Raw genomic sequence first — 50991 nt, forward strand, 5'->3', positions numbered from 1 at the left:
GCGAAACGCGCAGCGCGCCGCAGGATCAGGCGGCGCCAGGACCGGCCGGATCGACCGGCGTGCCCTCGACCGTCTGGCGCGCCTCGTCGACGAGCATGACGGGAATGCCGTCGCGGATCGGGAAGGCGAGCTTGTCGGCGTTGCAGATCAACTCCTGCGCTGCGCGGTCGTAAGTGAGCGGGCCCTTGCAGATCGGGCAGACCAGGATTTCAAGCAGACGGGCGTCCACGTAGTTTCTCCACAACCAGGGTAATAAGACGATGATCGAGCGCGGCAACGACCGGGACGACCCAGATGCGCGCATCGTTCCAGGCTGCCAATTTTACTGCATCCTTTTCGGTGACCAGGATCGCGTCGGCCTTGACCTCGGTGAACGGATTGGTCGCGAATGCGTAGTGATCGGGCAGCGGCATGGTTTGCGGGGCGAGCCCCGCGCCGCGCAGCGTCGCGAAAAAGCGCTCGGGCGAGCCGATGCCGGCCGCCGCCACAATGCGCTGGGCGGGCTGGCCAGGTTGAGCGGTTTGTTTGTCCGGCGCGCCTGCGAACTGCGCGAGCGGACGGCGCAGCGCAGGACTGGACAGATGCCACGCTTCGCCGGGTTCGAGCTTCAGCGCGAAGGTATTGGGCCACGGCGGCAGCGCACGCTCGAACGGATTGTTGATGAGCGTTGCGTCGCGGCTGCGCGAGAGCGTCTCGCGCAGCGGCCCGGCGGGCAGCAGGAAGCCGTTGCCGCCCAGCCGGTGGTCGAACACGACGAGCTCGACGTCGCGCGCGAGGCGATAGTGCTGGAGGCCGTCGTCGCTGATGATCACGTCGATGTCGTGATGCGCGGCGCGCAACGCCCGCGCGGCGGCGACGCGATCGGGTGAGACCCACACGGGCGCGCCGGTGCGGCGGGCGATCAGAAGGGGTTCGTCGCCCGCGACGCGCGCAGGCGTGGCCGACGTAACTGGCGTCGGCCGTTCGACTTTCGCACCGTAGCCGCGCGAGATGACGCCCGGCGTGAAGCCGGCGGCGCGCAGCGCGTCGACGAGCGCGATCACGGTCGGCGTCTTGCCGGTGCCGCCAACGGTCACGTTGCCGACCACGACGACGGGCACACCGACGTGCACGGTCTTGAGCCAGCCGAGCGCGTAAGCGGCGCGGCGTGCGCCGCTTATCGCGGCGAACACGGCCGCAAGCGGCGTGAGCGCCCACGCGAGCGGGCCACGCCGCTGCCACTCGCGTGTCAGCCGGCTCTCGATGCGCGAAGCGAGGCCGCTCATTGGCACAGGAACCGGCGCGACCGGTGCGCGCGTGCGCGTCCGTGTGCGGGCGTCGCGCGTGAAAGCAGGACGGACGGGACTGGCATCGGGCGGTTCTCCGGAGCGTGAACGAACGGGGCGGGCAAGGTGCTCGGCGACGCACAACGCGACGTTCGCGCGCCGCCGCGCCACCTGGCCCGCAGTGGCCGCGAGGCCACTGTGAACCCGGGACTCTAGCGCGTGTGTACGCCACGCGGCAAGCTGCCTGCCTCGCCGGTGCGGCTCGCCGCTTTCAAGGCCCGGTATATGGCCAACCCCGGGCCAACCGCGGGCCAACCCCGCGGCCAATACAGCCAGGCCCACAGCCAGGCCCGCAGCCAGGCCCGCAGCCAGGCCCGCAGCCACCTGTGGATAACTTTGTGGACAAACCACGGTCTGACGGGCTGGGAGGCCCATTCGTGCTACGTTTTATCGGCGGCCAGCCCGGTTGTTTCGATAAAAAGCTACATAAAATCAATCGCATACGGCGTAATTGCGGCGTCTCCCGGGCTGCGTTTGCGGGCCGCACACCTGATTGAAATCATGTGGAAACTTCACCGCGCCTGGCGCCTTTAGCAGTTCGTGCTGGACGCAGTCGTGCCGATCGGTCTATCGTCTGTCCGGCCTGGTTTTTCGCACATTCCCCCATGAATTCCGATCGATTTTCCGCTTCTCCCTTCGCTTCGGGCGGCGACACTGTCGTGCCGGTTTCGGCGCTCAACCGCACGATTGCTTCGATGCTCGAACGATCGTTTCCGCTCGCGTGGATTTCGGGCGAGGTGTCGAATTTCACGCGCGCCGCGAGTGGCCACTGGTATTTCTCGATCAAGGATGCCCAGGCGCAGATCCGCTGCGTGATGTTTCGCGGCCGCGCCCAGTACGCCGAGTTCACGCCGCGCGAAGGCGACCGTATCGAGGTGCGCGCGCTCGTCACGATGTACGAGCCGCGTGGCGAGCTGCAGCTGAACGTCGAGGCGATCCGGCGCACCGGGCAGGGGCGGCTTTACGAAGCGTTCCTGCGCCTGAAGGCGCAACTGGAGGCCGAAGGACTCTTCGACGCCGCGCGCAAGCGCGCACTGCCGACGCACCCGCGCGCCATCGGCGTAATCACGTCGATGCAGGCCGCCGCGCTGCGCGACGTGCTCACCACGCTCTGCCGCCGCGCGCCGCACGTGCCGGTGATCGTCTACCCGGCGCCCGTGCAGGGCGCGGGGTCGGCCGAGAAGCTCACGGCGATGCTCGAAACCGCGAACGCGCGCGCCGAAGTGGATGTGCTGGTGCTGTGCCGCGGCGGCGGCTCGATCGAGGATCTCTGGTCGTTCAACGACGAGGCGCTCGCGCGTGCGATTGCGGCGAGTGCGATTCCCGTGGTGAGCGGGGTGGGCCATGAAACCGACTTCACCATCGCCGATTTCGCCGCCGATATGCGCGCGCCGACGCCGACCGGCGCCGCCGAACTCGTAAGTCCCCAGCGCGCGCTGTTGCTGCGCGAGCTCGATCAGCGCCATGCGCTGCTTGCACGCGGCTTTGGCCGGCAGATGGAGCGGCGCGCGCAGCAACTCGACTGGCTCGCACGGCGTCTCGTTTCGCCCGCACAGCGGCTTGAGCAGCAGCGCGCGCATCTGCGGCAACTGGCGATCCGGCTCGCCTCGGCGGGCTCGCGCGCAACGGCCGACGCCCGCGCGCGTTTCAACGTGCTGCAGATGCGCTGGCAGCGCGTGCGGCCCGACGCTGCGTCGCAGGCGGTCCATGTCGAAACGCTTGGCCGGCGGCTCGACGCCGCGTTCGCACGGCGGCGCGAACGCGAGGCGGCGCGCGTTTCGGAATTGACGGCGCGGCTCGACGTGCTCAGTCCGCAGCGCACGTTCGAGCGCGGCTACGCGGCGCTGCTCGACGCGCAAAGCGGTGCCGCCGTGCGCTCGCCTTCGGCGCTCAAACCGGGCAAACGGCTGACCGTGCATCTCGCGCAGGGCAGTGCCGATGTCGCGCTTGCCGACGTTCAGCCGCGCCTTGCCGATAGCTTCTGACGCACTGGCGCATCATTGGCCGCTGCGGGCGCGCGGTTTGCTGCACTAGCTGCACTCGCGCGATCCGGCATGGCGTGCGTTCGTCTATCGCGTAGCGTGATGCGCATGAAAAATGTGCGCTTCGCATGCCGCCTCACGGCATCGGTCACGCACAGCGCGACGCCCAAGCACATACGATATTCTTGATAAAGCCCTCTGGTTTGCGGGGTTGATTCAAGTCAACTACAATCTAAGGCTCCATGCCGGTTGTCCCGCAGAACTCCCCATAACACGACGAAGGAACCGCATCATGTCATTTACGCTCCCGCAGCTGCCGTTCGCGAAAAACGCTCTCGTTCCGCACATGTCGGAAGAAACGCTCGAGTTCCACTACGGCAAGCATCACCAGGCTTACGTCACCAACCTGAACAACCTGATCCCGGGCACCGAGTTCGAAAAGCTCTCGCTCGAAGAGATCATCAAGAAGTCGTCGGGTGGCGTGTTCAACAATGCAGCCCAGATCTGGAATCACACGTTCTTCTGGAACAGCCTGTCGCCGCAGGGTGGCGGCGCGCCGGCCGGTGCGCTCGGCGACGCGATCAACGCGAAGTGGGGTTCGTTCGACGCGTTCAAGGAAGCCTTCTCGAAGGCCGCAGTCGGCAACTTCGGCTCGGGCTGGACGTGGCTCGTGAAGAAGGCGGACGGCTCGCTCGACATCGTGTCGACCAGCAACGCCGCCACGCCGCTCACCACCGATGCGAAGCCGCTCGTCACGATCGACGTCTGGGAACACGCGTATTACATCGACTACCGCAACGCGCGTCCGAAGTTCGTCGAAGCGTACTGGAACATCGTGAACTGGGACTTCGCCGCGAAGAATTTCGCCTGAGCGACAGCGCCAGCCGCGAATGCGCCGCATCGCGCGGCGCGCCTGCAAAAAACCCTCGATTTTTCAGGTCGAGGGTTTTTTTATGCCTGCAACGTATGCGCGTGCTTACGCCAGCGCGTCGATCACCTGCTGCGTCGAACGGACGTGACCCATGTGCGGGAACAGCTTGCTGAAGGTGAGGTGATGCATTTCCTCGTTCAGGCTCGACGTGGCGTCTTCGACGAACACAAGGCCGAAGCCCTGGTCGAATGCCGCGCGGGCCGTCGACTCGACGCCGAAGTTCGTCGCGATGCCGCCGAGCACGATCGTCTTGATCCCGCGGCGGCGCAGTTGCAGTTCGAGGTCGGTGCCGTAGAACGCCCCCCACTGGCGCTTCGAGACGATCACGTCGCCCGGCTGCAGGCCGGTTTCGGGCACGAGTTCGGAAGCTTCGGCCGGGGCGGGCGGCGCGTCGGGCGCGCGCGAGGGCGCATCGGCCGACGGCAGGTGCAGTTCGTTGAGCAGTACGCGCACCCACACGATCGCTGCGCCTTTCGCGCGCATCGTGTCGGCCAGTTGCTTCGCGCGCGCGACGACTTCTGTGCCGCTGTGCGGTGCGATCGGACGGCCCACGATGCCGTGCTGCAGATCGATCATCACGAGCGCAGTGGTGCGCGGGTCGAGGGAAAGGGCTTGCGTCATGGATCACCAATATGTGAGGATGAGCTCACATTATCGTACAGAATGTGAGGGAGGGCTCAGGTATGGCGCGGGCCGCGAAAGACGATCCGGCCGCTTCGCGACGCGTGCCGCGTCAGGAGCGCGCAGCGCGCACGGTCGAGGCGCTGCTGGCGGCGGCGGGCGACGCTATTGCTGAGCACGGCTTCGAAGGCGCGACGATGACGCAGATCGCCCAGCAGGCCGGCGTGTCGATCGGCGCGGCGTATCAGTACTTTCCGAATAAGGAGGCAGTCGTGTTCGCGCTGCGCAAGCGCTATGGCGACGAGATCGACGCGCGCTGGAGCGCGCTGATCGAAGCCGACGATGCCGCGTTGCCGCTGGCGGAACTGGCCGGGCGGCTGTTCGATCTGATGGTCGAATTGATGGCGGACTATCCGGCGTATCTGCCGCTGCTTTCGGTGCCGCTCGGGTTCCGCCGCGACGCCGCCACGCGCAACCGGCTGCGCGAGCGCTTCGCCGCGCTCTTCAGGCGCTACAACGCAGGGCTCGGCGCCGATGAGGCGTTTCGTATCGCCGAAGTGATGCTGGAGGTCATCAAGAGCCTCAATCCGCTCTACGCGGCGGCCAAGCCGAAAGAGCGCAAGCTGCTCGTGGCCGAGTACAAGGGCGTGCTCTCGACGTGGCTGGCCGTGCGGCTAGGCTGACGCTGCATGCACGGTGCGGTGCGCCTTGCGCGCCGCGCGAAGGCGGGTGAGTGCGCTCTTGTCCCTCCTTGCCCCTACGTGCTGACTTGCCGCTACTTGCTGCCTGCCGCGCCGGTTTCCTCACGGCGATACGCGGCCACTTCCCAGTTGATGTCGACGCACAGCACCTGCAAACCGTGCGGCGTTTGCGCGGCGATCGACGCGGTCACGCACAGGTGCGCCTCGTTGATCGACAGATAGGGCGGCGTGACGTGAACGCGGCCCGGCGTGCGCATTGCACCGATGAAATACGGCCTGCGTTCCCAGCTTGCGCCCTCCGAATGCAGGAGCGGGCGAAAGCGCTTCGCGCGCTGCGTCGCGCGCGCGACCGGCAGCACGTTGTCGCCGATCTGGCGGCCCGACGCGTCGAGCAGGAAGCAGCGCGCCGTCTCGTGCAGGCCGAGCAGCGGCTGCGTGGCTTCGGCCATGGGCACGCCCTCGCCGAGCTGTGCGCCCGCGGTTTCGAGCGCGCCCATGTACGGCGCGAGCCGGGTCGACTGTGCGCGCTCGCGCGCGCTGATGCATCCGCGCAGGCGCGCCGAGAGATCGTCCATCAGCTTCGACGCGGTGGCGGGCAGCACCGGCTCGACGTCGGGCCGTGCGAAGTAGGTGCCCTGCACGAAATCGGCGTTGCTTTCCAGCGCAATGAGCGCGTCGCGTTCGGTCGCGAGACCGCCCACCAGCACGAGCTGCCCGGACTCGTGCAGCATCGAGACGAGCCCCGGCAGCACGCGTTCGATATGCGCGTGGCGGCTCGCCTGCGCGAGCAGGCTGCGGTCGAGCGTGACGATATCCGGGCGCAGTTGCCACACGCGGTCGATGTTCGAATGTTTCGCACCGAAGCCGTCCAGTGCGATCACGAAGCCGCTTTTGCGCAGCCCGTCGATGATTTCCGCGAAGCGCAGATTTTCGCCGCCTGCCTGTTCCGACACTTCGAGCACCACGCGCTGCGGCTGCAGCCCGAGCGCCTTGATGCCCGCGAGCAGCGCGTCGCCGTAGCTCGTGTCCATGAGTGCGGCGGGATGCAGGCTCAGGAAGAGCCATTCGTCATGCGAATCGAAGGCGTTGAAGTTGCCGAGGTGCAGCGATTCGGCGAGGCGGCCGAGTTCCAGCAGATCGCCGCGGCGCGCGGCCTGTGTGAAGACTTCCTGGGAGGGGACCTGCTGGCCGTGCTCATCGTGCGCGCGCAGCGACGCGTGGTAGCCGATCGCGCGGCGGTGCGCGACCGAAAACACCGGCTGGAACACGCTGAAAATGGTGTAGCTGCCGTACAGCACGGTGCGCCGGGCGCCCTGCTCGCCGGCGACGGGGCGCGACTGGAAGCCGGGGGGATCGAGTTCGATCATGCTCGTCATTTCGATGGATGCGCGCGTGGCAGATGCCGCGCCTGAGCGACAAGTTTACAGGATAGGTCAGCAAAAAGTATGCGAGCCCGGGAACACAGCGCGCGGTCGCGTTTCGCTGCGCACGCAGCGTGTGACGTCCGGCGCACACCGGCGCTCGCGGTGCATCGGGCGCGCGAGCGCGCACCGCGCGGCGGCGGTGTGCACTGCTGCGGTGCGGGCGGTGCGGGCGGTGCGGGCGGTGCGGGTGGTGCGGGCGGTGCGGGTTGTGCGGGTTGTGCGGGCGGTGCGGGCGGTGCGGATGGCGCGCGCGGTGCGGTCGGCGCGGCAAGCGCTAGTCGGGCTGGCGGTACTCGCGGTGCGTACGGCACGCGCCAAGGTGTGCCGACGCGCCTTGATTCGGCGACCAGGCAGCCGGCGCAGTGGCGGGGCGATGTGCGCCGCCACTGCGCGCAACCGCATGCCCGGGCGCGGTTACGTGCGCTCGGAAGGGTCGGTTTTCTTGGCGGTATGGCGCAGATCGGGCGAAAGCTGCCCGAAGATCCACGACGTGCCTGCGGTGATGATGCCCACGCAGATGAACGTCGCGTGGAAGGCGGGGATCACGCTCGAGCCGGTGTGGTGCCCGATGAGCCCCGTGAAGGTCGTGAGCAGCGCGCCCGCGACGGTCACGCCGAGGCTCATCGAAAGCATCTGCACGAGCGAGAACAGGCTGTTGCCGCTGCTCGCGCCGCCCGTGCCGAGATCCTTCAGCGTGAGCGTGTTCATCGCCGTGAACTGCATCGAATTCACCGCGCCGAAGAGCGCCAGTTGCACGATGCGCAGCCACAGCGGCTCGTTGGGCGTCGAGAGCGCGAAGCTCGCCATCGCGAGGCCCACGAGCACCGTGTTCGTCACGAGCACGCGCCGGTAGCCGTAGCGCATGATGAGGTGCGTGATGAGCCGCTTCGAGAACATGCCCGCGGCAGCCGTGGGCAGCATCATGAGGCCCGCCTGGAACGGCGTGTACCCGAGCGCCACCTGCAGCAAGAGCGGAATCAGATACGGCATGGCGCCGCTGCCGATCCGCGCGAACAGGTTGCCGAGCAGGCCCACGCTGAACGTGTCGATCTTGAACAGTTCGAGCGAAAAGATCGGCCGTGGCGTGCGCACCGCATGCAGGCCGTAGGCGACGAACGCGGCGAGCGAAAGGATCAGCAACACGAGCACGGTGGCGTGCTGGATGCCGAGTTCGGTGCGGCCGTCGAGCGCGAACGTGATCGTCACCATCGCCGTGACGAGCATCAGGTAGCCGCTCAGGTCGAAGCGGGGTGTGTCGGGATTGCGGCTGTCGGGCATGAAGATGAACGTCGCGATGCAGCCGACAATGCCCACCGGCACGTTGATGAGGAAGATCCAGTGCCACGACGCGATCTGCACGAGCCAGCCGCCGAGCGTCGGCCCGATCAGCGGGCCGATCAGGCCCGGAATCGCGACGAACGAGAGCGCGGGCAAATAGCGTTCGGCGGGGAATGTGCGCAGCACCGCGAGCCGGCCGACCGGCAGCAGCATCGCGCCGCCCACGCCCTGCACGATGCGCGCGAGTACGAGCCGGTCGAGCGTGGGCGCGCTCGCGCAGAGCACCGAGCCGATCGTGAACACCAGGATCGCGCCGAGGAACACGCGGCGCGTGCCGAGTCTGTCAGCGAGCCAGCCGGAGACCGGGATCATCACGGCCATCGTCAGCGAGTACGCGATCACGACCGACTGCATGCTGAGCGGGCGCTCGCCGAGGCTCTTCGCCATCGCGGGCAGCGCCGTGTTGACGATGGTCGAATCGAGGGTCTGCATGAAAAAGCCGGTGGCGACGAGCCACAGCAGCACGGACAACGAGCGGCGCGACGGCGCGGATGACAGGCTAGGGGCGGACATGGGCGATGGCTGGAGCGCTCAGGCGCGTGGCGGGCAGCCGTCATTCTAGGGAAAACTGCGCAGCGGCGTGCGCAGGCGCCACGGCGCGGTTCGCGCGCCCATCGGCGCTGACGGGCACGAACGGCACGCGCGGCCCGTACGCCCCACGTGAACGCTACTTGCGCAATTCCGCGACGAAGTCGTAGTAGTCGTTGCGGCAGTAGGTGTCGGTCAACTCGATTGCGCGGTGGTCGGCGGTGTAGCCCACGCGCGTGATCAGCAGCAGCGCTTCGTTGGGGGCGATGCTCATCTGACGCGCGATTTCTTCGCTCGCGTTGACCGCGCGAAAGTGTTGCAGCGCGCGCACGATCGCGAGACCGCGCTGTTCGAGGAAGCTGTAGAGCGAGTCGCCGATGGCTTCCGGATCGGGAATCAGCGCGGCCGGAAAGGTCGAATTCTCGACGGCCATCACGATGCCGTCGGCGAGCCGCAGACGCTTGAGCCGCGTCACCGTAGAGGCTGGCGAGAGCCCGAGCTGGATCACTTCATCGCGGCTCGCGGGCTGGATTTCGCGCGAGAGCCAGCGCGAACTCGGCGTGAAGCCGCGCTGGCGCAGCATTTCGCTGAAGCTCGTGAGACGCGAGAGCGGATCTTCGTAGCGCGGCGTGATGAAGCTGCCCGCGCCCTGCGTGCGGCGGATCAGCCCCTGTTCGACGAGCAGCGCAATGGCCTTGCGCGCGGTGATGCGCGAGACGCCGAGCGCATCGGCGAGCACGCGCTCGGAAGGCAGTGCCTCCCCGGCGTTCCAGCGGTTCTCGTGGATCGCGCTGCTCAGCTTGCGCGCGAGCTGCAGATAGAGCGGCGTATCGTTTTCCGGGTCCGGGCGCAGATTGCGCCAGCGGTCTTCCGTGGATGCGTTCATGGGAAGCGGGCATGAAAGGCGAACGCCGATTTTATGACAGACGCCTGTGAAGACGCCATCGGGCAACGCACCGATGTCCTCACGATCGCGCGCCGTGCGGGACGATACACTGGCCTTTTCGCCAGTTTTGCGACGTTTTACGATCTTTCGTTATGTTTATCGCCGACGATTGCCGTATCCGCACAACGCACATCGAACATAGCACGGCGCAAGGAGCCAGCCATCATGACGACCGAAATCCCCCGCATTGCGCTGCCCGACGGCGAGCGTATTCCGAAGCTGGGACAGGGCACGTGGGAGATGGGCGAGCGCGCCGTGCGCCGCGCCGAGGAAATTGCCGCACTGCGCGAGGGCGTGGCGCTCGGCATGACGCTCATCGACACCGCCGAAATGTACGGTGACGGCGCGACCGAACGGCTCGTGGGCGAAGCGTTGCGCGGACTGCGCGACGAAGTGTTTCTCGTGAGCAAGGTGTATCCGCACCATGCGAGCCGGCGCGGCATGCAGGCGGCGTGCGAGGCGAGCCTGAAACGTCTCGGCACCGACCGGCTCGACCTCTACCTGCTGCACTGGCGCGGGAGCGTGCCGCTTGCACAGACGGTCGAGGGCTTCGAGGCGCTCGTGCGAGCGGGCAAGATTCGCCACTGGGGCGTGAGCAACTTCGATACCGACGACATGGAGGAACTCTTCGCCGTATCGTGCGGCAAGGGATGCGCGACCAACCAGATCCTCTACAACGTCGCGCGGCGCGGGCCTGAATTCGACCTGCTGCCGTGGTGCGCGCGCCATCACATGCCGGTGATGGCGTACAGCCCGGTCGATCACGCACGGCTGCCGCGGCGCTCGCCACTCGACGGCATCGCGCACGCCCGCGGCGTGTCGGTCTATCGCGTGGCGATTGCGTGGGTGCTGCGTCAGCCGGGCGTGTGCGCGATCCCGAAGGCCGCGCGCATCGACCACGTGCGCGACAACCGTGCGGCGCTCGATCTCGAACTGAGTGCGCAGGAGCACGCGGCGCTGGACGCGTACTTCAGGCCGCCGCGCACCAAACAGCCGCTGGACATGCTCTGACGTTGGATCGGCGCGCGTGGCGGGTGGATACGCGCGCTGAACACGGTTTCAGCGCCATCGCGTCAAAGCGGAATTCGCGACGCGAAGATGCAGCAGGGGAAGCCGAGGTCCGGCCCCCGGCTGCGCTGCCCGGTCGTGGGGCCGGGATGCCGCCGTCGATGCCGCGCCTGACGCGAGCGGCCGTCGTGCCGGCTCGCGCTGGCTTTGGCGGCACGGGCGGCGCGGGCGCTTTGCGGGGCGAGATCAATGACCGTTGCCATGGCCGCCTTCGTGTCCGCCGTCCGGACTGCTCGCCGGATCGTTTGCCGGATCGCAGGCCGTGCCGGAGTCCCCGACGGCCGTGTCCGCTAGCGCGATGAACTGCGTGGCGATTGCGTCGGCCGCGCCGCTGTCCGCAGCGCGGGCCGCGATCCCCGGCAACAGGAAGCCTGCCCCGATCGCATACATCGCCACACCCCGTATCGACCAACCCCGTAGTAATAAACAGTAGTGCTTATCGCATATCGTGTTTTTCATGGTCTTCGCCCCGGGAAGCGCCGGCGTAATCGCGCCGACGCCTCTCGTGCGCCTGATATCCGGCGACATGCTGTCGTGCACGCACGCCGATCCCCGTCAGGTCACCACCACGGTGCGTCGTCAAGCGCATGGGAGCTGACGCAGGCGGCTTGGAGGGCATCCGGTCGACGAAGCGTCGGAAAGCCGGAACGAGCAGGGCGACTTGCCGATTGCCGACACCCGCGGGGGCGGGCGGCAGAAAACAAGTGCACGATGCGCCAGGTGGTCCGCTGGTCTCGCGTGATTACCCGCCCTACGACGCGGCAGGCCAGCGCCCGGATGCCTGGTCTTGATCTAGCGAGTTATGTGCCATTGGACGCTCGGCCGCTTCGCAGCGGCATCCGGCGATCTTCACGGTGCGTGCGCGACGCGAAACGCATCAAAAACGTATCGATGATGAAACGCGCGGCGCATCTTTCGGGCGTTTCGCGCAGCAGACGCGCACTGTGTTTCACGTCTCACGTCTCACGCGATGCGCGAACATCAGACGTTTGCGCGCGAGGTGTTCGCCGCCGCTTGCAGCGTGCGCAGCTCGACCACGGGAATGTGGCAGCGTATGCGATGGCCGCCGCCCGCTTCGGCGAACGGCGGCGCCTGTTCGTCGCAGATCGCGCCGATGCGGCGCGGGCAGTGCGCGCTGAAGATGCAGCCCGCGCTCGATGCGCGCGAATCCATCTTGTCGCTCGCACGCAGCGTTTGCGCGGCGAGCAGCGTTTCCGTGTACGGATGGCAGGGTCCGCCGAAGAGCGCGTCGGCAGGACCGGTTTCCACGACCTGGCCCGCGTACAGCACCATCACGCGATCGGCGAGATAGCGCACCACGTCGAGGTCGTGCGAGATGAACAGATAGCTCACGCCGCGTTCGCGTTGAAGTCGCGCGAGCAGGTTCAGGATCGCCGCCTGCACGGAGACATCGAGTGCCGAGGTCGGCTCGTCGCAGACGACGACGCGCGGCTCTCCCGCGAATGCCTGCGCAATGGCGACGCGTTGCTTGAGCCCGCCCGAAAGCTGGTGCGCGCGCGCCGTGAGATAGCGCGCGGGCACGCGCACGGCGTCGAGCAGCGCTTCGAGCCGCGTGGGCTCGTTGGTGCGAGATGGGCTGGTGCGGGCGAGCGCACGAGCGATCAACCGCCTTACCGGCAGCGCGCGATTGAGCGAGGCGTCCGGGTGCTGGAACACGAGCCGCAGCGCTTCGAGTTGCCTCGCGCTGCGACGCCCGACGCGGGCAGGCAGCGGCTCGCCGTCCAGTTCGACGCGCCCGCCCGCGTTTGGCGCGTACAGGCCGAGCAGCAGTTTCGCGAGCGTGGTTTTGCCGCTGCCCGATTCGCCGACGAGCCCGAGCGTCTCGCCCGCGCGCAGTTCGATCGAGACGCCGTCGAGCGCGCGCACGGCACGTGCGCCGCGTCCGAAGGTGCGGGATACGTCGATGGCGCGCAGCACGACGGCGGGATCGGCTGCAGTGGCGGCCTGCGCGCTCGCCTGCGCGGGCTCGGCGAGCGGCAGTTCGATGGCGCGCTCGTGATAATGGCAGCGCGCCATGCGCTCGCCGTGCGGCGCTTCCATGCGATGCGGCGGCGGTGCCTGCTCGCGGCAGCGCGCGTCGGCGAGGCGGCAGCGCGGCGCATAGATGCAGCCGCCCAGGAGCGCGCCAGGCGCCGGCAGCTCGCCTGGAATCGTGTCGAGCGGACCGATGGCCTTGCTGCGTCCGCGCGCGGGCAGGCAGCGCAGCAGCCCGACCGTATAGGGGTGCCGCGCGCGTGCGAACACGTCGCGCGTCGCGCCTTCTTCGATGAGACGACCGGCATACAGCACGCCGACGCGATCGCACATCTGCCCGATCACGCCGAGGTCGTGGCTGATCAGCAGCACCGCCATGCCGAATTCCGTGCGCAGTTGCGCAATCAGTGCGAGCACTTCGGCTTCGACGGTGGCGTCGAGCCCGGTCGTCGGTTCGTCGAGGATCAGCAGCGCGGGGCGCGACGCGAGCGCCATCGCAATCACGACACGTTGCTGCATGCCGCCCGAAAGCTGATGCGGATAGCTCGTCATCACGCGGGCCGGTTCGGTAATGCGCACGCGTTCGAGCATCTCCGGCACTTGTGCGAGTGCTTCGCCGGCGCTCGCACCGGCGGCCTCGAACGCCTCGCTCAACTGGCGCGCGATCGTGAGTGACGGATTGAGCGCGCTGGCCGGATCCTGATAGACCATCGACACCGTGTTGGCCCGCAACGCACGCAAGCGGACCTGATCGAGCGTGAGCACATCCTGCCCGGCAATGGCGATGCGTCCGGCTTTCACACGGCCATTGCGCGCGAGATACCGCAGCGCCGCGAGCGCCACCGTCGACTTGCCGCAGCCCGATTCGCCGACGAGCCCATAAGTTTCGCCGTGCCGGATGCGCAGCGAGACGTCGGTCAGCACATCGCGCTCGCGGCCCCGTGTGCGGTACGTGACGGTGAGTCCGACGAGCATGAGCGCATCGCCGCCGCCGCTACCACTGCCGAACGGGGCTTCGAATGTCGCAAGCGGGGCGGCGCGTTGCGGGCTCATCGTTGCGGGCTCACCGTTATGGACTCGAGCGGGTTCATGATTCGAGCGCTTCGCGCAGGCTGTCGGCGATCAGATTCACGGCGACGACGAGTGAGGCGATTGCGAGCGCATCGAACGCGACCGTCCACCATGCGCCGCCCGCGAGCAGCGCATACGACTCGCCGAGTGCAAGCCCCCAGTCGGCGGAAGGCGGCTGGATGCCGAAGCCGAGAAACGAGAGTGTCGCGACCGCGAAGATGGCGTAGCCGAGCCGCACCGTTGCTTCCACGACGACCGGCGGCCACACGTTCGGCAGAATCTCCGCGAACATGACGTACGGCGCGCGCTCGCCACGCAGTTGCGCGGCGGCGACGTAGTCGAGATGGCGCTCCGTGAGCACGGCTGCGCGCACGGTGCGGGCAATCATCGGTGCGAACGTGATGCCGATCACCAGCACGACCGCGAGATTCGATGTGCCCACCGCCGCGAGCACGAGCAGCGCGACGATCACGAGCGGCAGCGCGAGCACCGCGTCGAGCGTGCGTGCGACGAGGCTGCCCGCAAAGCCCTCGAAGTAACCGGTGATGAGACCGAGCACCGTGCCCGTGAGCGTACCGGCGAGCGTGGCGAGCGGCGCGATCGTGAGGATGTCGCGCGCGCCCGCGATCACGCGTGAGCACACGTCGCGGCCCAACTGATCGGTGCCGCACCAGTGCGTGTGATCGGGCGGCGTCAGCGAGTTGAGCGGGTCGGATGCGTAAGGGTCGAACGGAACGAACGCGTGCCCCGCGAGCGCGCAGGCGATCCACCACAGCAGGATCGCCGCGCTCACGAGAAACGCGGGCGAGCGCAGCAGGGTGCGCAGCACGTGAAAGCGCGTGTCGTCTGCGCTTTCAGCTGCGCTTTCGGTCGATGCGTCCGCTGGACCGGCGCTGCTGTCGCTCATGTGCCTCCCGTCGTGCGCAGCCGCGGATCGAGCCGCGCGTGCAGCAGATCGGCCGCGAAATTGGCGAGCGTGTACACCGCGCCGATCGCGAGCACGCCCGCTTCGAGCATCGGAAAGTCCTTCGCCTTCGCGGCGTTGTAGATCAGCGAGCCGATGCCCGGATAGCGGAACAGCGTCTCCACGACCACGAGCCCGCCGATCAGATAGCCGAGCTGCGTGGCAGCGACCGTCACCGTGGGCAGAAGCGCATTGCGCAGCACGTGCCGCACGATGACGACGCGCTGCGGCAGGCCCTTGAGGATCGCGGTGCGCGTGTAGTCGGCGTCGAGCGCGCCGAGCATGCCCGCGCGCGCCATGCGCGCGAGATAGCCGAAGAACGCGAAGACGAGCGGCAGCACGGGCAGCGCCAGATGCCGCAACTGTTCGGCCGGGCCCGAACCGGGCGGTGCGACGGCTTCGGTCGGCAGCCAGCGCAGCCACACGCCGAAGACAAGAATGAGCACGATGGCGGAGACGAACTCGGGCACGGCGCTCGCGCACAGTCCGCCGGTGCTGATCGCGCGGTCGAGCGGACGGCCCGCATGCAGCGCGGCCCACACGCCGCCGCCGATGCCGAGCGGCACCACGATAACGAACGCGAGCAGTCCGAGTTTGGCGGATTGCAGCAGCGCTGCGCCAACGAACGGCGCGACTGGCTCGCGATAGCTCCACGATTCGCCGAAGTCGCCGCGCAGCGCGTGCGAAATCCACGCGACGTATTGTTCGAGCGCGGGGCGGTCTGCGCCGAGCTGATGATTGAGTGCCGCGACGGCGCGCGCATCGGCAAGCGGGCCGAGCACCGCGCGGCCGATGTCGCCGGGCAGCAGTTGCCCGCCTGCGAAGACGAGAACGGAGAGCAGCCACAACGTGAAGAGCGCCCACGCCGCGCGGCGCGCGATGAAGCGAACCGCGGGCGCGGCGTAGGCCGGTTGAGGCGGACTCGTCAGCGGAGTAGCCATCGGACTCCTGTGTGCGTGCGCGCTGCGGTACGCGTTATGTGGTGCGCGTCAGGCCGCGAGCGTGGCGCGGTCGAAGTAGAGCTGCGCGAGCGCCGTGAAGCGCATGCCCTGCAGTGCCGTTCGTTGCGCGATCAACTGATCGTAGAAGTACGGGATGATCACGGGCGTTTCGTCGAGCAGCAATGTTGCGATTTGGGCGGCGAGCCGTTTTTGCGCGGCCACGTCGAGCGTCGCGACGAACTGCGCCACGAGCGCGTCGTACTGCGCGTTGCGAAAGTGCGCTGCATTCCACGTTCCGCCGCTCGTGAGCGGCGCGTCGAGGAACACGTTCGGCACGCCGCGATGACCGTAGTCGGTGATGCCGAGCGGCGAGTCGAGCCAGTCCGATTTGCCGTACGTGCCCGCGCCGTAGTACTGCCCCTGGCTTTCGACCTTGAGCGCGATGCGCACGCCAATCGCCTTCGCGGCGTTCTGCACCACGACGGCCAGATCCGGAATCTCCATGTACTTCTCGGTGGTGAGCGTCACGTCGAAGCCGTTCGCCACGCCTGCCTGCGCGAGCAACTGGCGTGCCTTCGCGACGTCGATCCCGCGCTGCGGCACGCCCGCCGGGCTCGAAGGAAAGATGGGCGCGAACGGGCTGTCGTTGCCGGCCACGGCGCGGCCCTTGAACAGACCGCGCACCATGACGTCGCGGTCGAGCGCGAGCGCGAGCGCCTGGCGTACGCGCTTGTCCTTGAACATGGGCGCATCGTTGCTCATGTGGATCTGGCGATGCGCGCTCGAGCGCACGCCGATCACCTTGAAGTCGGGATTGTTCAGTATCCCGATGCCGCCCTGCACGGTGAACGTGCCCATCACGTCGGCCTGGCGGCCCTGAAGCGCGAGGATCTGCGCCTGTTCGTCGGCGTAGAACGCGAACTGTACGCGTGCGGGCAGCGCCTTGTCGCCCCAGTAATCGGGATTGCGAACGAAGCTCGCGCCCTGCCGTGGCCGAAAACTCTCGAACTTGAATGCTCCCGTGCCGATGAAGTGCTTTTCGTAATTGCCCGCATAGTTGGCGGGCAGCATCACGGCGTTGTAGTTGTCGGATGAAACGTAGTACGGGAAGTTGCCGTTCGGCGCATCGAGATGGAATGCGACGGTGTGCTCGTCGACCATCTTCGCGCCGCCTTTCGACAGCACGCCCTTGAGCACCGAAAGCGCCGCCGAGCCGCTCGCCGGATCGGCGAGACGATCGAACGTCGCCACCACGTCCCGCGCGCCGAATGGCTGGCCGTCGTGAAATTTCACGTTCGGACGCAGCTTGAAGGTCCAGACGTCCGCTTTGCTGTTCGGCTGCCACGAGAGCGCGAGCGCGGGCCGGAGCTGGCCGGTGGCGTCGTCGTCGAGGAGGAATTCGCCGGTCTGGTTCAGGAGACTCAGGCCGCCTGCGTCGGTCACCGTGAGCGGATCGACGGCGCCTGCGGGCATCAGGTGCGCGACACGGATGGTCTGGTTCGTCGGCTGCTGGGCTCGCGCGAGGCGCGGCGTAGCGAGTCCGCTGCCCGCAAGCGCGAGGCCGAGCATGCCCGCGTAGCGCAGCAACTCGCGGCGGGTGAGGCGGCCGGCCAGGTATTCGTCGATGGCGTGATTGCCGTAGTCGCCAGCGTCGCGACGCAGCAAGTCGAGCTCGAGGAGGGGGGCGGGGGCGGCGGACTGCGGTTGTGTCATCGGTGCGGGTATTCCGTGCGGTTCCGTGAGTGGGCGCGACGTGTCTTACAGGACAGTCGCGACGGCGGCAGGCGGTGCGGCAGACGACGAATTCGGGTCCAGTTTAAGCGATTCGGCGACGCGGGCGAAGGCCGGGGACGGGACGGCGGGACAGGTGCAGCGGGCGCGCCAATGAAAAAGCCCGTTCCGGCAACGGAACGGGCTTCGGGAAACGCGACGCGCCTGGTGTGCGCCTGTTGGTGGCTTATCGCTCGCTTATTACTTTTTAGCGTTGATGACCGCTTCGGCCACGTTCTGCGGCGTTTCCGCGTAGTGCTTGAACTCCATCGTGTAGGTTGCGCGGCCCTGCGTGAGCGAGCGCAGCGACGTGGAGTAGCCGAACATCTCCGAGAGCGGCACTTCGGCGCGCACGATCTTGCCGCCGCCGCCCGCGATGTCCTCCATGCCCTGCACGATGCCGCGTCGGCTCGACAGGTCGCCCATCACGTTGCCCATGAACTCCTCGGGCGTTTCCACTTCGACCGCCATCATCGGTTCGAGCAGTATGGGCTTTGCGCGCCGCATCGCTTCCTTGAACGCCATCGAGCCGGCCATGCGGAACGCGTTTTCGTTCGAGTCGACATCGTGATACGAGCCGAACGTGAGCGTGACCTTCGTGTCGACCACCGGGTAGCCCGCGAGCACGCCCGCCTTGAGCGTTTCCTGGATGCCCTTGTCGACGGCCGGAATGAATTCGCGCGGAATCACGCCGCCCTTGATCGCGTCGACGAACTCGTAGCCCTTGCCCGGCGCCTGCGGTTCGAGCGTGATGACCGCGTGGCCGTACTGGCCGCGCCCGCCCGACTGCTTGACGAACTTGCCCTCGACGTCCTCGACCTTGTTGCGCACGGTTTCCCGGTACGCCACCTGGGGCTTGCCTACGGTCGCCTCGACGCCGAACTCGCGCCGCATGCGGTCGACGAGAATTTCCAGGTGCAGCTCGCCCATGCCGGAGATGATGGTCTGCCCGGACTCCTCGTCGGTCTGCACGCGAAACGACGGGTCTTCCTGCGCGAGCCGGTTGAGCGCGATGCCCATCTTTTCCTGGTCGCCTTTTGTCTTCGGCTCGACGGCCTGCGAGATCACCGGCTCGGGGAAAATCATCTTTTCGAGCACGATGGCGTGCGCCGGATCGCACAGCGTGTCGCCGGTCGTCGCTTCCTTCAGGCCGACCGCCGCCGCGATGTCGCCCGCGCGCACCTCCTTGATTTCCTTGCGCTCGTTCGCGTGCATCTGCAGGATGCGGCCGAGACGCTCCTTCTTGTCCTTCGTCGCATTGAGCACGGTGTCGCCCGATTCGACCACGCCCGAATAAACGCGGAAGAAGATCAACTGGCCGACGAACGGGTCGGTCATGATCTTGAACGCGAGCGCCGAGAACGGTTCTTCGTCGCTCGGATGGCGCTCGATCTCCTTGTCGTGGAGGTCGTGGCCGAGAATCGCGGGTACGTCGACAGGCGAAGGCAGATAGTCGATCACCGCGTCGAGCATCGCCTGCACGCCCTTGTTCTTGAAAGCGCTACCGCACAGCATCGGCACGATTTCGCCCGCGATCGTGCGCTTGCGCAGCGCGCGCTTGATTTCGTCTTCGGTCAGGCTCTCGTGATCGTCGAGGTACTTTTCGAGCAGTTCCTCGTCGGCTTCGGCGGCGGCTTCGACCATCTTTTCGCGCCACTCCGTCGCGAGTTCGACGAGATTCGCCGGGATGTCCTCATAGAGGAATTTCACGCCCTGGCTCTCGTCGTCCCAGACGATTGCCTTCATTTTCACGAGGTCGACCACGCCCTGAAAATGGTCCTCGGCGCCGACCGGGATCTGGATCGGGATGGCCACGCCCTTGAGGCGCTCGCCGATCTGCCGCTGCACGCGGAAGAAGTCCGCACCGACACGGTCCATCTTGTTGACGAACGCGATGCGCGGCACCTTGTACTTGTTCGCCTGGCGCCACACCGTTTCCGACTGCGGCTGCACGCCGCCCACCGAGTCGTACACCATGCACGCGCCGTCGAGCACGCGCATGGAGCGCTCGACTTCGATCGTGAAGTCGACGTGTCCCGGGGTGTCGATGATGTTGATGCGGTGCTCGGGATAATTGCCGGCCATGCCTTTCCAGAACGCGGTGGTCGCGGCCGACGTGATCGTGATGCCGCGCTCCTGTTCCTGTTCCATCCAGTCCATGGTTGCCGCGCCGTCGTGAACCTCCCCGAGCTTGTGATTCACGCCGGTGTAGAACAGGATGCGTTCGGTCGTGGTGGTTTTGCCGGCATCGATGTGAGCGCTGATCCCGATGTTGCGATAGCGCTCGATGGGAGTCTTGCGAGGCACGATGATCTCCTTGGAATACGCGCCGTGAAGGGAGCCGGACGACGCGCGGCGCGGGTTGCGCGTCGCCTTTCGCCACGCGCGGTGCCCGATTTACGCGGGTGCCGGATTAGTAGCATAGCGCGTGCTACGCGCTTTTGCAGGGGGCGCGCAGCGGCGCGGATTTCGCGCGGGCGGCGCGAGCGTCGGCTATGCGCCGGAATGTGCTGGTGTGTGCCGGTGTGTGCCGGTGTGCGCTGGAAGGTGGCCGCACCGGCGCAAAAAAGCCGGCGCCGCTCAGAGCGGGGCCGGCTTTCGGGGCGGGGCGGCTGCGCGGCTTGCAGCGTTCGCTGCGGGCGGCGCGTGCGCACGGGTTTCGCCGCGCGTTACTGCAGCGGCGGCAGACCCTGGATCTGCATGCCGGGCTTGATGCCCTTCGACGCGAACCAGCCCTTGCTCATTTCGAGCGCGAAGACGCCGTTATTGCGCGGGCAGTGGTTGTTGGTCGTCTCGGCCTGCATCTCGTCGATGTCGGTGATCGTGCCGTCCGCGCGCATGAAGGCGATGGACAGCGGGATCAGCGTGTTCTTCATCCAGAAGCAATGCACGGCGTTTTCGCCGAACGCGAACAGCATGCCTTCGTTGGGCCCAAGCTGCGAGCGGTACATGAGGCCTTGCTCGCGGTCGGCGTCATTGGCGGCGACGGCGGCGTCGATCACATACATGCCGGCGGTCAGCTTCGCGCGCGGAAAGGCGTTCGGCTGCTTCGCGCCGGCCGGCAATTGCTGGGCGTGGGCTACGCCGGGCATGGCGAGCGTCGTGAGCGTCAGGGCCGCGGCCGCGGTGAGCGACATGGCGAGCGGCACGGCGAGCGCAAAAAGCGGGCGCAGGGAAAATCGCACGACTGGGCTCCTTTGCTTGAGATATAACCCGCGCATGTTACGCGAGGAGATCGAAGCGGGTCAAAGCGTGTGAAATACGAAACGTGACACGCGACGCGTCGCACGCGTCAAGTGCCTGAAAGGCATTGAAAAACAAAAAGGCAGAACGCCTTGCGACGGTCTGCCTTTTAACGCGATGAAGATCGGCAATGAATGCCGATCGACATTTCGCCTTACAACAAGCTTACTCCGAAGCTGCCGAAGCGGCTTCAGCCTTAGCGGCCTTCTTGTGAGCAGCCTTCTTGTGAGCCTTCTTGTGTGCAGCCTTAGCCTTCGGAGCAGCCGAAGCAGCAGCAGCCGGAGCAGCTTCCGGAGCCGAAGCTTGTGCGAAAGCAGCCGTTGCGAAGAGGCCAGCGACCAGAGCAGCGATGAGCTTGTTCATGTTGTAAATCCTCAGCTTGAGTTAATTAACCAAGTGACCCGGTTTTTGGAGTCAGGTCGGTAAACGGTGCCATCCACCTTTCGGTTGACAGTCACATTCGAAAAATTCGGAGAAGTTTACGAATGCATCTGCCAGCGGTCGGTAATCCATCATCGCGGCTTGCGCGCGCAAGGCGGGTACCTGAAGGCTGAATGCCGGATAGCTTCGGCGGCATCTGCGTCGTTTAACGCATCGCGTAATGCGGCGGTTGACGGGAAAATTTCATTTCCTTCGCGAGGCCTCGTTCTTTAAAAACGCGTTGATACCGCACCTATTGACGATGATCAATAAATGCAGATGCAACAATCACCCTGAGCGGCGTGCGGGATTTATACGTTGCCATGGCGCATCGATCGGAATGTCGATGCTTTCGCCGGGTGCAATCGCGAGCGAAAAAATATCGAGCACGCCAATTGCTACGCGCACGAGCCGCAGTGTGGGAAAACCGACCGCGGCCGTCATGCGCCGGACCTGGCGATTCTTGCCTTCGCTGATCGCGAGTTCGACCCATGTGGTGGGAATCGATGCGCGATACCGGATCGGCGGATTGCGTGGCCAGAGATGTTCGGGCGGTGCGATCGTTTTTGCGCGGCACGGCTGGGTCACGAAGTCGCCGAGATCGACGCCGCGCTCCAGTGCTGCGAGCGCGTCGGCGCCGGGCTCGCCTTCGACCTGGGCCCAGTAGCGCTTCACGAGTTTGCGGCGCGGCTCGGCGATGCGTGCCTGGAGTGCGCCGTCGTCGGTCAGCAGCAGCAGGCCCTCGCTGTCCGAATCGAGGCGGCCCGCCGGATAGACGCCCGGCACCTTGACCCAGTCCGCGAGAGAAGCGCGTGTTTCGTGCGGCGAGAACTGGCAAATCGTGCCGAACGGTTTGTTAAGGGCGATTAAACGCATGAGAGCCGGGTGGGGAAAGAGGTTTCGTCGAGGTTTCGTCGACGTTGCGTCGAAATTGCGTCGCGATGCGGCGAGATGTTAAAGCATCGGGCGGGACGCCGGGCCGGATGTCATGGATCGGCTCAGGCACAGGGTGCCTCGCGGGTGCTTCGTTCGATGCGCCCGCGCGGGCTTGGCTATCCGTAGCGCGCTGGTGCTGTCAGGTGGGCCGCCTGGCGTGGCGTCGCACGCCCTGTGCGCCGTCGGAGCGTGTGGCATGCAGCGACGGGGCGTGGGCTAGAATACCAGCCAGTCCATTCAGCACGTTAGGCGGACGGGCCGTTCGCAGCGCCATCGCGCAGCCGCGAGCCAGTCCGCAAGCATTGAGCGCAACGGATGCTGCGGGGCCGCGCATGTTTCGCGCGCACACTTCGCCGGATCCGCTTGCACTGTGAATTACCCGCTACCACCAGCCAAGTCCTCAACTGGAGTCGATCATGTCGTATCAGCACATCAAGGTTCCGACGAGCGGTGAGAAGATCACCGTCAACGCGGATTTTTCGCTCAACGTCTCGGATCAGCCGATCATCCCGTACATCGAGGGCGACGGCACGGGCGTCGACATCACGCCGGTGATGATCAAGGTGGTCGACGCGGCGGTGGAAAAAGCCTACGGCGGCAAGCGCAAGCTCCACTGGATGGAGATCTATGCCGGCGAGAAGGCCACGCGCATCTATGGTCCCGACGTATGGCTGCCCGACGAAACGCTGGAAGTCGTGAAGGATTACGTCGTGTCGATCAAGGGGCCGCTCACGACGCCGGTCGGCGGTGGCATCCGTTCGCTCAACGTGGCGCTGCGCCAGACGCTCGATCTCTACGTGTGCTTGCGCCCGGTGCAGTATTTCAAGGGTGTGCCGTCTCCGGTGCGCGCGCCCGAGAAGGTCAACATGGTGATCTTCCGCGAGAACTCGGAGGACATCTACGCGGGCATCGAGTGGCCCGCCGAATCGGAAGGCGCGAAGAAGGTCATCCGGTTCCTGCGCGAAGAGATGGGCGTATCGAAGATCCGCTTCCCGGAAACGTCGGGCCTCGGCATCAAGCCGGTCTCGCGCGAGGGCACCGACCGCCTCGTGCGCAAGGCGCTGCAGTATGCGATCGACAACGATCGCCGCTCGGTGACGTTCGTGCACAAGGGCAACATCATGAAGTACACCGAAGGTGCGTTCCGCGACTACGGCTATGCGCTCGCGCAGCGCGAGTTCGGTGCGGAACTGATCGACGACGGTCCGTGGATGAAGTTCAAGAATCCGAAAACCGGTCACGACATCGTCGTGAAGGACGTGATCGCCGACGCGTTCCTTCAGCAGATCCTGCTGCGCCCCGCGGAATACGACGTAATCGCGACGCTGAACCTGAACGGCGACTACCTTTCGGATGCGCTGGCGGCGCAGGTCGGCGGCATCGGCATCGCCCCGGGTGCGAACCTGTCCGATTCGGTGGCGATGTTCGAGGCGACGCACGGCACGGCGCCGAAATACGCGGGCAAGGACTACGTGAATCCGGGCTCCGAGATTCTTTCGGCGGAGATGATGCTGCGCCACCTCGGCTGGACCGAGGCCGCCGATCTCATCATCGCGTCGATGGAAAAGTCGATTCAGGAAAAGCGCGTGACGTACGACTTCGCGCGGCTGATGGAAGGCGCGACGCAGGTGTCGTGCTCGGCGTTCGGGCAGGTGATGATCGAAAATATGTAAGTTGCCCTGGCGCGTTCGGCGTCATTCTCGAAAGCCCCGGTGGACACGATGTGTCGCCGGGGTTTTTGTCTTTTGGGTGCTCGGGAAAGTGCGCGTTATCCGGTCGTATTGAACGGCATTCGGGCGGTGTGGCGAAGTGTCTCAATTGACGCAGACCGCCAATGTGAACCGCATCGGCGACGGCAACGTGTAAATCGGCTCGATTTGCCTGGTTATGCCATTTAAATATTCGGGTTTGAATCGAACCGTTCAGGCGGTGGGCGTATTTATTTCGCGGCGCGGCTTTTACCGCTGCCGTTCTATCCAGCCGGAATATGGATGCGGTGCGCTGTCACAGGTGTCGCGCGATGGCGCGGTGAAACTTGACCCTGTTTTCAACAGTAAATGCAGAAAAGGGTGCGACAAAAAGGAAACCCGGCCGAAGCCGGGTTTCCAAGGTACGGGTATCGAACAGATCAGGCTGCTGCCTGAATGTTCGATGCCTGTTTGCCTTTCGGGCCTTGCACGACCTCGAAGCTCACCTTTTGACCTTCTTTGAGGGTCTTGAAGCCATTCATCTGGATGGCCGAGAAGTGAGCGAACAGATCCTCGCCGCCTTCGTCAGGCGTAATGAATCCGAAACCCTTCGCGTCGTTAAACCACTTGACCGTACCGGTTGCCATACCTACTTCCCCTGTAACTCATGTCACTACCACACGAGCAGTTCGAAAAGCCAAACGACCACGTAATGCGATCGCCCCCTCCTCACAAACAAGCTCACCAACGGCATTTTTTCGAATTTGAAACGGTTGAAAAAAGTGCCAGCTTGATTGTTGAGGCTCTTTATTCTGCTGTCAAGAATATTTTGAGACGTTGTATGACGCGTTGTAAAGAGAACATGGCCAGGGTTTTTACTGCTTTTCCCAAGTGCAGCATCACGGCGGGCGGCAACCCCTGAAAAGACGCATAATCGGCGGACACGAGCCGCGCTGCAGTGCGGAATTATCCCGGCTTGGTGCGGCCCCTTACAGTACGCGCCAACGGCGCCGCGCGGGTTGTGCGATACTCAAATCGACCGGTGGCGAAAAGGCCGCCGGCAGCAGGAAAACGGCAGGTTTGGCGCACGCAAGACGTGCGCCTTGCGTGTCTCGAACCGGCCCCGCAGCCGGTAGTGGCTGGACGGGGAGGGCGCGCGGCGCAGGGCACGCGCGCGGCGGTTTTACCGGCCGTCCGGTCGGGTTTCGCGGCAGGATTGCGGGCCTGTCCGAGTTGTTTAGAATGGGTGTATGGCGATTATCCCGGACAAGCAGGATTCAACCGTACTGGAGCGGCAGGAGCAAAAGGTCAAACCGCCCTCCATGTACAAGGTCGTCTTGATGAACGACGACTACACGCCGATGGAATTCGTCGTGATGGTCGTTCAGGAATATTTCAATAAGGACCGCGAGACCGCGACGCAGATCATGCTGAAGGTCCATCGCGAAGGCAGGGGAGTTTGTGGGGTCTATACGCGGGATATCGCGTCGACCAAGGTTGAGCAAGTCGTTACCCACGCACGGCAGGCAGGGCATCCGCTGCAGTGTGTGATGGAGGAAGCATGATTGCCCAGGAACTGGAAGTCAGCCTGCATATGGCGTTCATGGAAGCACGTCAGGCACGGCACGAGTTCATAACAGTCGAGCACCTGCTGCTGGCGCTGTTGGACAATCCAACGGCGGCGGAAGTGCTGCGCGCGTGTGCCGCGAATATCGAAGACCTGCGTCAGAACCTGCGCAACTTCATTCACGACAACACCCCGACGGTTCCAGGCACGGACGACGTCGATACGCAGCCCACGCTCGGATTTCAGCGCGTGATCCAGCGCGCGATCATGCACGTTCAGTCCACCTCGAACGGCAAGAAGGAAGTGACGGGTGCGAACGTGCTCGTCGCGATCTTCGGCGAGAAGGACTCGCACGCGGTGTACTACCTGCAGCAGCAGGGCGTCACGCGTCTCGACGTGGTGAACTTCATTTCGCACGGCATCGCGAAGACCAGCAGCGGCGAAGCCGCCAAGGCAAGCGAGGCCAACGCCGAAGCCGAGGACGCCGCGAGCCAGAAGGAAACGCCGCTCGCCCAGTTCACGCAGAACCTGAACCAGATGGCGAAGGACGGCCGCATCGATCCGCTGATCGGGCGCGAACTGGAAGTCGAGCGCGTCGTGCAGGTGCTGTGCCGCCGCCGCAAGAACAATCCGCTGCTCGTGGGCGAAGCGGGCGTGGGCAAGACCGCGATCGCGGAAGGGCTCGCCTGGCGCATCACGCGCGGCGAAGTGCCCGATATCCTCGCCGACGCGCAGGTTTATTCGCTAGACATGGGCGCGCTGCTGGCGGGCACCAAGTATCGCGGCGACTTCGAGCAGCGTCTGAAGACCGTGCTCAAGGAACTCAAGGAGCGTCCGCACGCGATTCTCTTCATCGACGAGATTCATACGCTGATTGGCGCGGGCGCCGCGTCGGGCGGCACGCTCGATGCGTCGAACCTGCTCAAGCCGGCGCTTTCGTCGGGCACGCTCAAGTGCATCGGCGCGACGACCTTCACCGAATATCGCGGCATCTTCGAAAAGGACGCGGCGCTTTCGCGGCGCTTCCAGAAGATCGACGTCGTCGAGCCGACCGTGGAGCAGACCGTCGCGATCCTGCGCGGGCTGAAATCCCGTTTCGAAGAGCACCATGGCGTGAAGTACTCCTCGGGCGCGCTCAATGCGGCGGCCGAGCTGTCCGCGCGCTTCATCACCGACCGTCATCTGCCCGACAAGGCGATCGACGTGATCGACGAGGCGGGCGCAGCGCAGCGCATCCTGCCGAAGTCGAAGCAGAAGAAAACCATCGGCAAGAGCGAGATCGAAGAGATCATCTCGAAGATCGCGCGCGTGCCGGCGCAAAGCGTGTCGCAGGACGACCGCAGCAAGCTTCAGACGCTCGACCGCGATCTGAAGGCCGTCGTGTTCGGCCAGGATCCGGCTATCGACGCGCTGTCCGCTTCGATCAAGATGGCGCGCGCGGGGCTCGGCAAGACCGACAAGCCGATCGGCTCGTTCCTGTTCTCGGGGCCGACTGGCGTCGGCAAGACCGAAGTGGCGCGTCAGCTTGCGTTCACGCTCGGCATCGAGCTGATCCGCTTCGACATGTCCGAATATATGGAGCGCCATGCGGTGAGCCGCCTGATCGGCGCGCCGCCGGGCTATGTCGGCTTCGACCAGGGCGGTCTGCTGACCGAAGCCGTCACGAAGAAGCCGCACTGCGTGCTGCTGCTCGACGAAATCGAAAAGGCGCACCCGGACATCTTCAACGTGCTGCTGCAGGTGATGGACCACGGCACGCTGACCGACAACAACGGCCGCAAGGCGGATTTCCGCAACGTCATCATCGTCATGACGACGAACGCGGGCGCCGAGGCGATGAACAAGTCGACTATCGGTTTCACGAGCCGCCGCGAACAGGGCGACGAAATGGCCGACATCAAACGCATGTTCACGCCCGAGTTCCGCAACCGGCTCGATGCGACGATCAGCTTCCGCGCGCTCGATGAAGAGATCATCATGCGCGTCGTCGACAAGTTCCTCATGCAGCTGGAAGACCAGTTGCACGAGAAGAAGGTCGATGCGCTCTTCACCGATGCGCTGCGCAAGCATCTCGCGAAGCACGGCTTCGACCCGCTCATGGGCGCGCGGCCGATGCAGCGCCTGATCCAGGACACGATCCGCCGTGCACTGGCGGACGAACTGCTGTTCGGCAAGCTGATGAACGGCGGCCGCGTGACCGTCGACGTCGATGCCGACGACAAGGTGCAGCTCACGTTCGACGAGCATCCGGCGCCGCGTAATCCGAACCCGGAGGCGGTCGAAGTAGAATAAGCGCTTCTTTGGCGCTTTAATACGAGGTAAACGGCGTGGGCGCCCGAGCCCGCGCCGTTTTGTTTTTGCACGTACCGATTAAACGTGCGCAGCAGGGGGTTGTTTTGGCAGCAGATAAAAATGGCGCGTTCGATTCGATCGTCGAGCGCGAGCGCGGTTTGCGGCGCGGCTTGTCCGCCGCCCAGATGACGATGATCGCGATCGGCGGCGCGGTCGGCACCGGGCTTTTCCTCGGTAGCGGCTTCGCGATCAGCTTTGCGGGGCCGGGCGTGCTCGTCTCGTATGCGATTGGCGCGCTGGTCGCACTGTTGTTGATGGGCGCGCTCGCGGAAATGACCGTCGCGCATCCCACGTCCGGCTCGTTCGGCGCCTACGCAGAGCACTATATCGGGCCGATGGCGGGCTTCGTCGTGCGCTACGCGTACTGGTCGGCCTACGTGCTCGCCGTCGGCACCGAGGTGGCCGCCATCGCCGTCTACATGAAGTTCTGGTTCCCCCAGGTGCCGGGGCTCTACTGGATCATCGGGTTTTCGGCGGCGCTGATCGTTGTGAACGCAATGAGCGTGCGTGCGTACGGCACCATCGAGTATCTGTTTTCCAGCCTGAAAATCGCCGCAATCGTCGCGTTCATCGTGCTCGGCGCATGGTTCGTGTGGCGTGCGCCCGCAAGCTCCGGTGTCGGCTTCGCGAACTACACGTCGCACGGCGGCCTGCTGCCGAAAGGCTGGTGGGGCGTGTGGGTCGGCACGATCGTCGCGCTCTTCAGCTATCTGGGCGTCGAGACCATCGCCGTTGCGGCGGCCGAGGCGCGCGATCCGCAGCGCGCGGTCACGCGTGCGTTTCGCGGCACCATGCTGCGCCTCGTGCTGTTCTATCTGCTGACGCTTGCGCTGATGCTCGCGATCGTGCCGTGGACCGAAGCCGGGGCGAACGAAAGCCCGTTCGTGAAAGTGATGGCCGCAACGGGCGTTCCGTACGCTGCGGGGGCGATCAACTTCATCGTGCTCGTGGCCGCGTTGTCGGCGATGAACAGTCAGCTCTACATCACCACGCGCATGATGTTCAGCCTCTCGCGCGCGGGCTATGCGAGCGCCGTATTCGGCCGTCTCACGCGCCACGGCGTACCCGCTGCTGCGCTCTCGCTCTCGACCATCGGCATCGCGGTGGCGGCGGTGCTCAACGCGCTCTGGCCGCAAACGGCCTTCACGCTGATGATGTCGATTGCGATGTTCGGCGCGATGTTCACGTGGCTGATGATCTTCGTCACGCACCTCTTTTTCCGTGCGCGCCATGCGGGTCCCAAGCCGGCCTTTCGCATGTGGGGGTATCCGTTCACGAGCGTGCTCGGCGCACTGCTGATGGCCGGCATTCTCATCACGACCGCGTTCACGCGCGAGTTCGCCATGACGCTCGTGTACGGCCTCGCGTTCCTCGTCGCGCTGGTGGCCGTGTATGTGCTCTGGTACCGGCGGCGTCTCGAAGCGGCTGGCGAAGCCGCTTAAGCTTCGTAACCGGTTGCGCGACGCCTGATAATCGAGGCGCCGGAAACACAAAAAGCACGCCCAGGCGTGCTTTTTTCATGCTTGCGCGGCCTTTGCCTGCTTTGGCTGGCTTTTGCCTGCCTTTGCCTGCGTTTGCCGGTTAATGCGCCGCGTGCGCGATCAGTGCTTGCCGGTGCTGCCGAAACCGCCCGCGCCGCGCTCGCTCGTCTCGAAGTCGTCGACGATATTGAAGTGAGCCTGCACGACCGGCACGATCACGAGTTGCGCGAGGCGTTCGAGCGGATTGAGCGTGAACGTCGTATGGCCGCGGTTCCACGTCGAAATCATGAGCTCGCCCTGGTAGTCCGAATCGATCAGCCCCACGAGGTTGCCGAGCACGATGCCGTGTTTGTGGCCGAGCCCCGAGCGCGGCAGGATCAGCGCCGCGTAGCCCGAATCGGCGACATGGATCGCGAGCCCCGTCGGCACGAGCTTCGTTTCGCCCGGTTCGAGCGTGAGCGGCGTCTCGATGCACGCGCGCAGGTCGAGCCCCGCGCTGCCGGGCGTCGCGTATTGGGGCAACTGGTCGCGCATGCGTTCGTTCAGGATCTTGATGTCGATTTTCATGAGTGAAGGTTGGGTTGGCGTAGGGATCAGAGGCGGGACAGCGCGAACGCTTCGGCCAGCAGTTCGTAGGAGCGCAGCCGCGCCGCGTAGCTGCCGGCGATGGTGAGCACGATCAGTTCGTCGGCGGCGAAGCGTTCTTGCAGCACGCGCAGGCGCTCCGTGACGCTTTCGGGCGTGCCGACGATGCTGCGCGGCTTCTCGCGGTCGATCACGAGTTGCTCGCGCTCGCCGTATTCCTGGGCGAGGCCTTGCTCGACGGTCGGGATCGGCGCGTTCAGGCCGAGCGCCATCTGCACGCGGCGCAGATCGACGGCTTTTTCGAGGTCGGCGGCTTCCCGTTCGGTATCCGCGCAGATCACGAACACCGCGCAGGCGAGGTACGGCGTCGCCTCGTGCCCGGCCTGGAAGCGGTCGCGATAGGCGTTCGCCACCAGGTGCCCGAAATGCGCGTTGATGAAATGCGCGAACGAAAAGCGCAGACCGAGCTGCGCGGCGAGCGCGCCGCCGAAGTCGCTCGAACCGAGCACCCACAACTGCGGCCGCGTTTCGATCTGCGGTTGCAGGAGCGTGCCGCTCGCGATGTGGTCGTCCGGCAGCGTGCCGTCCATGAGTCCGACCAGATCGCGCACCTGCTCGGCGAACTGTTCGCCGCGGCTGTAAGAACCGGCCGCGACGGCCTGTGCCGTGCGCATGTCACTGCCGGGCGCACGGCCCACGCCGAGATCGATGCGGTTCGGAAAGAGCGCCTCCAGCATCATGAACTGCTCGGCGATCTTGAACGGGCTGTAGTAGGGAAGCATCACGCCGCCCGAACCGATCCGGATGCGCTTCGTCGCGCTGCCGAGCCGCGCAAGCATGATTTCGGGGCAGGGATTGCACACGCCTAGCAGGCCATGGTGCTCGGCGCACCAGTAGCGCGTGTAGCCGAGGTCGTCGGCGAGCTGCGCGAGTTCGAGGGTCGCCGCGATGGCGTCGGCGGCCGTATGCCCGGTAATCACGGGCGACTGGTCGAGTACGGAAAGAAGCGTCATGACGGCTCACCCTGCTTCTTTCGCGACGCGCGCCGCCTCGGCCTTATCCGCCGACGGCGCCGCGCGCGTCACGAGATGATGCTCTGGTCGGGCAGGCGGCGCGCGATCTCGGCGATCAGCGTCTGCGCGAGCGCCTGCTTGGCTGCGCGTGGCAGCTTCGTGCTGCCGGCAGCTTCGAAGAGGACGACTTCGTTGTCGTCGAGTCCGAAGGTCTGCGGGCCGAGATTGCCGATCAGGAGCGGTACGTTCTTGCGCACGCGCTTTTGTTCGGCATGGACGTCGAGGTCGCCGCTTTCTGCTGCGAAGCCGACGCAATACGGCGGATGCGGCAGCCTGGCCACGGAGGCGAGGATGTCGGGATTCTCGACGAACGTGAAGCCGGGAACCCGCCCCTCGGCGGTTTTCTTGATCTTCTGCGTCGCGATGTGATCGACGCGCCAGTCGGCCACCGCCGCCACGCCGATGAACACATCGTAGTCGGGCACAGCGCGCATGACCGCGTCGTACATCTGCTGGGCTGTCTGCACGTCTTCGCGATAGACGCCCCACGGCGTTTCGAGCGTGACCGGGCCCGCGACGAGATGGACGTCGGCGCCGGCTTGCTGCGCCGCACGCGCGAGCGCGAAGCCCATTTTGCCGCTCGAACGGTTCGTGATGCCGCGCACCGGGTCGAGCGGCTCGAAGGTCGGCCCGGCGGTGATCAGCACGCGACGTTGCGCAAGCACCTTCGGCGCGAAGAACGAGACGATCGCTTCGTAGACGGCTTCCGGCTCCAGCATGCGGCCGTCGCCGACTTCGCCGCATGCCTGCGGACCGGAATCGGGGCCGAGCGTTTCGATGCCGTCTGCGCTCAGTTGAGCGACGTTGCGTTGCGTGGCCGGGTTGTTCCACATCTGCCGGTTCATGGCCGGAACGACCAGCAACGGACAGTCGCGGGCGACGCACAGTGTCGAGAGCAGGCCGTCGGCGAAACCGTGCGCGAGTTTGGCGAGGAAGTCGGTGGAGGCGGGGGCGATGACGATGGCGTCGGCGCCGCGCGAGAGGTCGATGTGCGCCATGTTGTTGGGCATGCGCGCGTCCCACTGGCTGGTGTAGACGGGCCGGCCCGAAAGCGCCTGCATGGTGACGGGCGTGATGAACTGCGTTGCCGCCTCGGTCATGACGACCTGCACGGTTGCACCGGCCTTGGTCAGAAGGCGCGTGAGCTCTGCGATCTTGTAGCAGGCGATGCCGCCGGTCATGCCGATGACGAGGTGCTTACCGGCGAGTTCGCCCGGGTTGGCAGCAGCGGTGTTCAAGTCCAGTCTCCTTACTCCGGTCACACGCAAGGCGGTCGATCGGAGTTGGCGCGTCAGCCCTGACTCCGATCCCATGCACGACGCCCGCTCAGCGCGCGCCGCGCACGCGCCGCAGCTCGTCGATCACCAGCAGCACCGCGCCGATCGTAATCGCGCTATCCGCGATGTTGAACGCCGGCCAGTGCCATCCGCCCACATGGAAGTCGAGGAAGTCGATCACGTGGCCGTACATCAGCCGGTCGAGCACATTGCCGAGCGCGCCGCCGAGAATCAGCGCCAGCGCCGTGCAGAACATGCGCTGCCCCGCGTGGCGCTTGAGCAGATAGCTGATCACGAGTGCCGCCGCTACGCCGAGTGCCGTGAATGCCCAGCGCTGCCAGCCGCCCGCCGCGGCGAGAAAGCTGAACGCGGCGCCCTTGTTGTACACGAGCACGAGGTTGAAGAACGACGTGATCGCGCGGCTTTCGCCGTAGCTGAACACCCGGGCGATGGCGATCTTCGTGAGCTGGTCGCACAGGATCACGACAATCGCGATGCCGAGCCACGGCGCAAGCGTGCCGCTCGCGCGGGACTGCAACGGCCTGGTCTTTGCCATTATGCCGCGCTCCGTGTTTCGCCGTTACCGAAGAGATTGGCGACGCAGCGGCCGCACAGCCCCGGGTGTTCGGCGTTCGTGCCGACTTCCTCGCGGTAGTGCCAGCAGCGCTCGCACTTGAGGTACTTCGACGTGATGACCTCGACGCCTTCGTCCGCCTCGCTCTCGACCTTGACGACCTCGGCCGCCGAGGTGATCAGCACGAACTTGAGGTCGTCGCCGAGCGAGGTGAGCGCGTCGTAGCGCGCGCCGCTCGCGAGAATGCGCACTTCGGCCTGCAGCGACGAACCGATCGCATTGGCCACGCGCGCTTCTTCGAGCGCCTTCGTCACGTTGCCGCGCACTTCGCGCAGCAGCGTCCAGCGCGCGATCAGCGCTTCGGCCTGCATGTCGCCCTGCGCGACGTCCGGGAACGCGTGGAACGTCTCGGTGAAGATGGTCTCGGTGTGCGGCTGGAACACCTTCCACGCTTCTTCGGCCGTGAACGAGAGGAACGGCGCGAGGATGCGCAGCAGGCTGTGCGTGATGTGATGGAGCGCGGTCTGCGCGGCGCGGCGGGCCTTCGAATCGACGGCGCTCGTGTAGAGGCGGTCCTTGAGCACGTCGAGATAGAAGCCGCCCAGGTCTTCCGAGCAGAACGTCTGCAGCTTCGCGACGACCGGGTGGAACTCGTAGCGGTCGTAGTGCGCGAGCACATCGTTTTGCAGCGTGTGCGTGAGCGCGACGGCGTAGCGGTCGATTTCGAGCCATTCGGCGGCGGGCAGCGCATGCTTGTCGAACTCGAAGTCGGAGAGGTTCGAGAGCAGGAAGCGCAGCGTGTTGCGGATGCGGCGATAGCCCTCGGTCACGCGCTTGAGGATTTCCTCGGAGATTGCGAGTTCGCCCGAGTAGTCGGTCGATGCGATCCACAGGCGGATGATTTCCGCGCCGAGGCGGTTCGCCACCTCATGCGGATCGACGCCGTTGCCGAGCGACTTCGACATCTTGCGGCCTTCGCCGTCGACGGTGAAGCCGTGCGTGAGCAGCGCGTCGTACGGCGGGCGGCCGTCGAGCATCGACGCCGTGAGCAGCGACGAGTGGAACCAGCCGCGATGCTGGTCCGAGCCTTCCAGATAGAGGTCGGCCGGGAACTGCAGATCGTCCTTGTGCGAGCCGCGCAGCACGTGCCAGTGCGTCGTGCCGGAGTCGAACCACACGTCGAGCGTGTCGCGGTTCTTCTCGTACAGATTGGCGTCGTCGCCGATCAGCTCGCGCGGATCGAGCGCTTGCCACGCTTCGATGCCGCTCTGTTCGACGCGCTTGGCGACTTCTTCGAGCAGCTCCAGCGTGCGCGGATGCAGCTCGCCCGTTTCCTTGTGGACGAAGAACGCCATCGGCACGCCCCACTGGCGCTGACGCGAAAGCGTCCAGTCCGGGCGGTTCGCGATCATCGCGTACAGGCGCTGCTTGCCCCACGACGGATAGAACGCCGTCGCCTCGATGCCTTCGAGCGCGGTCTCGCGCAGCGTCTTGCTGCCGTCGTTCGGCTTCACGTCCATGCCCGCGAACCACTGCGAGGTGGCGCGGTAGATGATCGGCGTCTTGTGGCGCCAGCAGTGCATGTAGCTGTGCAGGTATTTCTCGCTGCGCAGGAGCGTGCCCGCGTTGTCGAGCGCTTCGACGATCTTCGGGTTCGCCGCCCAGATCGCGAGGCCGCCGAAGAGCGGCAGCGATTCGATGTAGCGGCCGTCGCCCATGACCGGGCTGATGATGTCCGAGTCGGCCATGTTGTGGGCCTTGCACGAGGCAAAGTCTTCCACGCCGTAGGCCGGGGCCGAGTGCACGATGCCCGTGCCGGTGTCGGTCGTCACGTAGTCGCCGGGATAGATGGGCGACGTGCGCTTGTAGCCCGGATGCGCCGACGCAAGCGGGTGATGGAAGCGCAGATTCGCGAGCTTCGCGCCCGGCGCCGTGGCGATCACGCGGCCATCGAGCTCGAAGTCCTTCATACAGGCTTCGACGCGCTCTTCGGCGAGAATCAGCAGGCCGCGCTGCGTATCGACGAGCGCGTAGATCACTTCCGGATGGACGTTGAGCGCCTGGTTGGCCGGAATCGTCCACGGCGTCGTGGTCCAGATCACGACGCCGCCTTCCTCGCGCGGCAGGGCGGCCAGGCCGAACGCGGCGGCCGTTTCCGCTGCTTGCGCGAACGGGAACATCACGTCGATGGTCGGATCGGTCTTGTCCTTGTACTCGACTTCCGCCTCGGCGAGCGCCGAGCCGCAGTCGAAGCACCAGTTCACGGGCTTCAGGCCGCGGAACACATAGCCTTTTTCGAGGATCTTCGCGAGCGCGCGGATCTCGCCGGCCTCATTCGCGAAGTTCATGGTCTTGTACGGGTTGTCCCAGTCGCCGAGCACGCCAAGGCGCCGGAAGCCGGCCTTTTGCGTCTCGATCTGGCCGGCTGCGTATTCGCGCGCCTTCTTCATGACTTCGGTCGCGGGCAGCGATTTGCCGAACTGCTTTTCGATCTGGATCTCGATCGGCATGCCGTGGCAATCCCAGCCCGGCACGTAGACCGCGTCGTAGCCCGCGAGATTGCGCGCCTTGACGATCATGTCCTTGAGGATCTTGTTCACCGCGTGGCCGAGGTGGATGTCGCCGTTCGCATACGGCGGGCCGTCGTGCAGGATGAACTTCTTGCGGCCCTTCGAGGCCGCGCGGATCTTCTGGTAGATCTCCTTGTCCTGCCATTCCTTGACCCACTGGGGTTCGCGCTTCGGCAGATCGCCGCGCATCGGAAACGGAGTGTCCAGCAGGTTGACGGGGTATTTAGATTCGGTCTTCTGCGCGGGCTTGCCGGAGGATGCTTTCTTGTCGCTCATGGTGAAATCACGGTGAATTCAGGGGATGCACGGCGTCGGACTCTGCGGCCTCGCCGCTCAACCGTCGCCTCGCGTGCCCGTCGCGTAGTTGCGCAATCGCACAATTACGCAATCACGACTGGGCGCCGGGGGCGGGCAACCCGTGCGGCGTTGTCGCGCGCACGGGCCGCGGACTACCTAATTCGGTCGGTGGCCGAAGTGGCAAAACCGGTGGAACGGCTGCCCGGCGCGTGCGCGGCTGCGAACCACGCACGGGCGTCGACCACGTCGCGCGCAATGGCCGACGTGAGCGTTTCGAGGTCGGCGAACTTCTCCTCGTCGCGCAGCTTCTTCAGGAATTCGACGCGCACGAGCTTGCCATAGGCGCTGCCGTGCCAGTCGAGCAGGTGTACTTCGAGCAGCACGCGGCCCGAGTCGTCGACGGTGGGCCGCACGCCGAGGCTCGCAACGCCGGGCAGCGGGTGCTCGGCGATGCCGTGCACCTGCACGACGAATACGCCCTTGAGCGCCGGCCGCTTGTGGCCGATCGGCAGGTTCATCGTCGGGAAACCGAGGTCGCGGCCGAGTTTCAGGCCGTGCACGACGTGGCCGCTGATCGCGTAGCCGCAGCCGAGTGCGGCGCGCGCGGCATCGAGGTCGCCTGCGGCGAGCGCGGCGCGCACGCCCGAACTCGAGATGCGCGCGCCGGACGGGTCGGCCACGGTCGCCATCTGCTCGACTTCGAAGCCGTGCTGCTCGCCGGCCGCCTTGAGCGAGGCGAAATCGCCCGCGCGCTTCGCGCCGTAGCGGAAATCGTCGCCGATCATCATCCAGCGCGTGTGCAGGCCGTGCACGATGATGCGCTCGACGAACGTGTCGGGCGACTGGCTTGCGAACGTGTGGTTGAAGTGCTCGACGACCACGCGGTCCACGCCGTTGTCGCGCAGCGCTTCGAGCTTGTCGCGCAGCATGGCGATGCGCGGCGGCGCGCCGGCTGGATTGAAGAACTCGCGCGGGTGGGGCTCGAAGGTCATCACGCAGACGGGCAGGCCGCGCGCGCGGGCGGCTTCGCGCACGCGCGCGAGCAACGCCTGATGTCCGCGGTGGACACCGTCGAAGTTGCCGATGGTCAGCGCGCAGGGCGCGCGGCTTTCGGCGTTGGGAAGACCGCGGAAGACTCTCACGATAGCGGAACGGACCGTTAATGTGTGGCCAAAGCGTGGCCAAAGCGTGATCGAAGTGGCGAGAGGCGTCGCAGCAAGCCCGCCGCGACGAAACAGACGATTATAAACGCTGCAACGGGGAATCGCCGCCGTTGCCGCGTCGCACGTAGCCCTCGATGATAAAATCCGCGGATGAAAAATCTCGTCATCCTGATCTCGGGACGGGGCAGCAACATGGAAGCCATTGTGCGCGCGTGCGCGCACGAAGCGTGGCCGGCGCGCGTCGCCGCCGTGATTGCCAACCGTCCGGATGCCGCGGGGCTCGCGTTTGCGGCTTCGCACGGCATTGCCACGGCTGTGGTCGATCACCGCCAGTTCCGCGATCGCGCCGCGTTCGACGCGGCGCTCGCGCAGGTGATCGACGGCTATCAGCCGGACCTCGTCATTCTCGCCGGTTTCATGCGCGTCCTGACCGAGCCGTTCGTTGCGCACTATACGGGTCGGATGCTGAATATCCATCCGTCGCTGCTGCCGAGCTTTCCGGGCCTGCACACGCATCAACAGGCACTCGACGCCGGCTGCCGCGTGCACGGCGCCACGGTCCACTTCGTTACGCCCGCGCTCGATCATGGCCCGATCGTCGTACAGTCGGTCGTGCCGGTGCGCACGGGCGACGACGCCGCGGCGCTCGCCGCGCGCATCCTGAAGACCGAGCACGTGATCTACCCGCGCGCGGTGCGCTGGTTCGTCGAAGGGCGTCTTGCGCTCGACGGCGAACGCGTGACGCTCGCGCCACCCGAGCCGCAATGGCTTTTCCTTGACGACACCAACGCGAACGCGAACCTGAACGCAAACGCACAAGCCGCCGGGGAGGGCGCATGAGGCTGCATGGATTCCTGATCGGACAAACCGAAACGTTGCTCGCCGACGTCCTCAAGTTCACCGGCCCCGCCGACGCGGTCACGAGCCGGTTCTTCCGCGAGCATCCGAAGCTCGGCCACGGCGAGCGCGGCGTGATCGCCGAAGCGGTGTTCGCGGTCCTGCGCCGCCGCATGGAGTTCGCGCATCTGGCCGAGAGCGGCACCGGCAGCCCGACGCGGCGGCTCGCGCTGCTCGGTCTGATGGCGACGGCGGGCCGCGCGGCGGTGCGCCCGTTCGTGTCGGATGCCGAGGCGGGCTGGCTCGAACACGTATCGAAGATCGATCCGGCGAGCCTGCCGCAGCGCGTGCAGCTGAACCTGCCCGAGTGGATCATGACCGCGCTCCAGCAGCGCTTCGAGCCCGCCGAACTCGCGCAACTGGCTGCGGCGCTGAACTATCCGGCGCCGCTCGATCTGCGTGCGAATCCCATCAAGGCGAGCCGCGAGGTATTGGTGCGCGCGCTCGGCGAGGCCGGCATCGAGGCCGGTGAAACGCCGTTCGCGCCGTTCGGCGTGCGCGTGGTCGGCAAGCCCGCGCTCTCGAAGCTCGATGCGTTCAGGGAAGGCTGGTTCGAAGTGCAGGACGAAGGCAGCCAGTTGCTGTGCTCGCTGCTCGCGCCGCGCCGCGGCGAGATGATCGTCGATTTCTGTGCGGGCGCGGGCGGCAAGACGCTCGCGCTCGGCGCGATGATGCGCTCGTCGGGGCGTCTCTACGCGTTCGACATCTCCGAGCGCCGCCTCGCGAAGCTCAAGCCGCGCCTCGCGCGCAGCGGGCTTTCGAACGTCAATCCGGTGCTGATCGACAGCGAGCACGACTCGAAGATCAAGCGGCTCGTCGGCAAGATCGACCGCGTGCTCGTGGATGCGCCGTGCTCCGGCCTCGGCACGCTGCGCCGCAACCCCGACCTCAAGTGGCGCCAGACGCCCGAATCGGTCGCCGAACTCGCACCCAAGCAACTGTCGATCCTCACGAGCGCCGCGCGTTTGCTCAAGCGTGGCGGCCGTCTTGTCTACGCGACCTGCAGCATTCTCGAAGCCGAGAACGAAGCGGTCGTGAAGCAGTTCCTCGACGCACATCCCGAGTTCGTCCTGGTGAGCGCGCGCGACGTGCTTGCGGAGCAGCGCGTGGGGCTCGATACGGGCGATTACCTTTCGCTGTGGCCGCACCGCCACGCCACCGACGGCTTCTTCGCCGCCGTGCTGGAGCGCCGTGGCGACGCGGGGCCGTCGAAGAAGCAGGCGCAGGCAGAGACCACGCCGGAGGAATCGGCAGCGCAGCAGCAAGCGGCCGATGCGATTGCGCGGGCGAGCGAAACCGCCGATGAGCCGAATGTCGCCGACGAGCCGAATGTCGCCGAATAACGCCCGCGCTCAAAACCGGGCTTATAACCGCGCCCGCGCGAGCGGGCCGCAGGCACGCATGCGCGGCGCGGCGGGTTGGACGGAGAGCGCGGGACGGCCCGCCGCACGCGTGCTTGCCGCGCACGTCGCACATGCCGCACGCGTCGTGTGCCAATACGCACCATGATCGAAAACCGTTTGCTGACTCACATGCTGGGCGGCGTGATCCACGACTTCGGTCAGCCGGTCATGCTCTGGCAGATCGGCGTGCTGATCGGCGCGCTCATCGTGGCCTTCGTGCTCGCGCGGCTGTTGCAGCGCGGGATCGAAGCGCGCCGCAAGGCGCGCCGCGAGGCGCGGCCCTTCGGCGCGGAAAGCCTCACCAAGGCGCTCTTTCCGCTGATCGGCGCAGGCTGCGTCTGGGTGGCGCGCGCGATCGCCAGCAACTTCTTCCACACGTCGCTGCTCAATCTCGCGCTCGTGCCGCTGTTCGGCATCGGCCTCATCTACATCGCGTTCTTCTTCGCGCGCCGCGTGTTCGGCGGCAAGGGCTCGACGCATGCGTGGCTCTCGATCATCGAGAAACTCGTTTCGCTGATCGTCTGGCTCGTCATGGTGCTGACCGTGCTCGGCATCCAGGACGACGCGCTCGACTGGATGGCGAGCGTGCGCTTTCGCATCGGCACCTCGCACATCAGCCTGCTCTCGCTCGCGAACGCCGTGTTGTGGGTCTGCGTGACGATGGTCGTCGCGATCTGGGCCGGCTCGGCGCTCGAAGACCGCCTGATGCGCGCCACCACGCTCGACGCCAACCTGCGCGTCGTGCTCGCGCGCGTCGGGCGCGCGCTGCTCGTGTTCGCGGCGGTGCTCTTCAGCCTCTCGATCGTCGGCATCGACATCACCGTGCTCGGCGTGTTCGGCGGGGCGCTGGGCGTCGGCCTCGGCTTCGGGCTGCAGAAGATCGCGAGCAACTATGTGTCCGGCTTCATCATCCTGATCGACCGCTCGCTGCACCTCGGCGACACGATCAACGTCAGCGGCCTCGCGGGCAAGGTCACGCAGATCCGCACGCGCTACACGGTGGTGCGCGGACTCGACGGCGTCGAAACGCTGATCCCGAACGAAAAGCTCATCACCGATGTCGTGCAGAACCAGTCGTCGTACCTCACGCGCGGCTACGCCAAAGCGGCTGTGCAGGTGGCCTACGATACGGACCTCGATTTCGCGATGGCGCTGCTCGCGCGGGCGGCCCAGGGCGTGGATCGCGTGCTGGCCGAACCTGCTCCGACCCCGTATCTCGTGAGTTTCGGCTCGGACGGCATCGATCTCGAACTGGGCTTCTGGGTTGCCGACGCAGCCACGGGCACTGCAGGCGTGCGCTCGGCCGTGAACCTCAATATCTGGCGCCTCTTCGGCGAGCACGGCATTTCGATTCCGTTTGCGCAACGCGAGGTCCGCATCATTGGCGCCGCGGAGATTCCCGGCGTTGTGCAGCGCAGCGCCCGCACCGAGACGCCCACCGCCGGCTGAAAGGTGCCGCAACAGTGTGCGAGCACACACTCCGGCGCGCGGGACCGCGCCGGAACTGAAAAAAATCTTCATTTGTTACAAACACTTGGAACGGTTCGCGTAGAATGCCGTCCAAAGCTTCTCACTGCTTTCACTTCCCTGACTTTGGCAACGCTGTAAGGCTGAAGTCACTCGTCTCTCAGGTACAGACCTTGTTGAATTCCCTGCTCGATTTCCTCGCACACGGGGTGCTGCATTTCTCGTGGTGGCAGATCCTGCTGTACGTGGCCGTCGTCACGCACATCACGATCGTCGGCGTGACCGTGTATCTCCACCGCTGCCAGGCGCACCGCGCGCTCGACATGCATCCCATCGCCAGCCATTTCTTCCGTTTCTGGCTGTGGATGACCACCGGCATGCTCACGGGCCAGTGGGCCTCGATCCACCGCAAGCACCATGCGAAATGCGAGACGGAGGAAGATCCGCACAGCCCGCAGACGCGCGGCCTCTGGAAAGTGCTGCTCGAAGGCGCGGAGCTGTATCGCGCCGAAGCGAAGAACGAAGAAACGATGCGCCGCTACAGTCACGGCACGCCCAACGACTGGATCGAGCGCAACATCTACACGAAGTATCCGATTCTCGGCGTGAGCCTCATGATGGTGATCGACGTGCTGCTTTTCGGCGCGGTCGGTCTGACCGTCTGGGCCGTGCAGATGGCGTGGATTCCGTTCTGGGCGGCAGGCGTCGTCAACGGTCTCGGCCACTTCTTCGGCTATCGCAACTTCAATTCGGCGGATGCGAGCACGAACCTGTTCCCGCTCGGCATCATCATCGGCGGCGAGGAACTGCACAACAACCACCACACGTTCGCGACGTCCGCGAAGCTGTCGAACAAGTGGTACGAGTTCGATATCGGCTGGATGTACATCCGTCTGATGTCGATGTGCGGGCTTGCCAAGGTCAAGAAGGTCGCGCCCACGCCGCGTCTTACGAAGGGCAAGCTCGTGCCCGACCAGGAAACGCTGCAGGCCGTGTTGTCGAACCGCTATGAAGTGATGGCGCGTTACGCGAAGGCCGTGAAGCAGGCGTATCGCCAGGAGCTCGCGCACCTGAAGGAAGTGGGCGCGCGCGAGAAGTACCAACTGATGCACGGCGCGCGCAAATGGTTCTACAAGGAAGAATCGAGCCTCGACGAGCCGCAGAAGCGCCAGCTTCCGCAGATCTTCGCGAATAGCCAGCAGCTGCGCACGTTCATCGAACTGCGCAACGAGCTCGCGGCGATCTGGGATCGTTCCAGCGCGTCGCGCGAACAACTGCTCACGCAACTGCAAGACTGGTGTCATCGCGCCGAACAGAGCGGCATCAAGGCGCTTCAGGAATTCGCTTCGCGTCTTCGGCGCTATGCATGAGACGTAAGAAAATCCATTAGAATTCAGGTACGTCACAAAACCCCGCGTTGGCGGGGTTTTTCTTTTGGGGCCGCGAAACCTGTGCCGCTCGCATGGGTTTATCGGCAGCCATTGGCAGGGCAGCACCATTCGCATGGGACCAGAGCAAGCGCTAAAGCACTAAGTCTGGTCGACTGCGTTACCGGCATGGGACCAGAGTAAGTGCTAAAGCACTAACTCTGGTCGACAGGAGGAGATCATGAGTCAGGCGATCAGGGTGGTCGAATACGACCGGCCGCAGGGCGCCGTTTGCAGCGTCGGACAGGCCTGGGCACGCGTGCCCGATGCCCCGAGCGCAGCACAACGCGTGGCATTGAAAGAGCGCATCCGTGCGCTGCTCTTGCGCGAGAAGGCGGTGCTCGTCGCGCACTATTACGTCGATCCCGAACTGCAGGAGCTGGCGGACGAAACCGGCGGCTGCGTGGCCGATTCGCTCGAAATGGCGCGCTTCGGCCGCGATCATGAAGCGCAAACGCTCGTCGTGGCCGGTGTGCGCTTCATGGGCGAGACGGCCAAGATCCTGAGCCCCAACAAGCGCATTCTGATGCCGGACCTCGAAGCGACCTGCTCGCTCGACCTCGGCTGCCCCATCGACGAATTCTCCGCGTTCTGCGACGAACATCCCGACCGTACCGTTGTCGTCTATGCCAACACCAGCGCCGCCGTGAAGGCGCGCGCGGACTGGATGGTGACTTCGTCGATCGGTCTTGAGATCGTCGCGCATCTGCATGCGTCGGGCCAAAAGATCCTCTGGGCGCCGGACCGCCATCTCGGCAGCTATATCCAGAAGAAGACCGGCGCCGACATGCTGATGTGGCAAGGCTCGTGCCTCGTGCACGACGAGTTCAAGGGCATCGAACTCGATTTGCTGCGCACTCAGTATCCCGATGCAAAGGTGCTTGTGCATCCCGAATCGCCGGAAGCCGTCGTCGCACTGGCCGACGTGGTCGGCTCGACCACGCAGTTGATCGACGCGGCCGTGAAGCTCGACGCCACGCATTTCATCGTCGCGACCGACCTCGGCATCCTGCACAAGATGCGGCTCGCCGCACCGAACAAGACCTTTATCGAAGCGCCCACGGCCGGCAACAGCGCCACCTGCAAGAGCTGCGCGCACTGCCCGTGGATGGCGATGAACGGCCTCGAAAATCTCGCGGACGTGCTGGAGCGCGGCCACAACGAGATTTTTGTCGACGCGGCGCTCGGCGAACGTGCGCGTCTGCCGATCGACCGCATGCTGGCGTTCGCAGCCGAGCACAAGCGCCGCGTGCAGGCGAGCGGCGACCTCGCGCGCGACGGCGCGCTCTTCGCGAACGTGGGGGCCGCGTAAATGGGTGCGAGAGATCTGATCGGCGTCGAAGCGGCATCGCCGTTGCTCGCCGCAGTGCGCGCGCAGTACGGCGCGGCATTCGATGCGGCCATCGCCCGTAACGTGGCCGAAGCGCTCGCGGAAGACATCGGCGCCGGCGACCAGACGGGCCGTCTCGTGAGCGCGGACGAAATGCGCGATGCACGCATCATCGTGCGCGAAGAAGCGGTGCTGTGCGGCGTGATGTGGTTCGACGGCGTGATGAAGAGCGTCGACGCGCGCATCGAGGTGCACTGGCACTATCGCGAGGGCGAGCGCATGAGCGTCGACTCGACGGTCTGCTCACTGCGCGGTCCGGCGCGTGCGCTGCTTACCGCCGAGCGCAGCGCGATGAACTTCCTGCAACTGCTCTCGGGCGTGGCGAGCGCGACGCGCCGCTACGTGGATGCGATCGCGCACACGCAAACGCGCATCGTCGATACGCGCAAGACACTGCCTGGCCTGCGCCTCGCGCAGAAGTACGCGGTGCGCGTGGGCGGTGGGGCGAACCAGCGGCTCGCGCTTTACGACGGCATTCTCATCAAGGAAAACCACATCGCCGCTGCGGGCGGCGTGGGCGCGGCGGCAGACGCCGCGTTTGCGCTCGACGCGGCCGTGCCGGTCCAGATCGAAGTGGAGACGCTTGCGCAACTCGACGAAGCGCTTGCGCATGGCGCGAAGTCGATCCTGCTCGATAACTTCTCGCTCGATGCGATGCGCGACGCGGTGCGCCTCACGGCGGGGCGCGCGGTGCTCGAAGGCTCGGGCGGCGTGAATTTCGACACCGTGTGTGCAATTGCCGAAACGGGCGTCGACCGCATTTCGATCGGCGCGCTCACGAAGGACGTGCGCGCAACCGACTACTCGATGCGGATCGTCTGAGCGCACGCGCGGCAAGACGAAAACACGCGAAAACCTCGCCAAGACAAGTGCAAACGACAAGGGCCGCCTCGCAAGAGGCGGCCCTTTGTTTTGATGGGGTGTTCGCGCGCCTAGCCGATCGTGCGGTTGCGCACGCGCTCCGGCGAGAGCACGCTCGGCAACGCTTTCGGCAGCGTGTTCGGCCAGTCGCGGCTGTAGTGCAGGCCGCGGCTTTCGCGCCGAGAGCGCGCGCTCTCGACGATCAGCGAGGCGACTTCGACGAGATTGCGCAGTTCGAGCAGATCGCGCGTCACGCGGAAGTTCGCGTAGTACTCGAGAATCTCGTCGCGCAGGAGGGAGATGCGATGCTGGGCGCGCTCGAGCCGCTTGTCGGTGCGCACGATGCCGACGTAATTCCACATCAGGCGGCGCAGTTCGTCCCAGTTGTGGGCGACGACGACTTCTTCGTCGGAGTCCGAAACGCGGCTTTCGTCCCAGTCGGGCAGCGGTGCGTGTGCGGCGGCGCCGAAGCCTTCGGCCTCGATCGCCTGGGCCGCCGAACGCCCGATCACGAGGCATTCGAGCAGCGAATTGCTGGCGAGCCGGTTCGCGCCGTGCAGGCCCGTGTACGAGGTCTCGCCGACCGCGTAGAGGCCCGCGAGGTCGGTGCGGCCCGCGAGGTCGGTGACGACGCCGCCGCAGGTGTAGTGCGCAGCCGGTACGACGGGAATCGGCTCCTTCGTGATGTCGATGCCGAAATCCTGGCAGCGCGCGAGGATCGTCGGGAAGTGCTCTTCGAGGAACGCGGCCGGCTGGTGGCTGATGTCGAGATGCACGCAGTCGATGCCGTGCCGCTTGATTTCGAAATCGATGGCGCGCGCAACGATGTCGCGCGGTGCGAGTTCGGCGCGCGCGTCGTGCTCGGGCATGAACCGGGTGCCGTCGGGCAGACGCAGCACACCGCCTTCGCCGCGCACCGCCTCGGAGATCAGGAACGACTTCGCATGCGGGTGGAAGAGGCAGGTCGGATGGAACTGGATGAACTCCATGTTCGCCACGCGGCAGCCCGCGCGCCAGGCCATGGCGATGCCGTCGCCGGTGGCCGTGTCGGGGTTCGTCGTATAGAGGTAGACCTTGCCCGCGCCGCCGGTCGCGAGGACCGTGTGCGGCGCCTGGATCGTCACGGTGCGGTCGTTCTTGAGATCGAGCGCATAGAGACCATGACAACGGCGGCCGGGCAGGCCGAGGCGGTCGGACGTGATCACGTCGATCGCGTGGTGATCTTCGAGGATCGTGATGTTCGGATGCTGGCGTGCGCGCTCGATGAGCGTTTGCACGACGGCGTGGCCGGTTGCGTCGGCGGCGTGGATGATCCGGCGATGGCTGTGGCCGCCTTCGCGTGTGAGGTGATAGCCCAGATTGGCAGCGGCGTCCTTCGTGAACGGCACCTGTTGCTGGATCAGCCACTCGATCGCGGCACGGCCATTTTCGACGATATAGCGCGTGGCGCCTTCGTCGCACAGGCCGCCGCCGGCAACCAGCGTGTCGCCGACGTGATTCTCGACGCTGTCGGTCGGATCGAGTACCGCGGCGATGCCGCCCTGCGCCCGATCGCTCGCGCCTTCGGTCATGTCGCGTTTCGCGATCACCACGACGCGCCGTGTGTCGGCGAGGTTAAGCGCGACGCTCAGGCCCGCCAGCCCGCTGCCGACGATCGCAACATCGAAATTCATGGTCCTGCTTCTCCATCTCTTGTTCTATTGCGGCGCGCGGTGCGGCCGATGAAGCGGGAAGCATACTCCCAACGGCGGCGAGAGGAAAAGCCGAACGAATGCCCTGACGAGCGAAGTTGTCTTGTGCGAAGCGATGTGGCGAACCGGAAAAAGAAAAACCCCGCACAAGTGCGGGGTTTTCTGTCTTCGTCAGGCTCGGAACCAGATTACTTGATCTTGGTTTCCTTGTACTCGACGTGCTTGCGAACAACCGGGTCGAACTTCTTGATCGACATTTTTTCCGGCATGTTGCGCTTGTTCTTCGTGGTCGTGTAGAAGTGACCCGTACCTGCGGTCGACTCCAGCTTGATCTTGTCGCGGACGCCCTTGGCCATGATTTACTCCTTAGACTTCGCCACGTGCGCGCAGATCTGCGAGCACCGAATCGATACCGTTCTTGTCGATCAGGCGCAGGCCTGCATTCGACAGGCGCAGACGCACCCAACGGTTTTCGCTTTCAACCCAGAAACGGCGGTTTTGCAGATTCGGGAGAAAACGACGCTTGGTCTTGTTGTTCGCGTGGGAAACGTTGTTGCCGCTCATCGGCGCTTTCCCAGTTACTTGGCATACGCGTGCCATGAGAGCACTCCTAATACGCTAATTCTGAGTTCGTGAGCCGCTAAAGTTTCCCAGGCGAGATATGGCGGGCAAGGGGGCGCTCACGTATGGATGAGAAACAACCTCGAACCCAGCTCATTCCCCCCTGGAACGCCTTGACAGGCTTCGGAACAGGGTTGGAAACAGGCAAACCGTGATTCTAGCAGAAAAAACGCAGGAAAATCAAACCCGATTTGCAACGGCAATGGTGCGGACCGAGCCGGCGTTCGTGACGCCGGCTCAGGTGGAGCCTGTCAGTTCCAGCCGTTGCGGGCGAACGAATACGTCTCCCGCGCGCCGATCACGAGATGGTCGACCAGCTGGACGTCCACGAGCGCAAGCGTTTCGCGCAGCACCCGGGTGAGGCGCCGGTCGCTCGCGCTCGGCTGCACGGCGCCTGACGGATGGTTGTGCGCGACGATCAGGCTCGCGGCGTTGAGCATCAGCGCACGCCGCACGATTTCGCGAGGATACACCACCATGCGCGTGAGCGAACCACGCGAGCTTTCCTCGGGACGGATCAGGCGGTGCCGCACGTCCATATAAAGGCACACGAAAACTTCATAGGGCCGGGCGCCGATCATCAGGCGCAGATAGTCCTCCACCGCGCCCGGTGTATCGACGAGCGGTTTTTCGTCGAGCTGCTCGGCCAGTGCGCGGCGGGCGAGTTCGAGCACGGCGAGCAGCTTGGCGGCTTTCGCCGGACCGATGCCGCGCAGGCCGTCGAACTCCTCGCGTTGTGCGTCCAGCATGACGCGCAGCGAGCCGAACCGCTCGATGAGCGAGCGCGCGACATCGAAGACATCGTGGCCGGGCAAGCCCGACCCGAGCAGCAACGCGAGCAGCTCCTCGTCCGAAAGCGCGCCTGGCCCGGATGTGCGCAGGCGCTCTCGCGGCATGCTTCGCGCACGCGCGTGTGCCGCGTTGCCGCAGGCCGGGGATGGCGCGTCTCGTCCGGCGGGAACGGAGTGAGCGGGGTGAACAGGGCGAGGAGCGCCCGTCGGCGTTTCGGCGTTGGGCCAGACTGGCTTCGCGCAGGCTGCTTCCAGCATTGCGACCTCCATGGGGTGGTGAGAATGCGGCCGGATCGCGCCTGGTGCGACAACCGTGCTTCGCCGGATCGCACATGCACGCCCCAACCGCCTCGGATAAGTGGCTTACAATAGGAGTTTTGCGGCTGCGCCAGCGCGGCCGGACCGGCGCCTTACGGGTGCGACCAGACGACAATGAGTACCGTATGACCATCATCGACATCTCCGAGGTGAAATCGGGTTCCCACGTAACGCTGCATTACCGGCTCGCACTCGCCGACGGCACCAACGTCGTCAATACGTTCACCGAGCACCCGGCGACCCTGATGATCGGCGCCGGACAGATCGCACCGCCGCTGGAAGAGATTCTGCAGGGCCTGAAGGTGGGGCACCATTCGACCTTTCAGCTAGAGCCGGATGTCGCTTTCGGCCAGCGCAGCCCCTTGCTGATCCAGCGCATCTCGCTTGGCACGCTGCACGAACACGGCATGGCGCGCGAAGAGTTCACTCCCGGCGATCTGATCGAATTCAATGCAGCCGATGGCGGCCGCATTGCGGGCGTGGTCAAGGAGATCGACGAGACCTCCGTACTGTTCGATTTCAATCACCCGCTCGCTGGCCAGGCGGTTGAGTTTGAAGTGAAAATCATCGGAATTCTGTAAGCCCATGAGCTCCCCGGACACGTCCTTGATTGCCGACACCGAAATCCTGCTCGCGCAGCCGCGCGGCTTCTGTGCCGGTGTCGATCGCGCCATCGAAATCGTCGAGCGCGCGATCAAGCAGCACGGCGCACCTATCTACGTGCGCCACGAAATTGTCCACAACGCCTACGTGGTCGAAGATCTGCGCAAGAAAGGGGCGATCTTCATCGAGCAGCTCGATGAAGTGCCGTCCGGCAACACGGTCATATTCAGTGCGCACGGCGTCTCCAAGGCGGTGCGCGCGGATGCCGAGGCGCGCGGGCTGCGCGTCTACGACGCCACGTGCCCGCTCGTCACCAAAGTGCACGTCGAAGTCGCGAAGATGCGCGACGAGGGCCTCGACATCGTGATGATCGGCCACAAGGGCCACCCCGAAGTCGAAGGCACGATGGGGCAGGCCGAAGAGGGCATGTATCTCGTGGAAGACGCCGCCGACGTCGCGTCGCTACAGTTGCGCGATCCGTCGCGCGTGGCGTTCGTCACGCAGACCACGCTTTCCGTCGACGACGCGGCCGATATCATCGCGGCGCTCAAGGCGCGTTTTCCCACCATCCGCGAGCCGAAGAAGCAGGACATCTGTTACGCTACGCAAAATCGCCAGGACGCCGTGAAATTCATGGCGCCCCAGTGCGACCTGGTGATCGTGGTCGGCAGCCCGAACAGCTCGAATTCCAACCGGTTGCGCGAAGTCGCCGAGAAGCGCGGTGTCACTGCCTATATGGTGGACGCCGCCTCCCAGATCGACCCGCAATGGCTCGTGGGCAAGCACCGGATCGGTCTGACGGCGGGCGCCTCGGCGCCGGAAGCGCTTGCGCAGGAGATCATCCAGCGTCTGCGTGAATTGGGTGTGCGCAACGTGCGCGCACTGGAAGGCATCGAGGAAAACATCGCGTTTCCGTTGCCGCGCGGGCTCGGCTTGCCGGCCTGAAGCTTTCAGGTACCGATCAGAAAAGCGCGCCGCCGGCGCGCTTTTTTCCACCCGTTGATCGCTCCACCAGGCCATAAACAGTCAATTAAATGGGGGCGTAACGCCGTGAAACCGAGATCAACCCGTGCAAAGTTGGGGTTTTTCGATCGTCACGGATCGAAAATCGCACGAAATTTTTAAATGCGGCCCCATTTAATCGCGACCCTCTTGCCGACCTGAACAGAAAGTGCGCCGACAGGGCGCATGACGACTGGCTGCGTTCGTGCTCTTAAATTCTCGGAAAGGCCGCCGCCTGGCAAGGTCTTCCGGCTACTGCCTGCAACACTTGGTGCAAATCCTGGTTCTTTTGGTGCAACTGATGCCCGAAAATCCGGTGCTACCAACGGTGCAACCCATGTTGTTCGCTGGTTTGGGAATGCGGTTGCAATGCAGGAAAACCCTGCCGGTTCAACCATATTGCTGCCCGCATAATTGGAGTTACAATGCGCGCGTCCTGAAGGCTTGACGGGCTTTCAGCGAGTAATTCGGAAGGTGCAGGAGACCTGATTAATGCAAGTTGATTTTGCTTACGCCGCGTTTTCGGCGACTGCGGTTGCGCTGCGCGCTGCGTGGCACGACAGCAGTGCCGGGACGGGTGGGGCGGCGGTGAAGATGACCGCGCGCCTGGCAGGGACCGATGTACAGACCGACGTGCATTCAGGACATGACGATGAAAACGGCAAGCCGCATCTTAATCGCGCGCGTGCTGCAAAGGGGACAAGGATGACCGCGGTTCCCGTAGTCATGACAAATGGCATGCAACTTGCTCGTGCACGCACCGGCGCGAGCGCTGTTTTCGTGACGAGCCGCAGGGCGCGCGTCGTCGCCATTCTTCACAATGGCGCGTCGCGGCAATGGGGTTCGTTGGCCGGTCTGACCGAAGCCGCTCGCAGCGATGCGGCGTTTTCGGGCAACCCCGGCAGCGAGGACGGACTGCAGAAGGGAGTCATGACACGTGACGCATTCATGGTTGGCCGCGAGGCTATTGGCCACTGTGTCGTCGCGAACGTGACAGGTAGTTGAACCCGACGGCACCGAACCATCCGGCGGTGCCGTTTTTGCATCTGCTTCCGGGGAGTCCGCCGCTGTTACACAGCGGTGATTCGAACCGGGTGTGGGTAACCGTAACCGGTCTTTTACTTCAGTACCCGAGAGTGTCGTTGCGGTTCCGTAAAACATCGCCCACCGGCCGATGCACAGCGCGAATCCGGTCGCACGGGCTAAGGAGCATTAAATGGATATCTTCATCCAGCAGATCCTGAATGGGCTGGTGCTTGGCAGCATCTACGCCATCATCGCACTGGGCTACACCATGGTGTACGGGATTCTGGGCATCATCAACTTCGCGCACGGCGACGTGCTGATGGTCGGCGCCATGGTCGCGCTTTCCGCCATCAACGTGCTGCACAATCATTTCCCGGGCCTCGGGAACATCGCGACGCTGACCATCGCGCTGATCGTCGCCGCGGTGGTCTGCGCGGTCGTCGGGTACGCGATCGAGAAAATCGCTTACCGGCCGCTGCGCCGCGCGCCGCGCCTCGCGCCGCTCATCACCGCGATCGGTGTGTCGATCCTGCTCGAGACGCTCGCCATGATGATCTGGGGCCGCAATCCGCTCGCGTTCCCGCAGCTCATCTCCACCGATCCGATCAACGTCATCAAGCCGACTGAAACCGGCGTGGGCGCCGTGATCTCGCCGACCGAGAT

44 protein-coding genes and 1 pseudogene are annotated in these 50991 nt (G+C 65.3%); 18 read left to right on the plus strand and 27 right to left on the minus strand.

The annotated features are described in order from the left end of the window. Positions 1 to 25 precede the first annotated feature (25 nt). Positions 26 to 229, minus strand: coding sequence for a Trm112 family protein (locus tag Q0L30_RS17325; RefSeq protein WP_293039086.1), 204 nt, complete (start codon positions 227 to 229; stop codon positions 26 to 28). Continuing rightward, on the minus strand, positions 210 to 1265 hold the full coding sequence (lpxK, locus tag Q0L30_RS17330) for a tetraacyldisaccharide 4'-kinase (protein WP_296658839.1): 1056 nt from the start codon (positions 1263 to 1265) through the stop codon (positions 210 to 212). The genes Q0L30_RS17325 and lpxK overlap by 20 nt, the downstream gene beginning before the upstream one ends. A 665-nt stretch (positions 1266 to 1930) precedes the next feature. Here lpxK and xseA point away from each other — a divergent pair. After that, positions 1931 to 3310, plus strand: coding sequence for an exodeoxyribonuclease VII large subunit (xseA, locus tag Q0L30_RS17335; protein WP_296658842.1), 1380 nt, complete (start codon positions 1931 to 1933; stop codon positions 3308 to 3310). Positions 3311 to 3599: 289 nt separating this feature from the next. Beyond that, positions 3600 to 4178 carry a superoxide dismutase [Fe] gene (sodB, locus tag Q0L30_RS17340; protein ID WP_293039096.1) on the plus strand — a complete coding sequence of 193 codons (579 nt, stop codon included), beginning with the start codon at positions 3600 to 3602 and terminating at the stop codon, positions 4176 to 4178. Positions 4179 to 4283: 105 nt separating this feature from the next. Here the strand turns inward: sodB and Q0L30_RS17345 are convergent, their stop codons facing one another. Beyond that, entirely contained in the window at positions 4284 to 4859 is a 576-nt protein-coding gene (locus Q0L30_RS17345; RefSeq protein ID WP_296658848.1) for a hydrolase, read from the minus strand. Positions 4860 to 4921: 62 nt separating this feature from the next. Here Q0L30_RS17345 and Q0L30_RS17350 point away from each other — a divergent pair, with 62 nt between their 5' ends. Next, on the plus strand, positions 4922 to 5542 hold the full coding sequence (locus Q0L30_RS17350) for a TetR/AcrR family transcriptional regulator (protein WP_296658852.1): 621 nt from the start codon (positions 4922 to 4924) through the stop codon (positions 5540 to 5542). A gap of 92 nt (positions 5543 to 5634) precedes the next feature. Here Q0L30_RS17350 and Q0L30_RS17355 read toward each other — a convergent pair whose 3' ends face one another. The 3 genes from Q0L30_RS17355 to Q0L30_RS17365 all read right to left on the minus strand — a co-directional run bounded on the left by Q0L30_RS17355 (position 5635) and on the right by Q0L30_RS17365 (position 9736). Continuing rightward, the gene (locus tag Q0L30_RS17355) at positions 5635 to 6936 is read right to left on the minus strand and encodes an EAL domain-containing protein (RefSeq protein WP_296658854.1); all 1302 of its coding nucleotides are present in this window, start codon (positions 6934 to 6936) and stop codon (positions 5635 to 5637) included. A 462-nt stretch (positions 6937 to 7398) separates the two neighbouring features. Then, positions 7399 to 8835: a multidrug transporter subunit MdtD gene (gene mdtD / locus Q0L30_RS17360; RefSeq protein ID WP_296658856.1), complete on the minus strand. Its 1437-nt coding sequence runs from the start codon at positions 8833 to 8835 to the stop codon at positions 7399 to 7401. Between the two features lie 154 nt (positions 8836 to 8989). Then, complete coding sequence (locus tag Q0L30_RS17365; RefSeq protein ID WP_296658860.1) at positions 8990 to 9736, minus strand: GntR family transcriptional regulator; 747 nt, start codon at positions 9734 to 9736, stop codon at positions 8990 to 8992. Positions 9737 to 9961: 225 nt separating this feature from the next. Here Q0L30_RS17365 and Q0L30_RS17370 point away from each other — a divergent pair, with 225 nt between their 5' ends. Next, the gene (locus Q0L30_RS17370; RefSeq protein ID WP_296658861.1) at positions 9962 to 10807 is read left to right on the plus strand and encodes an aldo/keto reductase; all 846 of its coding nucleotides are present in this window, start codon (positions 9962 to 9964) and stop codon (positions 10805 to 10807) included. Positions 10808 to 10869: 62 nt separating this feature from the next. Here Q0L30_RS17370 and Q0L30_RS17375 read toward each other — a convergent pair whose 3' ends face one another. The 10 genes from Q0L30_RS17375 to Q0L30_RS17420 form a co-directional block, all read right to left on the minus strand. Further along, positions 10870 to 11067 (minus strand): hypothetical protein, encoded by a 198-nt coding sequence (locus tag Q0L30_RS17375; RefSeq protein WP_296658864.1) that lies wholly within the window; start codon positions 11065 to 11067, stop codon positions 10870 to 10872. Then, positions 11051 to 11323: a hypothetical protein gene (locus Q0L30_RS17380; protein ID WP_296658866.1), complete on the minus strand. Its 273-nt coding sequence runs from the start codon at positions 11321 to 11323 to the stop codon at positions 11051 to 11053. Before Q0L30_RS17380 ends, Q0L30_RS17375 begins: the two co-directional genes overlap by 17 nt. 522 nt (positions 11324 to 11845) lie before the next feature. Then, the gene (locus Q0L30_RS17385) at positions 11846 to 13912 is read right to left on the minus strand and encodes an ABC transporter ATP-binding protein (protein ID WP_296658867.1); all 2067 of its coding nucleotides are present in this window, start codon (positions 13910 to 13912) and stop codon (positions 11846 to 11848) included. A 34-nt stretch (positions 13913 to 13946) separates the two neighbouring features. Beyond that, positions 13947 to 14837 carry an ABC transporter permease gene (locus Q0L30_RS17390; RefSeq protein WP_296658870.1) on the minus strand — a complete coding sequence of 297 codons (891 nt, stop codon included), beginning with the start codon at positions 14835 to 14837 and terminating at the stop codon, positions 13947 to 13949. Then, positions 14834 to 15835 (minus strand): ABC transporter permease, encoded by a 1002-nt coding sequence (locus Q0L30_RS17395; protein WP_296658872.1) that lies wholly within the window; start codon positions 15833 to 15835, stop codon positions 14834 to 14836. The genes Q0L30_RS17390 and Q0L30_RS17395 overlap by 4 nt, the downstream gene beginning before the upstream one ends. Positions 15836 to 15883: 48 nt before the next feature. Then, positions 15884 to 17548, minus strand: coding sequence for an ABC transporter substrate-binding protein (locus tag Q0L30_RS17400; RefSeq protein WP_296658875.1), 1665 nt, complete (start codon positions 17546 to 17548; stop codon positions 15884 to 15886). A 258-nt stretch (positions 17549 to 17806) separates the two neighbouring features. Next, positions 17807 to 19912 (minus strand): elongation factor G, encoded by a 2106-nt coding sequence (gene fusA / locus Q0L30_RS17405; RefSeq protein WP_296658877.1) that lies wholly within the window; start codon positions 19910 to 19912, stop codon positions 17807 to 17809. 362 nt (positions 19913 to 20274) lie between these two features. Next, positions 20275 to 20790 (minus strand): DUF192 domain-containing protein, encoded by a 516-nt coding sequence (locus Q0L30_RS17410; protein ID WP_296658880.1) that lies wholly within the window; start codon positions 20788 to 20790, stop codon positions 20275 to 20277. Between the two features lie 223 nt (positions 20791 to 21013). Next, a complete protein-coding gene (locus Q0L30_RS17415) occupies positions 21014 to 21211 on the minus strand; it encodes a hypothetical protein (RefSeq protein ID WP_296658882.1) in 198 nt (65 codons plus the stop codon). A 345-nt stretch (positions 21212 to 21556) separates the two neighbouring features. Continuing rightward, positions 21557 to 22144, minus strand: coding sequence for a pseudouridine synthase (locus Q0L30_RS17420; RefSeq protein WP_296658885.1), 588 nt, complete (start codon positions 22142 to 22144; stop codon positions 21557 to 21559). A 476-nt stretch (positions 22145 to 22620) separates the two neighbouring features. Between Q0L30_RS17420 and icd the strand changes: the two genes are divergently transcribed. Beyond that, a complete protein-coding gene (gene icd / locus Q0L30_RS17425) occupies positions 22621 to 23877 on the plus strand; it encodes an NADP-dependent isocitrate dehydrogenase (RefSeq protein ID WP_296658886.1) in 1257 nt (418 codons plus the stop codon). Between the two features lie 455 nt (positions 23878 to 24332). Here icd and cspD read toward each other — a convergent pair whose 3' ends face one another. Then, the gene (gene cspD, locus Q0L30_RS17430) at positions 24333 to 24539 is read right to left on the minus strand and encodes a cold shock domain-containing protein CspD (RefSeq protein ID WP_017776809.1); all 207 of its coding nucleotides are present in this window, start codon (positions 24537 to 24539) and stop codon (positions 24333 to 24335) included. A 603-nt stretch (positions 24540 to 25142) separates the two neighbouring features. Here cspD and clpS point away from each other — a divergent pair. The 3 genes from clpS to Q0L30_RS17445 all read left to right on the plus strand — a co-directional run bounded on the left by clpS (position 25143) and on the right by Q0L30_RS17445 (position 29253). Then, the gene (gene clpS / locus Q0L30_RS17435) at positions 25143 to 25457 is read left to right on the plus strand and encodes an ATP-dependent Clp protease adapter ClpS (protein ID WP_028213389.1); all 315 of its coding nucleotides are present in this window, start codon (positions 25143 to 25145) and stop codon (positions 25455 to 25457) included. Continuing rightward, complete coding sequence (clpA, locus tag Q0L30_RS17440) at positions 25454 to 27751, plus strand: ATP-dependent Clp protease ATP-binding subunit ClpA (protein ID WP_296658925.1); 2298 nt, start codon at positions 25454 to 25456, stop codon at positions 27749 to 27751. The genes clpS and clpA overlap by 4 nt, the downstream gene beginning before the upstream one ends. 185 nt (positions 27752 to 27936) lie before the next feature. After that, entirely contained in the window at positions 27937 to 29253 is a 1317-nt protein-coding gene (locus Q0L30_RS17445; RefSeq protein WP_296659014.1) for an amino acid permease, read from the plus strand. 159 nt (positions 29254 to 29412) lie between these two features. Here the strand turns inward: Q0L30_RS17445 and dut are convergent, their stop codons facing one another. The 6 genes from dut to Q0L30_RS17475 all read right to left on the minus strand — a co-directional run bounded on the left by dut (position 29413) and on the right by Q0L30_RS17475 (position 36810). Next, complete coding sequence (gene dut / locus Q0L30_RS17450) at positions 29413 to 29859, minus strand: dUTP diphosphatase (protein ID WP_296658928.1); 447 nt, start codon at positions 29857 to 29859, stop codon at positions 29413 to 29415. A gap of 26 nt (positions 29860 to 29885) precedes the next feature. Beyond that, on the minus strand, positions 29886 to 30890 hold the full coding sequence (locus Q0L30_RS17455; RefSeq protein WP_296658931.1) for an LLM class flavin-dependent oxidoreductase: 1005 nt from the start codon (positions 30888 to 30890) through the stop codon (positions 29886 to 29888). Positions 30891 to 30958: 68 nt separating this feature from the next. Further along, positions 30959 to 32188 (minus strand): bifunctional phosphopantothenoylcysteine decarboxylase/phosphopantothenate--cysteine ligase CoaBC, encoded by a 1230-nt coding sequence (gene coaBC / locus Q0L30_RS17460; protein WP_296658934.1) that lies wholly within the window; start codon positions 32186 to 32188, stop codon positions 30959 to 30961. A gap of 88 nt (positions 32189 to 32276) precedes the next feature. Then, positions 32277 to 32783, minus strand: a complete 507-nt coding sequence (gene lspA, locus Q0L30_RS17465; protein ID WP_296658938.1) for a signal peptidase II — start codon at positions 32781 to 32783, stop codon at positions 32277 to 32279. After that, positions 32783 to 35647: an isoleucine--tRNA ligase gene (ileS, locus tag Q0L30_RS17470; protein ID WP_296658940.1), complete on the minus strand. Its 2865-nt coding sequence runs from the start codon at positions 35645 to 35647 to the stop codon at positions 32783 to 32785. Before ileS ends, lspA begins: the two co-directional genes overlap by 1 nt. Before the next feature lie 173 nt (positions 35648 to 35820). Further along, entirely contained in the window at positions 35821 to 36810 is a 990-nt protein-coding gene (locus Q0L30_RS17475; RefSeq protein ID WP_296658943.1) for a bifunctional riboflavin kinase/FAD synthetase, read from the minus strand. A 171-nt stretch (positions 36811 to 36981) separates the two neighbouring features. Between Q0L30_RS17475 and purN the strand changes: the two genes are divergently transcribed. The 6 genes from purN (at position 36982) to nadC (ending at position 44237) form a co-directional block, all read left to right on the plus strand. Further along, on the plus strand, positions 36982 to 37671 hold the full coding sequence (gene purN / locus Q0L30_RS17480) for a phosphoribosylglycinamide formyltransferase (protein WP_296658946.1): 690 nt from the start codon (positions 36982 to 36984) through the stop codon (positions 37669 to 37671). Continuing rightward, entirely contained in the window at positions 37668 to 39071 is a 1404-nt protein-coding gene (locus Q0L30_RS17485; RefSeq protein ID WP_296658947.1) for an RsmB/NOP family class I SAM-dependent RNA methyltransferase, read from the plus strand. Before purN ends, Q0L30_RS17485 begins: the two co-directional genes overlap by 4 nt. 165 nt (positions 39072 to 39236) lie before the next feature. Further along, complete coding sequence (locus tag Q0L30_RS17490; RefSeq protein ID WP_296659017.1) at positions 39237 to 40580, plus strand: mechanosensitive ion channel domain-containing protein; 1344 nt, start codon at positions 39237 to 39239, stop codon at positions 40578 to 40580. Between the two features lie 191 nt (positions 40581 to 40771). Beyond that, positions 40772 to 41968 carry an acyl-CoA desaturase gene (locus Q0L30_RS17495; protein ID WP_296658950.1) on the plus strand — a complete coding sequence of 399 codons (1197 nt, stop codon included), beginning with the start codon at positions 40772 to 40774 and terminating at the stop codon, positions 41966 to 41968. Between the two features lie 238 nt (positions 41969 to 42206). Then, positions 42207 to 43337, plus strand: coding sequence for a quinolinate synthase NadA (nadA, locus tag Q0L30_RS17500; protein WP_296658952.1), 1131 nt, complete (start codon positions 42207 to 42209; stop codon positions 43335 to 43337). After that, positions 43338 to 44237 carry a carboxylating nicotinate-nucleotide diphosphorylase gene (gene nadC / locus Q0L30_RS17505; RefSeq protein WP_296658955.1) on the plus strand — a complete coding sequence of 300 codons (900 nt, stop codon included), beginning with the start codon at positions 43338 to 43340 and terminating at the stop codon, positions 44235 to 44237. Between the two features lie 110 nt (positions 44238 to 44347). Here nadC and nadB read toward each other — a convergent pair whose 3' ends face one another. The 4 genes and pseudogenes from nadB to radC all read right to left on the minus strand — a co-directional run. Beyond that, the gene (nadB, locus tag Q0L30_RS17510) at positions 44348 to 45949 is read right to left on the minus strand and encodes an L-aspartate oxidase (RefSeq protein ID WP_296658958.1); all 1602 of its coding nucleotides are present in this window, start codon (positions 45947 to 45949) and stop codon (positions 44348 to 44350) included. Positions 45950 to 46155: 206 nt separating this feature from the next. Continuing rightward, entirely contained in the window at positions 46156 to 46323 is a 168-nt protein-coding gene (rpmG, locus tag Q0L30_RS17515; protein ID WP_027794136.1) for a 50S ribosomal protein L33, read from the minus strand. Positions 46324 to 46333: 10 nt separating this feature from the next. After that, positions 46334 to 46567, minus strand: a complete 234-nt coding sequence (rpmB, locus tag Q0L30_RS17520; protein ID WP_293046108.1) for a 50S ribosomal protein L28 — start codon at positions 46565 to 46567, stop codon at positions 46334 to 46336. A 272-nt stretch (positions 46568 to 46839) separates the two neighbouring features. Then, positions 46840 to 47508, minus strand: a pseudogene (gene radC / locus Q0L30_RS17525) (DNA repair protein RadC); the annotation flags it as partial. A 314-nt stretch (positions 47509 to 47822) separates the two neighbouring features. On the opposite strand from radC, the gene Q0L30_RS17530 reads away from it, so the two are divergent. The 4 genes from Q0L30_RS17530 to Q0L30_RS17545 all read left to right on the plus strand — a co-directional run. Continuing rightward, positions 47823 to 48278 (plus strand): peptidylprolyl isomerase, encoded by a 456-nt coding sequence (locus tag Q0L30_RS17530; protein WP_296658970.1) that lies wholly within the window; start codon positions 47823 to 47825, stop codon positions 48276 to 48278. 4 nt (positions 48279 to 48282) lie between these two features. Further along, positions 48283 to 49245 carry a 4-hydroxy-3-methylbut-2-enyl diphosphate reductase gene (gene ispH, locus Q0L30_RS17535; protein WP_296658973.1) on the plus strand — a complete coding sequence of 321 codons (963 nt, stop codon included), beginning with the start codon at positions 48283 to 48285 and terminating at the stop codon, positions 49243 to 49245. A 549-nt stretch (positions 49246 to 49794) separates the two neighbouring features. Next, positions 49795 to 50307 carry a hypothetical protein gene (locus Q0L30_RS17540; protein WP_296658975.1) on the plus strand — a complete coding sequence of 171 codons (513 nt, stop codon included), beginning with the start codon at positions 49795 to 49797 and terminating at the stop codon, positions 50305 to 50307. A gap of 211 nt (positions 50308 to 50518) precedes the next feature. Next, positions 50519 to 50991, plus strand: a 473-nt coding sequence (locus Q0L30_RS17545; protein ID WP_296658978.1) for a branched-chain amino acid ABC transporter permease, incomplete at its 3' end; no start/stop codon positions are given.

The organism is Paraburkholderia sp., from assembly GCF_024281035.1.
In the GTDB taxonomy this organism is placed as follows: domain Bacteria; phylum Pseudomonadota; class Gammaproteobacteria; order Burkholderiales; family Burkholderiaceae; genus Paraburkholderia.

Coding starts and splice junctions, on each gene's coding strand:
- Q0L30_RS17395 (WP_296658872.1), bottom strand. CDS start 15,835: ATGGCTACTCCGCTGACGAGTCCGCCTCAACCGGCCTACGCCGCGCCC.
- Q0L30_RS17380 (WP_296658866.1), bottom strand. CDS start 11,323: ATGAAAAACACGATATGCGATAAGCACTACTGTTTATTACTACGGGGT.
- clpA (WP_296658925.1), top strand. CDS start 25,454: ATGATTGCCCAGGAACTGGAAGTCAGCCTGCATATGGCGTTCATGGAA.
- nadA (WP_296658952.1), top strand. CDS start 42,207: ATGAGTCAGGCGATCAGGGTGGTCGAATACGACCGGCCGCAGGGCGCC.
- mdtD (WP_296658856.1), bottom strand. CDS start 8,835: ATGTCCGCCCCTAGCCTGTCATCCGCGCCGTCGCGCCGCTCGTTGTCC.
- cspD (WP_017776809.1), bottom strand. CDS start 24,539: ATGGCAACCGGTACGGTCAAGTGGTTTAACGACGCGAAGGGTTTCGGA.
- Q0L30_RS17390 (WP_296658870.1), bottom strand. CDS start 14,837: ATGAGCGACAGCAGCGCCGGTCCAGCGGACGCATCGACCGAAAGCGCA.
- Q0L30_RS17385 (WP_296658867.1), bottom strand. CDS start 13,912: ATGAGCCCGCAACGCGCCGCCCCGCTTGCGACATTCGAAGCCCCGTTC.
- Q0L30_RS17455 (WP_296658931.1), bottom strand. CDS start 30,890: ATGACGCTTCTTTCCGTACTCGACCAGTCGCCCGTGATTACCGGGCAT.
- nadB (WP_296658958.1), bottom strand. CDS start 45,949: ATGAATTTCGATGTTGCGATCGTCGGCAGCGGGCTGGCGGGCCTGAGC.
- sodB (WP_293039096.1), top strand. CDS start 3,600: ATGTCATTTACGCTCCCGCAGCTGCCGTTCGCGAAAAACGCTCTCGTT.
- ispH (WP_296658973.1), top strand. CDS start 48,283: ATGAGCTCCCCGGACACGTCCTTGATTGCCGACACCGAAATCCTGCTC.
- icd (WP_296658886.1), top strand. CDS start 22,621: ATGTCGTATCAGCACATCAAGGTTCCGACGAGCGGTGAGAAGATCACC.
- rpmB (WP_293046108.1), bottom strand. CDS start 46,567: ATGGCACGCGTATGCCAAGTAACTGGGAAAGCGCCGATGAGCGGCAAC.
- Q0L30_RS17530 (WP_296658970.1), top strand. CDS start 47,823: ATGACCATCATCGACATCTCCGAGGTGAAATCGGGTTCCCACGTAACG.
- Q0L30_RS17400 (WP_296658875.1), bottom strand. CDS start 17,548: ATGACACAACCGCAGTCCGCCGCCCCCGCCCCCCTCCTCGAGCTCGAC.
- Q0L30_RS17375 (WP_296658864.1), bottom strand. CDS start 11,067: ATGGCAACGGTCATTGATCTCGCCCCGCAAAGCGCCCGCGCCGCCCGT.
- Q0L30_RS17350 (WP_296658852.1), top strand. CDS start 4,922: ATGGCGCGGGCCGCGAAAGACGATCCGGCCGCTTCGCGACGCGTGCCG.
- Q0L30_RS17370 (WP_296658861.1), top strand. CDS start 9,962: ATGACGACCGAAATCCCCCGCATTGCGCTGCCCGACGGCGAGCGTATT.
- nadC (WP_296658955.1), top strand. CDS start 43,338: ATGGGTGCGAGAGATCTGATCGGCGTCGAAGCGGCATCGCCGTTGCTC.
- Q0L30_RS17540 (WP_296658975.1), top strand. CDS start 49,795: ATGCAAGTTGATTTTGCTTACGCCGCGTTTTCGGCGACTGCGGTTGCG.
- clpS (WP_028213389.1), top strand. CDS start 25,143: ATGGCGATTATCCCGGACAAGCAGGATTCAACCGTACTGGAGCGGCAG.
- Q0L30_RS17365 (WP_296658860.1), bottom strand. CDS start 9,736: ATGAACGCATCCACGGAAGACCGCTGGCGCAATCTGCGCCCGGACCCG.
- Q0L30_RS17445 (WP_296659014.1), top strand. CDS start 27,937: ATGACGATGATCGCGATCGGCGGCGCGGTCGGCACCGGGCTTTTCCTC.
- Q0L30_RS17485 (WP_296658947.1), top strand. CDS start 37,668: ATGAGGCTGCATGGATTCCTGATCGGACAAACCGAAACGTTGCTCGCC.
- ileS (WP_296658940.1), bottom strand. CDS start 35,647: ATGAGCGACAAGAAAGCATCCTCCGGCAAGCCCGCGCAGAAGACCGAA.
- xseA (WP_296658842.1), top strand. CDS start 1,931: ATGAATTCCGATCGATTTTCCGCTTCTCCCTTCGCTTCGGGCGGCGAC.
- dut (WP_296658928.1), bottom strand. CDS start 29,859: ATGAAAATCGACATCAAGATCCTGAACGAACGCATGCGCGACCAGTTG.
- rpmG (WP_027794136.1), bottom strand. CDS start 46,323: ATGGCCAAGGGCGTCCGCGACAAGATCAAGCTGGAGTCGACCGCAGGT.
- Q0L30_RS17345 (WP_296658848.1), bottom strand. CDS start 4,859: ATGACGCAAGCCCTTTCCCTCGACCCGCGCACCACTGCGCTCGTGATG.
- lspA (WP_296658938.1), bottom strand. CDS start 32,783: ATGGCAAAGACCAGGCCGTTGCAGTCCCGCGCGAGCGGCACGCTTGCG.
- Q0L30_RS17420 (WP_296658885.1), bottom strand. CDS start 22,144: ATGCGTTTAATCGCCCTTAACAAACCGTTCGGCACGATTTGCCAGTTC.
- Q0L30_RS17355 (WP_296658854.1), bottom strand. CDS start 6,936: ATGACGAGCATGATCGAACTCGATCCCCCCGGCTTCCAGTCGCGCCCC.
- lpxK (WP_296658839.1), bottom strand. CDS start 1,265: ATGAGCGGCCTCGCTTCGCGCATCGAGAGCCGGCTGACACGCGAGTGG.
- Q0L30_RS17415 (WP_296658882.1), bottom strand. CDS start 21,211: ATGAACAAGCTCATCGCTGCTCTGGTCGCTGGCCTCTTCGCAACGGCT.
- purN (WP_296658946.1), top strand. CDS start 36,982: ATGAAAAATCTCGTCATCCTGATCTCGGGACGGGGCAGCAACATGGAA.